Genomic DNA, 49,575 nt, shown 5'->3' on the forward strand with positions numbered 1-49,575 from the left:
TCCCCGACGATTGCCGTTTACCCGCAATAAGGGCGTCGATTCGCTCATCCCTATTCCCCCTTAAGTCGTCAGAATGCCTTTGCCGAAAGCCAGATGCTCCCGGATCAGCACCTTGCACGCCTCAACGTCGCCTTCGTTCAGCGCGCGGGCGATGTTCCGATGGTCCTCGTAAGCGGCGCCCATCCGGTTCGGCACCCTGCGGATAACGCGAAGCGCGAAGCGGTACAGATGCGCTTGGTACATCGTCATGACGGAATGAATCTCGGCGTTGCCGGAAAACCGGCTCAGCAGCAAGTGAAAATCGGAGTCCGCTTTCGTGAACCCCGTCTCGTCCTCCTCCTCGGCCAACCGTTTCTGCTCCGCCAGATTGCGCTCCAGCATCTCGATTTCCGCTCTTTTCAATTGACCGGCGATTTGCTCGCAGACGTACAGCTCCAGCGCAACGCGCAGCTCGAAGATGTCCCTGACCTTGTCGTGAGAAAGCTCCTTGACGATAATGCCTTGCTTGGGAGACACTTGAACGAATCCTTCGGCCTCCAACCGGTCGAGCGCGGATTTGATCGGCGTCTTGCTCATGCCCAGATAATCGATCAGCTTGCTCTCCGACAAAAATTGCCCCGGCTCGAACGTCTCGTTCAAAATCGCTTCGTGAATGAGACGGTAGGCTTTTTCTTTTAACAGTTCAGTTGGCTTTGTCGCGGAATCGCTCATTCGGTATCATCCATTCTTGTGCTTAATCGTTTCTCGTGCGTAATGCTATCCTGGCTGCGCAACGTCCGTGCCTTCAGCACGCTTCGGCCGAAAAGCGCCGGCAGGATCGTGCACCGCCTCGCGGCGCTCCGCGCTCCGGTAGACCGAGAAAATCAGGCTCAGCGTCTTCAGATTGTCTTCGCCGCTTGTCTGGAACGGCTGGCCGGAATTCAAGCAGTCGATGAAATGCGACTGCAGCCGATAATGGCTCTCCGCATGGTCGAGCTCCGTCCGCTCGGCGAGCGTCGTCTCGACGCCGCCGGCGTCGATCAGCGCGATTCGGCCTCCGGCATACAGCTTCAGCGTCCCCCGATCGCCCTCGATCGCGATTTGCTCCCGATGCTCCGCCCGGACCGGCTCGCCGGGCGGTCCGTCCAATTCCCGGCGAGTCGCCCAGCTCATGTCCATTATCACGTAAGCGTCGTCGTACCCGAGCGTGACGATTCCGGAGTCCTCGCCGGCAATATGCGGGCTGATGCGCAATGTCTCCGCATACAGCCGCTTCGGATCGCCGAAGAAAAACCTCAGCGTATCGAACCAGTGCGCCCCCATCTCGTAGAACAGGAGGCGCGGCATCTCGCGGAAGAAGGGCTGCGGCAGCGGCGTGCCCGGCGCCATTCTCGGCGTATAGTAGTCCGTATGGATGTAGCGGCAAACTCTGACCCGGCCGAGCGTTCCTTCGTCCAGCACCTTCTTGATCAGCTGATTCGGCTGCAGCCATCGCCAGTTTTCGGTCACCATCAGCCGGACGCCGCATTCCCGGACCACCCTTACCATTTCCTCGGCTTCTTCCGGCGACATGGCGAACGGCTTCTGGCACATGATATGCTTGCCCGCCCGAGCCGCTCGGGTAACCAGATCCAGATGCGTCTCGGGGCCGGTGGCAATGTCGATAATCTGCAAGTCGTCTCTCTGGAGGAAGGCCTCCAAGTCCGTATAGAGATGCTCCGGCGGAATGCCGAATTCCAGACCGCGCTGCTCCAGCTTGCCTCGGCTCCTGTTGCACAGTGCGGCAACATGCACGCCGGGAATTCTTCTCCACGCCGTCAGATGATTCGCCGACCAATACCCGGTGCCGATCAATCCTACTCTCCACATGGCTGTCGCCGCCTCCCGTTAATCCTTATTCCGAACAAGCTCCAGCTTCTCCGGATGCAGCATGACATCGATCTGCTCGCGGACGCTGTCCGGATCGAACAACCTCTCCCAGCCTTCCTTGAGCCAGTAGCGGCGGCCGTATTCCATCGCGACCAGGCAGGCGTCGGAGAACGGGTTGCCCGCCTCTCCGAAAGCGATCGCCAGCTCGATCTGCAGGTGCCCCAGCATGAAATCTCTGGCCGCTTCGGGCGGCACCCCGCGGCGCACCGCTTCGTCCATCGCCTGCCGCAGGAACATCGCGGCTGCCGCGCCGATCGTCTCGGCCATCGTCGGCTCCAGAATCGCCATCTGCTCTACGGTTATCCGATGGATGCGCGTCACCGGGGCATACATGGCGCGCACGATGTCTTCTCCCGCTTCATAGCGGCCTTCCGGCCCCTGCATCAGCGCGCAGACGACCGCCTGCTTGGCATGGATGCCGCCGAAGTAGTCCCGGCGCGCGGCCGGTTCCGTCTCGTCGTTGAAAACCGGAGGATGGCACGGATGCGCGACCAGATAGGCGACGTCTTCGCGCGGCGGAAGATGCCCCATGTGGGCGGCGGCGGGATCGAGCACGATCAGCGTCGCTCCCGGCTTCATTCGCGGAACGATCTCGCTTGCGACTTGACCGATGACGATGTCGGGAACGGCCAGAATGACGGCGTCGGCCGAAGGGACCGCTTGCGCCTGAGGCGTTGCCGTCAAGCCGCGCTGCCGCAATTGCTCGAGCCCCCGCTCGCTGACCTCCACATATTTCGTATCGTACGGCGTCTTAAGCAAATTATCGGTAATTCTGCAGCCCATTTTACCGCCTGCGCCAATTAATGCCAGTGTCGTCATCGTTATCTCTCCTTAGTATTAGGAATCGTTCATCGGCATCGACGCGAGTCAACCGGAGTCGATTACCGCCCTTGCAGCACCCGCGAGAAATAGTCCGCTTTTCCGACCTGGCCGCCTTTGAGCGCGATTTCGATGCCGTCGAAAACCGGATCGTCGGAATAACCGCGGCACAGCGGACCGCCCGGATCGAGCGGCATCGCGGTTTCCAGCGCGTAGATGCCCAGCTCGCGCGTGACATACCCCGAAGTATCGCCGCCCGCAACGAGCACGCGAGTCAGTCTGTTCGCCGCCGCGAGCTCTCGCGTCAGACGCCCGAGCTGCTCCCCGATGAGCGGTCCCGCGTCCGCCGCGGACACTCGTCCGCTTCCAACCGCGCTTAGCCGCTGCCTGGTCTCCTGAATCGCTGCATCCTCCGAGCCCAATGCCGTATACAAGAGAGGGCTGCCGCCCTGCCGCAAAATCTCGTTCGCCTTTTCCGCCAGCCTGCTTCGTTCCCGTTCCGCTTCCGCGCGATCGACCAGCCTCTCCGTACGAACGGGAACGCCGACGAAGCCGTGGTCGAGCGCGTGCCGAATCTGCGATTCGGTCACCGGGGAACAGCTGCCCGAGACGGCAAGCAACTGGCGGACAGGGCCGCTCGACTGCAGGCGGACTGCGGATTCCGCACTCGTCAGTCCGGTCTCCCGCCAATGAGCCGCCAGCGCGTATTCGATGCCCGAAGAGCCGACGACAAACCGGCTGTCCCCTGAAGCGGCCGCTTCCCAGATCAGGCCGCCTGCCCGCTCCAGCCGTTCCTCGTCCAGCACGTCGTACAGCAGCACGTCCGGCGATTCGGACATTCTCGCCGCCAGCCGTTCCTTGACGCGAGCCCGATCGCCCGCCAGGTCGAGAATATCCATCAACCCGATCGATCTGTTTGTCTGCCGGGACAGATGGGCGCGAATATCGGCCTCGTCCATCGGAGTCACCGGGTGACGGGCCATCGTCGGGTGCCGGTCGAGACGATGGACGGCGCCGTCCGCATAAGCGTAATGAGTTCCGAAAACCGTATACCGCCGCAGCTGCGGAACGCCGACAAGCAGCGGAACGCCAAGCTGCCCGGGCCAGTAGCTTGCGGCCAGATCGATGGCTCGCCCGATGCTTCCGATCTTCGGAGAGGAATCGAAGGTGGAGCAGATCTTGTAATGTACGATCGGAGCCGCAATCTCCCGCAATCGCTCGAAGACCGGCCCCAGCTCCCGCTCCATCTCATCGGCGGCCAAGGATCTGCTGATTCCCGCCACGCCGAAGGCCCGGATGTTCGGGAACTTCTCCGCGAGCCGTTCGGCGGTCGGCGGCTCCAGAAACAGCACGGTCGGCACGCCGCTTAAAGCCAGCGCTTCCATGACGTCCGTCGAGCCGGTAAAATCGTCGCCGTAGAACGACAGCAGCAATCCCGAATCACGCTTCAACCCGCGTTCCCCCCTTGCCGCTTGCCCCCGAACTTTTCCAGAGCCCGCTTCAGCTCCGGATGCGAATCCGCGTACGCAGATGCGCTGATTCCCAGATTTGCCGCTTCCCAGGCCTGCCTCATGCTGAGAACGCCGGCCCGGGGCCCGTCGGGGTGCGCCATAATACCGCCGCCAGCCACGTGCAGCAGATCGCGCGTGCCGAGCTCGCGGTACGTCTCCTCCACGCTGGCCGCCGATTGTCCGCTCGACAGCACCGGCATCGCTTCATAGCCGCCTAGCAGCGGCTCCCGAATGGCCTGTACCGAGCGAATGACCGACTCGTTGCTCTCATAGAACTTGCTGTTGAGCGCGTTCACATGCAGATGATCGGCCCCGGCCAGTCGGCACAGCTTCTGATAGGCGACGAACGACATGCCGAGCATCGGACAGCGCGTCATCATCCCCCATTGATTGCGGTGACCGTGGATCGGGAGCTCGCTATAGCGGTTCAGATGGGCCAGTCCGGCTAATCCGATGCTCTGCATGCTGACCATGACGCACGTGCCGCCCGAAGCGGCGACCAGGTCGTGACGTCGCTTCAGCTCGTCGATCTCCCCGGTAATGTTGAACGCATACATCGCCTTGCGTCCGGTCCGGTCGCTGGCCCGCTCGATTTCCTCCATCACAGCTTTGACCTTAAGCTCGAACGGGGCGAACAGGGGGCTCGCATTCAGCTCGTCATCCTTAATGAAGTCCAATCCCGCGTCGATCAGTTCCCTTACGGTCGAACGCAGCTCCTCGACGGTCAAGCCTACGCTCGGCTTGACAATCGTGCCGATGATCGGGCGATCCTGGACGCCGGCCAGCCTGCGCGTGCCCGCCACCCCGAACTTCGGTCCGGCGTACGCGGCGGCGAATTCCTCCGGCAGATCCAGATCGAGCAGGCGTATGCCGGAAAATTCCTTTAGCTCGTACAGGTTGCCGGCGACCGTCGCCAACAGGTTTGGAATGGACGGCCCGAAATTGGGGTACGGAAACTCAAGCACGATCTCGCAGCGGCGGTAGCTGCCGTCATGTCCCTTCGGCGTCGCCGAGCCGGGCAACGACGGCTGTCCGACGACTTCCGTCTCGCGGACGGAGACGATTCGGGCGGCGCTTCTCGCTCTCACCTCATCGGTCTCTCCGGGAACGGCAATGAACGTGCCGGTCGACTGCTCCCCCGCCATCGCTTCGGCGGCGCGCGCCGGCTCATACGGCGTCTCGATCCAGTAGGTCGCGCGAACAACTGATGATTTCGACATGATTTCACGATCCTTTCTTATTCTCCGTCTCCTCCGCCGCACGATCGTCCAGTCGAATGCAGCCGTACGGCTGAAGCGTCCGAAGCAGCCGTCTGCCGGCCGGTATGCGCATGCGTTCCGGCACATGTCCGGCTTGGCCGCCGTACTCCGTGACGAATAGGGGGGTCGAGTCCCCGCCGACATCGATCTCCACCTCCAGCGCCTCGTTCTCCAGATTGGCGACCAGGAGCCGCAGGCTCCCCTCGGGGCGTCGAAGAGCGAGCGCCGCCGCCTGTCTCGAGGAGCAATGGACGTTCAGAACGCGGGCATCCGGCTCATCCATGACGTCCTGCAGCAGAAAGATCAACGGAGCCGGCACGCCTTCCGGCGCAAGTCCGAGCGGTCCGGACGCCTCGTAATAGGTGAGCCGGCGAATTTCCGGCACGCATAGCGCGGCCAGGCTGCCCAACGTCCAGGCTGTGCCGAATAGCGTGCCTTGACGAGCGTCTATTCGCTCGGCGACCGGGATGCCGGCGTCTCCGGACGTCGCGTTCGGATTCAGACGCGGCTTGAAGGTGATCGGTCCGATGCTGAGCGGCTTGCCGGTCTTGATTGCGGCATCGCGAGCCGTCTCTCTCTGAGCCGCCAGCGTCTCCATCAGAGACCGGTCGTCGAAGGCGTGGACCTGCGGATTCATCGTGTAAGACGCGAATTCCATCTCCGCCAGCGGCAGCTGCGCACGATTGAACTCCGCGTAATAAGCGCGCGTTCCTCCGCCGACAGGCAGCGCCGTCCCGGAGAAACGCAGGGCGCGACGTACGCTGCGGATCGCGGCTGCGTCCGTCACCATCGAGCCTGCCGCATAGGGGATCAGCCACAGGCCGCGCTCACGCGTTCCCGTCCCGCCCCGGGATGCGGCAAGCCTTGCGGCCAGCTCCCCCGCCCTCCGGCCGTCTTCGTCCAGCAGCGCTTCCAGCTCCAGCCCGCAGCCGATTCGATCCGCCGCTTCCATGGCCGCCTCCAGTCGTCTCGGCCAATCGTCGCGGGACAGATCAACCGTGCCGCGCAAATGCGAAGGTCTCAGCCTCGCCAGCCATTCGGCGGCCTGAGAGTCGAACTCGCTCGCCTCCATCGCAACACCGATGCCCGGCAGGGCCCAGCTCGCTTCCGGCCGGACAACAATTCGCACCGCATCCCGGGGACGGCCTCCGCCGACGGTCCTTCTTCCTCCGTCATTCTCGTCCGTACCGCTCCGTTCGATATCGATCGATATCGACTGTGCGATCCGCTCCCCGGCCCGGACGAGTACGGGATAAGGAAGGGATAACGGCGTGCAGTACGTTTTGTAAGAAGCGTCCGTCCAGTTGCGCTGGTCCTCCATTTCGAACAGATCGCCCGAGAACGTCAAGCGCACGCGGCAGCCGGGCACGGGCTCGTACGCCATCGCCCGAATCGCCTTGAACGGCTGATGCGGAGCGATCCGTTCAGGGAATACGCCTCTCTCGACTCCTCCCTCCGTCTGCACCTCGAGCGGCAATCCGGCGAAATCCATCGGATGCAGCACGCAGAACCCGATCCGGTTTTTCAGGAACGCCATGCGGGCCCGGCCTTCGAAGTCAAACCGAATGCGGTCCGGCGCCATCCGAATGAGACCGGTCCATTCGAAGTCGATCTCCTCCTGCACATGACGGCAATGGAACTGCACGGTCGCTTCATCGTTAAACGTCCGTACAGGCTCGACCTCCAGTCTGGGAATCACCGTTCCCCAATTTCGGTCTCTTACCGCCGCATAGATGCCGCGAACGATCTCCGCTCCCTGATAGGCGATCGATCGCAGTCCTCCTTCCTCGAACGTGGCTTGAAGCGGGCCTGCACTCAACTTTACGGGTGACGGCATTTCGTTTTCCCCCGTTCACTGGTAGAATCTATCTTAGATCTAAGTTAGATAATAGTCCGTGTCGATCCTATCGTCAAGACCGAAACCCTTCACGAGAGCGGCCCGACACGCCCGGACGGAGAACCGGAAGCGGCTCCGCGACGTGACGATCGATGCGGACAAACCCCAATTCCCCGCAGAGGAGAGACGGACATGCTGCGCTTGTTCGAAGCCGACAGGTTGAGATCCATTACCGCCAAGATGATCGCCACTTTCCTGCTGGCGCTGACGCCCTTGTACCTGGTCAGCCTGCAGTTGAACCGCATGGGCTCGGACAGCGTCATGCAGCAGGTGCAGGATTCGATGAACTCCCGCGTCAATTATTACTTGAACGCTTTGCAGACCGCCGTCGACGGCATGACCCGGCTTCAGCGCCAGTATGTCATCGACGAGGACATCCAGAAGCTCGGCAATATCGCCCCGTCCATGAGCCTGTTCGAGCGCGCGATGGCGCAGCGGCGCATTCAGGACAAAATGATGCTGATGACGATCTCAAGTCCCTATGTGCTGGAATCGCGAATCTATCTGCCTATGATCGGCAAAACGATTCTGTCCGCTTCGGACGAAGGAGAGATGACCCCGGAAGAAATCCGGACAGCGAAGCAGGCCGCCTTGCGGCAACCGAAGCCGCTCGTGAAGATCGGAGACCGGCTGGTCATCCAGTATATCTCCCCCAATCCGCAAGTTACGCCGGAGAAAACCGCATTCATCATGCAGACGGATATTTCCGCCGCTCACATTCTGGAGGAGCTCCGGCAGCTGGCTGCCGACGCCGAGAGCGGCGCCGTTCTGATCAACCGCTCCCAAAGCTGGACGATCTCAAGCATGACGGACGACGAACTGAACGCCAGAGCCATCGCATTGGCGAATGAGCGGCTCGACGCGGGCCAGCTGTCCGGGGAAAGCCGGATGTCGTACAACGGACATCGATATCTCGTCTCGCACGCTTATTCCGAAGCGCTGCAATGCTCCCTGCTGCTGACCATGCGCGAGGATCGGGTCATCGGCCCCCTCGGCCGGTACCGCGAATGGCTCTGGGCGCTGTCTGGCTTGTCTTTGCTCACGGTGCTTCTGTTCTCCTCCTCCATCTACCGTGTCGTTCACAAGCCGCTGCGCAGCATGGTCATCGCGTTCCGCAAGCTGGAACGCGGGGATATGAACGTGCGCATCGACATGCGCAGACAAGATGAATTCCAATACCTGTACAAGCAATTCAACACGACGGCGGAGCAGCTGAAGCGCCTGATCGAGGAAGTCTACGAAAACCGCATCGCCTTGCAAAGGTCGGAGCTGAAGCAGCTGCAATCGCAGATCAATCCGCACTTTCTTTATAATACCTACTTTCTCGTTCACCGGATGGCCAAGGCGATGAAGCTGGAAGAGGTCGTCCGCGCAACCGAGTATTTAGGCGTCTATTTTCAGTATATTACGCGCAACTCTTCGGAAATCGTGCCCTTGGAAATGGAATACCAACACATCGCAGCCTATATCGAGCTGCAGTCGCTCCGCTTTCACAACCGCATCGCCACGACCGTGGAGCCGCTGCCCGAAGCTCTGAGGACGGTGCCCGTTCCCCGTCTGCTGCTGCAGCCGATGGTCGAAAATGCCTATCAGCACGGACTGAAGGAAAAGCTGGAGGGCGGTCTCATCCGCATTCGCCTGTCCGAAGCGCAACGCGGGGATCAGGAATCGGGAAGCGAAGCGCTGCTGTTCACTATCGAAGACAATGGGGACGAATTAACCGACGAAGCGCTTGCCGCCCTGCAGCATAAGCTGTCGGACAAATACGACGACAACGAAACGACGGGAATGGTTAACGTTCACCGGCGAGTTTTCCTCCGCTACGGCAGCGCTTACGGCATCACCTTGTCCCGAAGCGCGCTCGGCGGCCTTCGCGTGGAGCTCTCCCTGCCCCTTCAGATCAGGTTGTAAAAATCGGTCAATCCAAGTAAACGTTCGATTATTGAGGGCGATATCCCGCCGTCTCATAATGAATGCAGAGGAGCGATCCTCATCACACGATAAGGGGGAAAAACACTTGAGAGCCACATCCAAATCATTGAAATCGATTACCGTTGGCGTCATTCTCGCTTTACTCCTGGCGGCCTGCGGCAGCGGCAGCGGCGAGGGAAGCTCGACCGCCTCGGGAAGCGGCGATTCGCCGTCCGCCAGCGGCAGCGGAGATCCGGGCATCCCGACCGAACCGTTCGCCCCGTACCCGGAAACGGTCAAGCTCACTTTCAGCCGCTACCAAGGCCAGGAAGTGAAGTTCCTGAACAACGACACGATCGACGACAATCTGATCATCCGCGAATACAAGGATATGCTCAACATCGACGTCAAGAACGCTTGGGTCGTAAGAGGAACCGCCGAGCAGTACGAGCAGAAGATGAACGTCGTCATCGCTTCGAACGATCTGCCCGACCTGATGTACGTCAACGCGCAGCAGCTGAAACAGCTGGTCGAGGCGGATCTGGTGCAGGAGCTGGGCCCGCTGCTGGAGAAGTACGGCTCTCCCTACGCCAAGGACGTCATGACGCAGGATGGCGGCAACGCCTTGAAGTCGGCGACCTTCGGCGGCAAGCTGATGGCCATTCCGCAGACGGGCTCGAACATCGATTCCACGCCGATTCTGTGGGTCCGCGAGGATTGGCGCAGCAAGCTGAACCTGCCGGAACCGGCCACCTTCGAGGATTTCCTCCAGCTGTCGGAAGCGTTCTCCACCCAGGATCCGGACAACAACGGCAAACGGGACACGTACGGATTCGGCATCAGCAAGGAGCTCTGGGGCGGCATGCCCGGACTCGAAGGCTTCTTCAATATGTACGGCGCTTTCCCGAGCATCTGGGTAAAAGGCGACGACGGCGCGCTGACCTACGGCTCCATTCAGCCTGAAGTCAAGAATGCGCTCGCCAAGCTGGCCGAGCTGTACAAGGACGGTCAGATCGATCCCGAATTCGCCTCCAAGGACGGCGGGAAGATCGCCGAAGCCGCCACGAGCGGCAAGCTGGGCATGTATTTCGGCGCGATGTGGACGCCGCTGTGGCCGCTGCAGGACGGCAAAAATCAGAATCCGGACATGGAATGGCAGGCCTATCCCGTTCCGGCCATGAACGGCGAGACGCCTAAAGTATCCGCCGCATTCCCGGTGACCAAATATTTTGCCGTCCGGAAGGGCTACGAGCATCCGGAAGCGGCCATCAAGCTGCTCAACCTGGATCTCGAGCGTCATTGGGGGTCCATGTACGATCCGGATAAATATTTCGGGGATAAAGGCTCCATTGAGTTCCGCAAATATTCGATTTTCCCGGAAGCGGAGCCGAGCCGCCGCAATCTGACGATTCACCAAAAGGTGGTCGAAGCGTTCGAGACGGGCGATATCGCCAAGCTGAATGTGGAAGAGGCCGACAAATACAATATGATCAAGGATTACCTGGAAAAAGGCGACCTCGTCGGCTGGGGATGGGACCGGGTATTCGGCAAACGCGGCTCCTTCCAGGTCATCAACAACTATGTCAATAACGGCCAAGTTTACGATAACGAATTTTACGGAGCGCCGACCGAAGCGATGGGCGAGAAATCTGCGGCTCTCGGCAAGATGCAGCTGGAAACGTTCACCAAAATCATTATGGGAGCCGCTAATCTCGACGCATTCGACAAATTCGTAAGCGATTATAAGAAGCTCGGAGGAGACGATATCGCTCAAGAGGTCAACGCCTGGAAAGCGCTTCAATAGTAGCGAATAACGGCCGGAAAATGCTTGAAGGGATAAGCGAAAGCCCCTGCTTGTCCCTTCTTGCGTTGGCGGCTGCAAGCGCAGGAGGAACAACGATGCTCAGATTAAGAAGATTACGCGATTTGCCGCTGCATCTGATGCTGCTGCCCGGCGTCATCCTGGTATTCGTCTACAGCTATCTTCCGCTTGCGGGGATCGCCATCGGATTCCAGAAGTTTATGCCGTCCAAAGGGTTGTTCGGCTCCCCATGGACCGGACTGGACAATTTTCATTACATGCTGAATATGCCGGGAATCGGCCAGGTCGTCTGGAACACCTTTTCAATTTCCACCATGAAAATCGTCTTCGGACTGCTTGTCCCGATTGTCATCGCGCTGCTGTTGAATGAAATCGCGGCGCAGCGAATCAAAAAAACGTTCCAAACGTTGATCTACCTCCCGCACTTTCTGTCCTGGATCATTCTTGGCGGCGTCCTCGTCGATATTCTGTCGCCGGGGCACGGCATCGTCAATCAGATTCTTGGCCTGTTCGGCATCAAGCCGATCTATTTTCTCGGCAACAACAACTGGTTTCCGTTTACGCTCGTCGCCAGCGATATATGGAAAGAGTTCGGCTTTAACACCATCGTCTACTTGGCGGCGTTAACGGCCATCAATCCCTCGCTCTACGAGGCGGCTTATATGGACGGGGCGGGGAGATGGAAACAAACGTGGCATGTGACGCTTCCCGGCATGATGCCCATCATCGTGCTGCTGGCCACGCTCAGCTTGGGCAACGTGCTGAACGCCGGTTTCGACCAAGTATTCAACCTGTACAGCCCGGCCGTCTATGAGAGCGGCGATATTATCGATACGCTCGTCTATCGAACGGGACTGGTCGATATGCAATACGGCGTTGCCACGATCGTAGGCCTGTTCAAGTCCGTCATATCGCTGATCCTGATCTCCTTCTCTTATTGGGCAGCCTACCGATTCGCCAATTATCGCATCTTCTAGAGAAAGGAGGCGACAGGGATGTACGCCAATACTGCCGGCAGAAAGACGTTCCAGTTCGCCAATTACGCGTTTCTGACCCTGCTGTCGCTGACCTGCATTTTTCCGCTCATCCATGTGCTTGCGATCTCGTTCAGCTCCAGCAGCGCGGCGACCGCCGGACTCGTCGTCCTCTGGCCCGTCGATTTTACGACGAAATCCTATCAATATATTTTGGAAGAACCCGCCTTTATTCGCTCGTTCGTCGTTGCGCTGGAGCGCGTGGCGCTCGGAACGGCCCTTAACATGCTGCTTACCGTGCTCGTCGCCTACCCGTTGTCCAAGGAAGCTCGCGCGTTCCGCTATCGCACGGCCTACGCCTGGTATTTCGTGTTTACGATTTTGCTCAGCGGGGGGCTGATTCCCTGGTACATGACGATCCAGGCGACCGGAATTATGGATACGTTGTGGGCTCTGGTGCTGCCTGGCGCCGTACCGGTCTTTAATGTTATTCTTCTGTTGAATTTCTTTCGCGGACTGCCGAAGGAGCTCGAGGAATCCGCCTTCATAGACGGATCCGGCTACTGGGGGGCGCTGTGGCGGATTTATATTCCGCTCTCGAAGGCCTCGCTGGCTACGATCACGCTGTTTACCGTCGTCGGCCACTGGAACGCCTGGTTCGACGGCCTCATTCTGATGAATTCGCCGGATCATTATCCGTTATCCACTTATTTGCAGACCATCCTGACCAAGATCAACATGTCTTCGCTGACCTCGGATCAGGCGAAGGAGCTTGCGGCCGTATCGGACCGAACCGCCAAAGCCGCCCAGATCTTCCTCGGCGCCCTGCCGATCCTGTGCGTCTATCCGTTCCTGCAGCGTTATTTCGTCAAGGGCATCGTGCTGGGCAGCGTGAAGGAGTAGGAGGGAATCGTCTTGATTCGGATTCTGATTGTCGACGACGAGCCTTATATTGTGGAAGGCATGGTCGGCTTGCTGGAGGAAGCGGAGCTGCCGGAAACGGAAATTCGCGGGGCGGTCTCCTCCGGAGAAGCGCTCGAGTGGTTGGCGCGAACGAAGGTCGATATCGTGCTGTCCGACATCCATATGCCCGGCATGAACGGTCTGGAGCTGCAGAAGCGGATTCTTCAGCAATGGCCGCGCTGCAAGGTCGTATTCCTGACCGGACATAACGAATTCGAGTACGCCAAGGAAGCGTTGCGGTACGGCGCCTCGGGCTACATTCTGAAGACGGACGGAGACGACGCTATCCTCGATACGATTCGCCGGACGATAGACGACGTCCGCGAGCAATCCGTTCGGGAGTCCTATTTGGAATCCGCCCAGGCGCAGATGCGCAGCGCCTTGCCCTTGCTGCAGAAAGAATATTTGCAGGAGCTCCTTCGAACGCCCGCAGCTTCCCGTTCGGCGCTTGCGGAGCAGCTGACGCGACTGCAGATCCCTCTGAACGCGGAGGAAAAGGTGCTGCTGGCGCAGGGGCGCGTGCTGAATTGGCCCGAGCCTATGAGCTCGTCGGACCGGATGCTGATGCTGTATGCGATTCGCAACATCGCTCACGAGTATTGGCAGCCCGGCGCAGAGCTGATCTCGCTGGGCCTGGAGCACGAGCGCATCGTATGGCTGCTGCAGATCAGACGTTCGTCGGCTGAGCGCAGCGGGGAATCGGAGGCGGACTGGCAGCGCCTGCAGCGGTTTGCATTCGGGAACCTGGAATCGATCCAGGCGACGTGCCGCGAGCTGCTGCGCCTGTCTGTCTCGTTCGTCATGGGGGCGGAAGAGACGGCGTGGGAGAAGCTTCCCGAGCAGCTCGAATCGTTAAACCTGACGTTCCGGCGCAGCTTCGGCATGGGAGACGACTTGCTGCTGCGGGAAAGCGCAGTGCTTGAGCGGGAATCGCAGCCGTTAAGAGGACTCGCGACCAGCGCTTCGCTGCATCAACTGACCGCCCTCCTGATCTTGTTCGAAAGCGGGAGGCAGCAAGCCTTCCAGCAGGCGCTGCAGGATTACATGCTGAACGACGAGCTGGCTAAAGGACCGGAAGCGGGCAAGATGGCCGCGTATTACCAGCTGCTCGCTATGATGATGAACGAGCTGAACGACGGCCATCGCTTGCCGCTTCTGAGCGAAAAAATCGATCTGACGCGGCTTTATCAATACGAGGCCTACGAAAGCTGGGAAGCTCGCCTCGACGATCTGACGAAGCTGGCCGACGCCATCTTCGAGCATCACCGGACAAGACTGCAGCGGCATACCGACGATCTGGTCACCAAGCTGAAAGAGTATATCAATACCCATATTTCCGACGACCTGTCCCTGACTCGGCTCGGAGAAGTCGCCTCCTTCAACGCCAGCTACCTGTCGCGCATCTTTAAGCAGTACTCGGGGATGAACTTGACCGAATATATTCTGCAGGTACGCATGAACGAAGCAACGCGACTGCTGCGCGAGACCAGCATGCAGGTTCAGGAAATAACCAAGGCGGTCGGGCTCGAATCCGCCGCCTATTTCATCCGGTTGTTCAAAAAAGCAACCCATCTGACTCCGCAGCAGTACCGGGAGTTGAACCAATAGGCTTCCAAGCCTGTCCGGGCAGCCGGCTGCCCTCGGAATCGAGCCGACCGGGCGAACTGCGGAATGAGCTGCCGTCCGGATCGCTTCCGCGCGTGTTGCGAAGGGGGCACGGATCGCTTATTATGGATACCGTAGGTCTACAACACGTTCGATTCGGAAGAAGGTGAAGACATGCAATTTTCCAAAAGCACGGACTACGCCCTTCACGCTCTAATTCATCTGGCTAACGCGACCGATCGCCAGAACGTCGGAATCAAGGAACTGGCGGCCGTGCTCGGCGTCTCGGAAAGCTACCTGTCGAAAATTATGTCCAAGCTGAGGCAGGACGGAATCGTAAGGGCCGTACCCGGCGTAAACGGAGGCTACGAGCTTGCGCGTCCGGCCGGGAGCATTACGTTTTACGATGTTGTGCAAGTTATCGAAGGAAGGCAGCAGCTGTTCGAATGCTCCAATTCGGCCTCTCAACAGCATCGGCTGCTGGCCGAAGAGAGCTCCGAGCTGCGCGACCGGGACAGAGAACCCCGATGCGAATGCCTCGTTAAAAAAGTAATGGACGGCGCGGAGCGACAGCTGAATCAATATTTGCAGGAGCATACGATTCAGTGGGTCGTGGACGAAGCTCACAAGCGCGGCAAGTGTGCCGCAAGCCGGCCGTGATCCGCTTTCCGCGCGATCGACAGAGAAGGCGGTTCTTCACGCCCCGCCTTCATCCGCAGCCGCCGCAGGGAATCCGCCTGCAAGTAGCGCTCCCCCTTCCGCTGCGTTGCTTGCGTTCAGCTCGCCTCCGTGCCGTTTAATCAGTTTTTGCGCTATAGTCAGCCCCAATCCGCTGCCTCCTGTCGAGCGGTTTCTGGACTCCTCCCCGCGATATAACGGCTCGAACGCGCGCTCCAGCTCTTCCGCATCGAAGCCCGGCCCCGTATCCTGCACCGCGAATAAAATCCGGTTGCCGTCGCGGCCGCATCGGACGACGATCTCGCCGTCCGGCGGGGTATGTCTGACGGCATTGTCCAGCAAGTTGCTCATCGCCCGCTCCAACAAATGCGCGTCCCCCTTTATGCAGCATCCGTCCTCCGTCCGGTCGTGGATGGAGATTCGCTTCCGACGAGCCGACGGCTTCAGACTGTCCATCGCCTTGCGCAGGACGATGGCCAGATCGACCGTCTCGGCATGAAGCGGCGTCTCCCCGTACTCCAACTTGGCCAAGGTGAACAGCTCCTCCACCAGACGGTCCAATTGCGCCGATTTTTCCTTGCACACCGCCAAGTATTTCGCCATCTTCTCCGGCGATCGGGCAATGCCTTGCTCCAGGCCGTCCAGATAGCCTCGCAGGGCGAACAGCGGCGTCCGCAAATCGTGGGCGACGGCAGCGATGACGAATCGGCGCTCCTCCTCCAGCTCGGCTTGTTTCCGGTACGAGTTCCGCAGCCCGTTCACCATCTCCCCGAAGCCGTCGCGCACATCGGCGATTTCGGCAATCGCGGACGCCGGCAGCCGCACCTCCCAGTCCCCGCCGGCCAGCTGTCTCGCTGCCGCGCTCATTCTCTCGAGCGGCTGAAGCAGAAGCCTGCGCATGGCGAAGCCGACGACGATAAAAGCCAGCAACACCCCGGCGAACAGCGAGATGAGCGGAACCGTACTCGACTTCGATCCGTAAAGGACAACCCTGCCGATCAGCTCGCCGTCCGCGACGACGGAGAACCGCTCGGTCGAAGACAGCGGGCCGCGGCGCTCCGGGGCGGACCGATAGATCTCCTGACCGGACGGGGACAGGATGGCCGCGTCCAGGCTCGCTTCCCGCAGCTGTTCCTGCAGCTCGTTATGCCAGTCGGGATCGGTCCATCGCTCGGTGCCGGACTCGATCAGGCGAATCGTCTCGGTGAATGGCTGCTGCAGCCGTTCTTCTCGAGAACGGCTTGACGAGAGCGTCAGCGTGCCGTTCTCCATCACATGGGCGGCCACGTAGAAAATCCAAGGCAGCGTCAGAATGAAGAGGAAACAGATCAGCGTAAACGTACGAATGCGAAGCTTCCTCATGCTAGCCTCCCTCGAAGCGATACCCGATTCCCCATACGTTAACCAGGTATTGCGGCCGGTTCGGATCGGCCTCTATTTTCTCGCGAAGCCGGCTGAGATGAACCCGAATCGTATGCTTGTCGCCCACTCCGTCCCAAAATTGATCCAGCAGCTGCTGATAGGAGAAAACATGTCGGGGATGCTCCGCGAACCACCGCAGCAGCTCGTACTCCTTCGGAGTGAGCACGACTTTTTTTCCATCCACGATGACTTCCCTCGCGGACAGATGGATTCGGATGCGCCCGTGATCCAACAGCGGCTCTTCCGGCGGCTTGGATTCGGAGCGCCGCAATACGGCTTTCACCCTGGCCACGATCTCTCCGGGCGACGCGGATTTAACGATATAGTCGTCTCCGCCGAGGGTCAGCCCCCGTATTTTGTCCACGTCGTCGCTGCGGGCGCTTAGGAACAGAATCGGAACGCCGCTCTCCTTCCGAATTCGGCGGCACAGCTCGAAGCCGCTCTCTCCCGGCATCATGATGTCGAGAACGATGCAGTGAACGACGGCCTGACGGAATAAAGTCCATGCCTCGCCCGCATCGCAAGCGGTGATGACCTGGAACTGATCGTTCTCCAGAAAGTCCCTCAACAATTCGACGATGCTCGGGTCGTCGTCAACGACGAGCACCGTTTTTTGTGCGCTCATGAATGCTCCACCTCTCGTTCCAGTTTATCATTTTTCCGGGCCGAGCAATCGCGGCTCTATGTTTTGTGATCCTTTGTTTATCGTTTTGTGACTCTTTTGCGGCTTCCTTTGAGAGCTTCGTCTGGTAAGCTGTCTTCGTAGGGAAACCGTTCCGCGGAGGGCTGCGGGGAGAGCGAGCTTAGTTTTGAACCCCTGTGAGGAAGACCGTTCCACTGCGAAAGGATGGCTTGACGGTTGCGGAGGAGCGAGCTTAGTTTTTGAACCCCTGTGAGGAAGGCCGTTCCACTGCGGAGGGGATGGCTTGACGGCTGCGGAGGAGCGAGCTTAGTTTTGAACCCCTGTGAGGAAGACCGTTCCGCTGCGGAGGAGCGAGTTAGCTTGAACCCCTGTGAGGAAGGCCGTTCCACTGCGAAAGGGATGGCTTGCCGGCTTCAGACAGCCTGTTTTGAGTTTCTTTGATAAATAAGACCTGTAAAGGTAAGAAACTCAAAGCCCGAACTCGCGACAAACCATTCCCTTTCTCCGCTGCACTAGGCCTGCTCGATGATGATAGGGGGTTCAAACTGCCTCAAAGCGCGATTCGAGACAAGCCATTCCCTTTCTCCGCTGCACTGGGCCTGCCGATGATGGTAAGGGGTTCAAGCTGCTTAAATGTCCGAACTCAAGGCAAGCCGAAAGAGGCAAAGAAGGAGGCGTCAACATGTTAAACGTTCAAGTCGCGCTTTTTGACGGATTCGATCTGTTGGATGCTATTGCGCCCTACGAGGTTTTCTGCGCCGCCGCCTATTATGCGGACGATGCGTTAAGCGTAAGGTTCGTCACCGCAGAAGGGTCGCGGTCGGTAGTCAGCGGCGTTAACGGCGTGCCGATCGAGGCAATCGGCACGCTGAACCCGGAGCTGCCGGGCATCATTCTCGTGCCCGGAGCGGCCGGAGACGTCGACGACGACGGTCCCGACTCGATTCCGGCGATACTCGGCCGGGCGATGAATACGGCTTTGACGGAGCGGATTGGGCAGGCGCTTGCCCGACGGGACGTCACAGTCGCCACGGTGTGCGGCGGCTCACTGGTGCTGGCGATGGGAGGACTGCTGGAAGGAAGACCGGCGGTCACGAACCGCTTGGGCATGGATTTGCTCGGAGCGACCGGAGCCGTTCCCGTCCAGGCCCGCGTCGTGGACGACGGCAATCTGGTAACCGGCGGGGGCGTCACGTCCGGGCTCGACGTCGCTCTGCACCTGGTCGAACGCGAACTTGGACCGCGAATCGCGCATGAGGTCGAGCAGCTGTTTGAATTCGAGCGGAGAGGGACGGTGTGGAAAGCGGCGGGAATAGCCCCCCGACGGCCTCGAAACGGCGAATCGACCGGAGGAGAGCCTCCGGTGGCGCCGATCTCCGATTCCATCCAGCCCGCCGCGGCGCAGGCGTCCGCCTTCGACGGAGATTGGGATACGGCCATCGTGACGCCGATCGGGAAACTGGACGTCAAGCTGTCGATCGAGACAAGCGACGGCCGGATTCGGGGCTTCGCAACGCAAGGTGGCGAGACGGTCGACTTTGCGAACCCTGTGCTGGAGAGCGGCAAGCTGAGCTGGACACTGCGAATTGTCAAGCCTATGCGATTGAATTTGAAATTCGAGGTGACCGTCGACGGAGATCGCATGACCGGGACGGCCAAGGCCGGCATTTTGCCGGCCTCCAAATTAACGGGAGAACGGGTCTGACCCGAGCCTGCGGAGGACTGCATCCTATGAAATCGCGAACGCTATATTTGCTGCTGGTCTGCGTCAGCACGCTGTTTATCGTCTACTCGCTCGTAAAAAACTATGTCATCGATCCCGAAGCGGCGGAGTTTCTAAGCCATAAAATCGGACTGAAGCGCGAGCTTCGACTCCCGGTCTGGCTTCAAGTGATGTACGTTCACGTCGCCTTCGCCTGCATCGCCATGGCGGCGGGACTGCTTAACTTCTCCAGCCGGCTCTTCGAAAAAAGCCGCAAGCTTCACCGGATGAACGGCTACGTCTACCTCGTGTCCGTCCTGCTTGTCGTGCTGACGTCCGGTTATATGGCGCCCTACGCCACCGGCGGCAAAATCAGCAGCATGGGGTTCAATCTGCTCAATCTGATCTGGCCTTTCATGACCGTCATGGCGCTTGTGCAGATCAAGAAAAAACGGATCATTCCGCATCGGAACTGGATGATCCGAAGCTATGTTTTCTGTTTTACGAATCTGGTCATTCATCTGATCACATCCGTCTGTCATCGGGTATTCGGCCTGGCCTACGCGGAGAGCTACACGATCGGCGTATACGGGTCCATCGCGCTGCTGCTTGCGATCCCCGCTCTTGTGATCCGGATGCTCCCAACGCAGACCTCTTCCTGAGCGGTCCCAGCGAGCCGGGCTGCCGGCTTCACGGTGGCGCGAGAATGACCGGGCTTGAGCGGTAACGGCGCTGTATGCGCTTATGATTGAACGCACCATGAACGGCCGACGTTGCGAGCCGCTCTCCGCGCCCGTCGACGGAAGCCGGCTCGGCCGCGATCGAACGCCGCCGTTTCCGGCTGCCCGCTTGACCGGCTCGGTCCCGTCCGGGCAGCTAGCGACAGCCGCCGCTCCTGCCTTGCGAGCGATGCCGGGCTACGATACAATAACAAATGAGCTGCCTGCCCTATCGTTCGCTTGCGATCCTACGGCATGCCGGTTCCATGAATTCGCTCGCGAAGGGGTTGACGGGGTGCTTCGATATGGTTTGACCGCGTTCGGCGTGATCGCCCTGGATCATTTGGTCAAATGGTTGGTCGTCACCTATATGACGATCGGACAGCAAATCACGGTCATTCCCGGCGTCATCGGGCTGGCCTCCATCCGCAATCGGGGTGCCGCATTCGGCATGCTGCAAGGTCAGCGGGGCTTTTTCATCCTGATTACGACGGCGGTGCTGATCGGGATCCTTCTCTATATGCGCAAAACGTACCGAGAGAAAAAGATTCTGTCCTACGGCTTGGCGATTATTTGGGGCGGGGCGTTCGGAAATTTCATCGACCGCGTCGTCACGGGGGAAGTCGTGGACATGTTCCAGTTCTATTTTATCGATTTCCCGATCTTTAACGTCGCGGATACGTGTCTGTGGATCGGCATCGGCTTTGTTATGCTCGATGCGTGGAAGGAATCGCGGGCCCAACGCGCTTCCGAGACCTCGCACGAGACGTAAATCTTTTTGACCCTAGAGATGAAGGAAGCCATTGGAGCGATATTTAACGTTTAACGAAAACGAGCTTCCTTCACTTCCAATCGAAGCCATTGAAACGGACCGGTCCGCAGATTCCAGCCCACCTCGACTTGCGAGGGCAAGAGAATTCCCTGGAACTTCTTGTACGCCCCCATACGAACCGACCACTCCTCCAACGTGCAGGTCCCTCCCGCTTCTTTATACCGCTGCGCCTCAAAGCGGACGGGCAATCCGCTTTCCTGAAAATAAAAAGTCCCCTCAGCGCTGATGCTCCCATCGGTAATGACCGCTTTCGCCGCGTCGCGGCCAACCGATTCCCATACGATATGCGAAGACAGTGCCGCAGGCGGGTACCAGACGATCTCGGCCAAATATCGAACCAGGCTCCCCTGATCGATCTCCGGGCCTCGCGCATGGCCGACCGTAAACACGCCCATTAACCGGATCAGCATATCGGCTGCCCGGTTCCTATATAAGTCTCTGCCATAGATCGACAAGCCCGGAGCCGCTCGAATTTTTGCCTTCCAGATAAACGAGGGGCTGCCGATAACGGAGTGCTGCTCCGCGCGAAACGGCATCCACCGTCCCTCCGGCCTGGTGCGCAGCACTCCCTCCTGGCTAATAGTCGCCAAGCTTAACGGCGCCCGCTCCAGAGAATGCGAGAGGCGCAGCCATCTTTGCACCGCAGGCGGCAGGCGCTCCAACCGTTCTTCTCCGGCCGAAAAGCAAGAACTGTCGGAGCCTGGCTGCGCAAGCAGCCTCGTTTCCTCCTGCATCTGCTTCCGAAAAGCGCGATGCCGGACCGCAGCGCCCAGAATCAGCCCTGCCGCACCGGTTAAAACAACGGCTGCAATCGCCAACGAGTCCATCCGGATCACCCCTGCGTCATTTTGGGTTGCGGGTAAACTGCCGGTACATGAGATAGGGGACCGGCGCGAGGCAGAGAATGAAATACTTGCTTGCGTGCCAGCCCGCCTCCCCCTTCGCATTAAAATGAAATGGAATTCGATCCGGCAGAAAAAAGGTTGCCCCCAGCAGCACGGCAAAAGCCCCCGTCAGCCATATCAAGGCGATTCGTCTTTGTTTTGTCATTCGCAATGCCTCCTTTTCTTTTCTATCCGTCCCGTTCCTGACGCCGGCACATCGCGATCAGCCTAAAGCACAGCGCCGCGCTTAACACGACAGGAACGGCAGCCAGGCTGATCCAGATTCCCGATTCGCTCCAGCCCCGTTCCAACGCCAAAACCAGCAGCATGCCGTGAAGAGCAATCAGGCTCAATGACACCAGCATCGCGAGCACCACGTTCAGATTTTGCTTTACCGCTTCCGATTTGTTCACCCAATCGAGCTTCGGCCGGCTGGCGTCGATCAACACGCCGATAACCGACCACAGCCAACAAAACGATGCGCCAATCGTGAAAATAATCACAATCTGACTCGGACGATAGCCGAAATGCAGCAAAAAGATTAGACAGTTGGTGACGAGGCCGCAACAAGAAAGTGTAAAGGCAAAGACGAGCTTGGCCAGGAGCTGCGTTTCCCAAGGGACCGGGATCATCCGGCATATCCAGAAATGCCTCCCTTCCCTCGATACGCTGCTGGATGCCGCAGCATGAATGGCGGAAGTTGTCACGATGACTCCTAACGCGGCAATCGTGGTCAGGAACGGTTCCTTCTCCATCCCTTCTCTGAAGGTCATGGACGCTCCGCCGTCTACGGTTCCTTGCCTGAAAGCCAAAGGCAGCAGGAGCGGAGGCAGCAGAATGCCGAACACCCCGTTGATCACAAATACGGGTTCGCGAAAAAAGAGGCGCCACTCTTTCACGAAGCAGCTTACGAAGGGAGAGGCACGTCCGTGAAACCGGATGGCGGACGTCGCGAGAGCCGCTGAAGCATTGCCGGATCCGGCCCCCCTGGGTAAGATCAGGCCGCTGCGAAACAGTCGCCTCCCTGCCAGCCCGTATAGCAACAGTCCCGTTCCGGATAGACCGACGAGAAGCGCCGACGCCAAGCTCCAGTGATATCCGTTAAACGCGTTCAGACGTTCGAGCAGGCCGCCGAATGCATCGGCCCGGAACACGCCTCCCGCCTTCCAGGCTGCCCCGGCCACTAGAAGCAAGCAGCCTGCCAGTCCGAGCAAGCCCGGATGAACTCGAGTATATCTTTGCGCGACTTTTAAGGAGATCATGGCGACTGCCGCCAGCAAGACCAACGAAATCATCGGCACGGCCAGCAAAGCCGCTGCCGCTGTGACCGCAAACCCTGCGGAAAAGTGATGCGCTCCATACAAGATGAAAACCGGCGCGAGCAGAAGCAGCTCCAGCAGATAGCCGTACAGAATCGCGACGAGCAGCTTGCTGGTCAGCAAGACGCCGGGCTCAATCGGCATATGCAGCAGCTCGACATCATCTCCGGAGTAGCAAAACAAGTGGACGATGAAAAACGTGCCTGCAAACAGCAGCAATAATTGAAACGCGCCCATGAACACGATCGGAAATCCAGCCGGGATCCCCATATCCAGAAAAGAAGCATACGCGCGATGCAGCATCCGGACATAGGAGTAGATCAGACTGCCGCCACACAATAACCCGACCGCGAACAGCATCGCCGTACGCTGGCGGATCGTTCCGCCTCTAGACGCTTGCGGCCGCCTGACAAATCCGGTGTTGATCCGCAGCAGACATCGGGTCAGCTTAAAAATCCGATGTACGCTCATGCCCCCGAACCACCTCCAAATAAAGCTCCTCCAAGTTGAGGCTTCCTTGCGGAGCATCCGAATCAAGCGAGGCAGAGCGAAGTATTTTACCCCCTTTAAGGATCACCACCTTGTCGCAGATTTGCTCGCAAACCTCCAGAATATGGGACGAGAACAGAACCGCGTTGCCCTGTTTCGCATGCTCCTTCATCCGCCGCTTCAACACGAAGCCGCTCTCCACATCCAATCCCGTTAACGGTTCGTCCAATATCCACAGCTTCGGGGAGTGGACGATCGAAGCCATAATGGCAATCTTCTGCTTTGTGCCGTGCGAACAGCTTCCGAGCGGCTGATGAAGATACGGCTGAACTTGAAATTCCTCTGCCAGTGGCGCATAGACTTCCGACCTCCTTGCGGCGCTGACCCTGTACATGTCGGCTACGAAATTCAAATATTCTTTCCCGGTCAGACGGTCGTAAATAGGACGGCTTGCGGAAACGTACCCGATCGCTCTTTTGTAGGCTTCCGGATCGCGATGCAAGGCCAGGTCATTCAGCGTAATGGAACCCTGATCGGGCTTCAGCAGGCCAAGGATCAGTTGGATTGCCGTCGTTTTTCCGGCTCCGTTAGGTCCGAGCAAGCCGCAGACGGTTCCGCCGTCGACGTGAAAAGACAAGCGGTCTGCGGCCGGTTCCATTCGGAAGTCGTAACGAAATGTCACCGCGTCTACCTGGAGCACAAATTCAAACGCCTCCTTCCATCCTGGATATATTGGACATGAGCCGGCCGATCAGTTGATGAAACTGCTTCAGTTCCGTCCCGTCGAAGCCCGCGAACAACTCATTCAGGAAAGCCGTTTCTCTGTCTTCGCGGGTACGAAAGTAAGCCAGACAACGCGAGGTCAGTCCGATTCTTTTGATGCGGCGGTCGTCGGGATCGGTTCGAATCTCGAGGAATCCTTTATCCTCCAGGCTTCTCGTCATCTGCATCACATTCTGATGGGTAGCGCCCGCAATGCGAGCAACCTCCTTGACCGACAGCTTGGCGGGCATGCTTTTGAACAGAATGGCAATCAACAGCCATTGCTTGACCGTCACCTGCTCGTCCAGACGGTCTCCAAGCGCCTGGAGGCGGTTGGCGCTTAGAAAGATCGAAGCAAACAGCGTGCCTTTATATTCCTCTTCATTCACGAATACTGCTCCTTGTCCGTAAAGCCTCAATTCATGGTTTTCGCGCTTTTTCATGTAGGTAATATATTACCTATACTACGGCGGTTCAACCCCTCGTGTCAAGCCGCCCGGCGGCTTCGGCCGCTTTCCGCCTAACAAAATTGGGAGAATATGCCGATATAGCTAGTATTAAAATGGATTTTAGTCGAAAGGATCGGAGTTCAGCATGAAAATCGACAATCATGGAATGTCCGCGCTGCCCAGGCTCTATAATCGGAATCGGGAGGCTGCCCCGTTGCAGTTGGAAACCGGCATCGCTCTGCCGAAGCCGGATCGCGTTGAATTAAGCGAGGCAAGCAGGAGGCTGGCAGCCGGGATCAGCGAACGGCAGCTGCCGGAAGGCGTAGTCAAGCATAACTACTCGGTCAGACCCGTCTTCACAGCCGAGATCGAAGCTTCCTTAAGCCGGGCGCTCAGCGGCAAGCCGCCCGAGGTGACCGACGCCGTTCATTTCCTGATCGCACGCAATTTCGTTCCCGACGGCTCCGTAGCGGACGAGGAGGAAAGAGCGGCGCTGCTCGAGAGCGGACTGTCTCAGGCGAAATTTATCGCCGACCGTTACTTGACGGGAGACGAGGCGGCCGAGTTCCTGGCCGCGATGAAGAAGATCGCAGCCTACGCCCAGACAAGAACGGTCGATCCGGAGAGCGGGCAAGCCCGCTACATCGAGCTTCCTCATAAGCCCGTTGGCGCGCCCGACGATTATATCGACCTCAACAGAATGATGAAGAAATACGACCCGGAAGCTTACCGTCGACTGACCGACATTCTCCAAAATGGCAGCGGCGTCGGCTTTTCGAGCCTATTGATGGAGTTTCAACGCAAGATGGCCCAGAATCCGGAATGGGTCCGCGAGTACCGGGCCGAAGTCCATCGCGTGAATACGGTGTTGACGCGCACGACGATCGACAATCGCTTCGAAGGCGCGGACACCTCCGATCTGGCCTCGTTCTTGCAAGACATGAACGGCAAGTTCGACAACACGTCCTTTGCGAATAAAGACTTTTTGACCCGAAATCTCGAATCCTTCTCCCTTATTCTCCGGAAGCTGGTTTAGCCGCCGAAAGGGGCGCAGCAAGCCGAAGCGCCTTCGCGTCGGACGGAGAATGGCGGTCAGCTGGCAGAGAAGCTCGCCATTGCCGAACGGCACTCGCGCGCCTGATCGGAGGGTCGGATTGAGAATCCGGCCTTCCGCTTGTCTCGGCCGTCTACCTTTCCTTCGTCTGGACATAAATCGGCATTAACACTTCGTCAATCAACCGATTCAGATCCTCCTTCCCCAGCTTTCCGCCCCGCATCATGTTTTCGAAGCGCAGCAGGTCAAACGGCAAACTCATCTGCAGCTCCGTAAGCTCGTACCTGGTTTCTCCCCGACGTTCGGCGAACTCCAGAAGCTTTCTCATCATCTCCATATTGCTCTCGCGGGCCCGAAGGGAAAGCCGCCGGAAAGGTTCGTTGTCCCGGCTCAGCTCCAGCAAAATAACGCTCATCAGCTTAGGTCCCACCGTATCGAGAAACTGCTGGTACAGCTCCAGCACGGCCAATAAATCCGCCCGGAAGCTCCCCTTTTCCCGAACGAGATCGATCAGACTGCCTCCGTGCGCCTGCGTGAACCGGTATTGAACTAGCGCATGCAAGAGATCGATTTTATCGCGGTAACGCCCGTAAATGACGGTGCGGCTTGTTTTCGCTTGCTTGGCAACGTTCTGAAACGTCATCTGCTCATAGCCTGCCGTGGAAAGAATCTCGTAGGCCGCCTCCAGAATCGCCGCTTCCAGCTCTTCTCCTCTTTTTCGCGTCGCGACCATGAATGAACCCCTCCGAGCGTCTCCATAATGAAAGACGTCAAATAACGTACAAATTGTACTGTACACGGAAACGGGGTATAATTCAAGACAAATAACGTACATATTGTACTTTATAGAAAGGCTGTCCGGTCATGAATAAAATCTTAATTGTCGACGACGATCCGCACTTCCGCAAGCTGATAAGCGCCATCCTGGACAAGGAAGGCTGCGAGCCGCATGAAGCGTGCGACGGAATCGAGGCTCTTGCGCTCGTCGAGACCGTCCCGTTCGACCTGGTCATTCTCGACGTGATGATGCCGAATATGGATGGCTGGCAGCTGTGCCGGCAGCTGCGCGCCTATTATGATCTTGCAGTTTGAACCCCTATCATCATCGAGCAGGCCCAGTGCAGCGGAGAAAGGGAATGGCTTGTCGCGAGTTTGGGCTTGAGGCAGTTTGAACCCCTGTCATCATCGAGCAGGCCCAGTGCAGCGGAGAAAGGGAATGGCTTGTCGCGAGTTCGGGCTTTGAGTTTCTTACCTTTACAGGTCTTATTTATCAAAGAAACTCAAAACAGGCTGTCTGAAGCCGGCAAGCCATCCCTTTCGCAGTGGAACGGCCTTCCTCACAGGGGTTCAAGCTAACTCGCTCCTACGCAGCGGAACGGCCTTCCTCACAGGGGTTCAAAACTAAGCTCGCTTTCCCCGCAGCCGGCAAGCCGTCAAGTCGAGAGCGCCGATTGAAGCCCGTTCCAATCCGCCTGGAAGCCAGCCAGGCCGATATCGGTCAGCGGAGAACGAAGCATGGCCTGCAGCGCGGCCGAGGGCATCGTTACCGCATGCACGCCGACAGTCGCCAGATCGACGACCACCTGCGGACTGCGGATGCTCGCGGCGATGACCTTCGTTGCGGAGCCCAGCTTCTGCAGCGTATCGATAGCTTCCACGATGAACCGCCGCCCGTTCGCTCCCAAGTCGTCGATTCGGCCGACGTACGGGCTGATGTACGCGACGCCTGCCTTGGCCGCCAGCAGCACTTGGGGCAGCGAGTATACCAGCGTCATGTTGACTTCGATCCCCTGGCGCACCAGCCGGGTGGCGGCGGCCAGCCCCGCCGCCGTCATCGGCAGCTTGATGACCGCTTGCTCCGCCCATTCGTTCATCCGGCAGCCCTGCTCGACCATCTCGTCGGCGGTGTCGCCCGTCGCCTGGCACCAGACTTTCCCGGTCACGCAGCCGGCGATTTCCTTGATCACCGCTTCCGGATCTCGACGCGCTGCCGCCAGAATGCTCGGATTGGTCGTTACGCCGTCCAGAACCCCCCAGGCCGCCGCTTCTTTAATTTCCTCCAGGTTGGCCGTATCCAGATAAATTTCCATTGTCGTCTCCTTTCGTCAGTGGCGTCCAGTCCGCGTCTCTTCCTCGCCCGATACGCTCCAGGTCGGCGTAATGCCGGATCGCCCGCAGCACCAGCGGATGATCGGCGGGAAGTCCGCTCCAGCCGGTCAGAACGGCGGATGGATCGAAAGCGGCCGCGGCCGCTCCCCCCGCCGCCGATTCCCTTTCCCTTCTGGCGTAATGCAGAGCGGCAGCGATCGTCAGCGTCAGCACCGACGGGTCTCCCCCGGTATCCATGATCATGCGCGCCGGCGCGATCAGCCGATCGTCCGGTCCCAGCTTGCGGGCGACATCCCGGGCATTTTTATCCACGTAATCGACAATGCCGTAGTCGCTGAACTTGGCCACCGCCCGTTGCGAGAATCGGCGCTGATCCTCCAAATCGAATCCGAGCGTGCGGCTGATCGCCCGATTGAGCGGCTCGGCCAACCGTTCGAGCAGGCCGCTCACATCCGGGTCGTTGGCGGCCTCCGCATAGATCTTGTAGTCCTTGAAGGCGCCCAGATACGTAATGCAGGCGCTGATGCAGTTGTACGTATAGATTTTGCGCCGCAGAAGCGTCGGGAACCGTTCCGCCGGAACAAGGCACGGAATGCCGAGCTCTCCCGGCAGCGCCTCGCCGTCGTATGGCAGCTCGGGATAATCTTCCGACAAAATATCGAGACGGGTGCCCGGCAGATTCACGGTGGTGCAGAAAATGGCGGATTCGGAGACCACGATCCCCCTCGCTTCCTCGGGGAATCCGGTCTGCAGCGCTTCCCGCAGCACTCGGGCCGGCGCGGTTCCGTTCTCGCAGGTGATGATCGCCAGCGGTCCGTCGCTCCCCGATTCCTGGCGCCGCAAGCGGGCTTGGGCAAGCAGTTCGGCCAGCGAAGGCAGATTCGATTCCCCGATCGCAGTGAACACCAGATCCGCTTCGGCCACCGCCTTCGTCGCGTCGCCGGTTCCCGCCAGGCAGGCGCCGACCTCCGTTATTCGGACGGGAGGTCGCTCCCGGTTGTAATAATGAATGGTATACGCCCCGTCCTCGTTTATCCGCCTCACCACTTCCGCCGACGTATCGACGAATGATATCCGGTAATCGGACGATGCCACCATCCGGGCGACAAATCCTCTCCCGGTCTGGCCGGCGCCGATAATGACGGCGCTCCTTCCCTTCGTTAATCCGTTCATCGAACCCATCCTTTCCCCTGCAGCCATACGATCTTGTCGAGAATCAGCCCGGCCAGAGGCTCGTCCTCGGCTATGCCGCACACGTCTCGCAGAACGGCAAGCATGCCTTGCGACTCCCGCTTCTCCTTAAGCGCCGTCGCGATCGGATCGGAGGCATGATCGTAATAGAGCGCCGCCGCGATCGATGTGGCGATGCCGTGCGGTTCGATGCCGTGCCGTTCGGCCAGGCGGGCCGCGCCCACGAGCCGGTCCTCCGGCCCCAGCTTGCGGATCGGATCGCGGGCATGCCTCTCGACATAATCGACGATGCTAGCGTCCTGATACTTGCGCTTGGCCTCCCGGGCGAACGCCATCTGCTCCTGCAGCGGAATGCCGTATTCCTCGCTTAACGCCCGCCCGGTCTCCGCATAGACGACGTCCAACAGCCGTACGATGTCCTCATCGTTGGCCGCATCGGATACCCGCGTATGACGTTTGAGATAGCCGAGATAGGAGATCGTCGCGTTCCCGGTGTTGTTCGTGTAGATTTTCCGCTCCAGAAATCCGCCGAACTGCTCGATATACCGTACTCCTTCTATTCTCGGCGGCTCTCCGACGATCGCCGCGGCGTCCACGGGCAGCTCCCAATAATCCTGAACGCAGACGCACAGCGGATCGGCCTCCGTCAGAGAAGGCGGCGGCTCGACCGCAGAGCGCATGACGGCGGCTTCGGCGATCCCGACCCAGCGCTCGAACAGCTCCGACTGCTCCTCGCTCAGCCGTTCGCCAATGGCCTGCTTCAACTCCGCCGCCGGGCGCTTCCAATTCTCGCACGTAATGATCTGGAACGGCTTGACGAACGGCTCCCGGCAGCGCAGAGCGAACGCAGCGGCCAGCGCATCGGCCAAGGCGGACAGATTTTTGCCGCCGACCGAGGTGAAGGCGATGTCCGCCTCGCTCCACGCTCGGGCGACGCCCTCCGCGTCGCGAAGCGACAGCGCGCTGAAGCCGCGGATATCGGCGCTCTTGTGATCGGCGCCCATCACGTGAACGCGGTAGCTGTCCCGGCTGTTCAGCAGCTCGATCAACTGCTCGTTCACGTCCACGAAGGTGATCTCCGCTTTGCTCAAATACAACAGATGGGCGATAAATCCGCGCGCAATTTTGCCTCCGCCGAATAGGATCGCTTTCATGGTGCACTTCCCCCTTAGTTGTCTTTACTCGCTCTCGACGGTTCGCAGCCGAATACGGGGACGAGCGCATGATACAGCTCTACGAACTTTTCGTAGCCTTCGTCGTACACCCCGCCGGCCGAACGATCGGGCTCGTACCGTTCCGCAATGCGGATCATCCGGCTGCCCGCCTCGCGCAAAGTGGAATACCAGCCGAGCGAATAGGCGGCCAGCACCGCCGCTCCGAGGCAGCCGGCCTCCGTCGTCTCCAGACGGCTGAAGGGCACCCCGATCAAATCTGTCTTGATCTGGTTCCACAGCCGATTGCGGCTGGAACCGCCGGCGATCAGCATGCTTTCCGGTCTCTGCGGCAGCCGCGCGATAATCGTCCGCATGGAGTAACCGACCCCCTCCATCACGGCCCGTGCCAGGTGACGGCGATCGTGCGACGGGCTAAGACCGTAAAATACGCCTTTGGCCGCAGGGTTCCACCAGGGGGATCTCTCCCCGTTCAGATAGGGAAGAAACAGCAGCCCGTCCGACCCGTGCCGAACGTCGCCGGCCTCGCGCAGCGCCTCGTCGTAATCGACCGCTCCAGCCGGATTCGCGCGGCCGAATTGATCGATCTGCTCGACATACCATTTCAGCGCTTGTCCTCCGGTCGACGTCACGCCGTAGAGGACGCGGTGCTCGTCCCCGAACGGAACCCAATTCATGCCCTCGACATATTTCGGCACGGGGGAGAACGAGCCGCGTTCGATCAGTCCGACATGCTCCGACGTGCCGGTAATGTCGAAGCCAGCGGTTCGATCGGGCATTCCAGCCAGCCCGAGCAAAGCCGCGTTCATATCGTTCCAGCCGAGCACGACGGGAATGCCTCCCGGCAAGCCCAGGCTTTCCGCCACGGAAGGGATCAGCTCTCCTGCGATCTCGTGCGGAAGTCCGATCGGCGGCACGATCTCCGGCCCGGCCCCCGCCCACTCGAGCAGCTTGGAGGCGGGCTTCAGGGTTTGTCGGTGAATGGCGCTCTTGGCGCTCGTGTTGTCCGACAGCCAGCGCCCCGTCAGCTGACGAATGACCCAATCTTTAGGCTGGACGACGTAGCGCGTTCGCTCCAGCAGCTCCGGGCGGTGCCGATGAAACCAGCGAAGCTTCGGCGCGACCCAGTTCGGCCCTACGGGAATGTCCATGCCGAGCAGCGCCTGCAGCTCCGCCTCGCTGAACGCCCGCTTCATCTCTTGAGCTTCCGCAGCGGCGCGGGTGTCCATCCATGTGACGAATGGGGTTAGCGGCTCCCCCTCGCGATCGATCAGCATGTAGGAGCCGATCTGCGAGCTGAAGCTAATCGCTTCAACGCCGATTCGGCCTTCGCCGCGGGCGACGCCCCCATCCCCGGTCAGCCCCCGAATCGCCCGGACGGCGCCTTCCCATATCTCATCGGGATGCTGATCGCACCACCCGGGTTTCGGATGGTGAATCGGGTACGACGCCTTGCTCTCCGCCAGCAGTCGCCCGCAATCGTCGATCAGCGCCGCCTTGCATGAAGACGAGCCTATATCCAGGCTCAGAACAGCCTTGGTTCCGGCGGCCATCCGCATCCTTCCCTTCTTTGCAGTCCGTTTCACCCTCCTATCGTAAACCGTGCATTTTCGGGAAAACAGAGCAAAAAATTAGCCCGGATAGCTCATTTTTAACCGCTACTGCTGCCGGTGCTGCCGGTACTCCTGCGGGGTAAGACCGTAATACTTCTTGAAAACTTTAATGAAATAGTTCGGGTTCATATATCCGAGCTGCAGAGCGATCTCGTAAATTTTGCCCGTGCTCGAAGTCAGAAGATGGGCCGCCTTCTCCATCTTGAGGCGAGCGATGTACTCGCTGAGATTTTCGCCCATTTCCAGCTTGTACACTCTCGACACGTGGACCGGATGCGTGCCTAGCTCATCGGCGATCGTCTGCAAAGACACGTCCCCGTTCAAATTCCGCTGCACGTAGTCCTGAATTCTCCGAATCGTTCTATCGCGCACGGAAGCCGTCGCGCGCTCGGCATGGCTGCGGACTTTGCCCAACGTCTGACTGGCCCATCTTCGCAGCGAATGAACGGACCTTGCCGGCTGAAGCTCGTCGCCGCCCGCCGGATCGCCGCCGACGATCTCGGACAGCTCGCACCCGCTCTTATGGGCGAACTGGCCGAACGACGCGTACAAACTGAAGAACGTCGCGAGCATATATTCCTTCGAGCGAATCCACTTCTCGTCCAGTTCTTCGAGAACGGCCTCAAGCTTCCTCTCGGCGGCCTGCCAGTTGCCGGCCTCGAGCAAGTGATGAAGCAGCGGAAGCTCATAGAGGCTGTGCAGCGAGCCGAATTCCGCCTGCCCGCCCTCGTCGGCGCCCATGCTCGTGAACATCTCCCGCTCGCTGCCGATCTGGCTGCGAAAGGCGTAGACCGCCTTTTGATATTGCGGCGTCAGCTCCGACGGAAAGCTGCCCCAGCGGCTGTTGAGGACGGATATTTTGCTTTTCAGGTAATGCTTTACGCTCTGCTGGAACTGGGCGGCCAGCCGCTGCAGCAAGGAATCGTCGGCGTCCCGCTTCAGGCCGTCATGTACGGTCACCAGAAAAACCATGTAGTCATGCAGATCCTTCGTCTGCCACAACCGAAAGCGGTCGCCGAATATTTCCTCGGCCATGTTGCCGATCGCGTACTCCAGCAGCGACATGCTCCGAACGTCGTAGTCCGTCAAATCTTCCTCGAGCCGAATCAGCATCAGCGCGAAGGGATCGCCGGGCCGGACGGGAAGCTCCAGCATCTCCAGTCGGCGGACCAGCCGCTCCGGGGACATCCGGGCTCCCTGCAGCAGCTCGTAGAGCAGCTCTCCCCTAAGCCGGGGCAAGCTTTCCCTGAACGCCTGCACGGCCCTCCGGTACGTGTCCTCCTCGCTGATCTCCTGCCGGATCTGATTCGTCACCTTCGTTAACGAGGCTGCGATCTCGTCGTCGCTCACCGGCTTCAGCAAATAATCGGCGATATTGTGGGAGATCGCCTGGCGGGCATATTCGAATTCGGCATACCCGGTCAACAGAATGCATCGCGCCCTTTTCCACCGCGTCCGAATCTGCTCGATCAGCTCCAGCCCGGTCATGACCGGCATATTGATGTCCGCGATGACGATATCGATAATGCGGCTCTCCATCACCGCCAGCGCTTCTTCGCCCGTGCTCGCCTTATATACCGTGCCGACGTCGTACCTCTCCCATGGAACGAGCTGCTCCAGACTTTCCAGGACGTTGACCTCGTCGTCTACGATCAATACGTTAAACATTGCTCTCCTCCCGCTCTTCCTCCGTCGTTCCGCGCTTCCAGACGATATCGACTCTCAGCCCTCCCAGATCGGACCGGCCGAACCGAATGCCGGAGCCGCTCTTGTACAGATGAATCAACCGCTGGTTCACGTTCCACAAGCCGCAGCCGATGTCCTCGTCCATCGACAATCCGACCTGCCGCTGAAGCTTCTCCATCTCTTCCTGAGTCATCCCGGGTCCGTTATCCTCAACGACGATCCGGTACTCCTCCTCCGTGCACTCGCCAACGAGGGTCAGCATTCCGAAGCCGGAAATTCGTCCGATTCCATGTATGAGCCCGTTCTCCACGACCGGCTGCACGATCAGTCGCGGAATTTCCAACGCAAGCATCTCGTCCGGAATGTCGATCTCGTAATGAAACCGCTCGATTCGCAAATTCTGGATCACCAAATAATTGCGAATCATGGCAATCTCTTCTTCCACCGTCGTCAGCGGCCTGGACACTCTGGTCGTATGCCGGAAATACTCGCCTAGATTAAGCGCCATGGCCACGACCGCTTCCTTGTCGCCCAGAGCGGCCGTATTTTTGATATAAAACAGGCAATTGTACAGAAAATGCGGATTGATCTGCGATTGCAGCTGCTTCAGCGTCGCTTCCCGCAGCCTGATCTTGTTCTCGTAGCCCGTTTCGATCAGCCGCTGAATGTCCTCGGCCATCTGGTTAAAGCTGACGAACAAATAATGAAAATCGTTGTCCGGGCGCGCGGACAGACGCGTGGAATACTGCCCTTTGCCGATTTTCTTCACACCGTTGACAAGCTGCCGGATCGGAATCTGCACGTTGCGGTACAGCAGGAAGGCCGCCAGCATGCTCAGCGCCAGCAGCAGCCCGATCGACGTATTGAACAGATTGCGGCTTTCCGTGATCGGCCGAACGACTTCCTGCAGCGGGAAGTAATTGACGAGGTGCCACCCTTCCAGACTGTCCGAATGCATATAGTTAATGACGTACTTTCTTCCGCCGAGCTCGACGATCTCGCTTCCGTTCTCCTCCAGCGCCTCCGAACGAAGAAAGTCCAGCAGCACGTTCACGTTCACCATATTCGCCGTATCCTGCACGATCGGCTCCTGATCGCGATGATAAAAAAAAGCGCCGCCTTGTCCGACGGAATTGAACCGATTCAACATGTTGCGAAGATTAAGCTCCATCAGCCGGGCTTCGACCAGGAAGTTCGTGCCCAGCGTGTCGCTCGGATAATATTTGGAGAAAAACGACCCGTTCGGGTCGTACCGGTAAGTCCACACCTTGGCCTTCTGCTCGCTCAGCTTGTCGATGTCGTCGTAAGGAATCGAATAATCGGTCGAGATGACTTCCTGGAAATCGGGAAAGTACAGCGTCTGCTGATTCACCCAGCCGCTGACCGCGATCTGCAGGCTGAGCTTCTTCTCGACGTCCGATCTTTTTTTGAAGGCCTCGAAGCGCGTCGTCCGGTCCCGGTCGCGAATATATTCGGCCACGCTCGGGTCGCGCCCGACCAGTACTGCCGATTTGGACAGCTCGTCCGTATAAAGCTCCAGCTGGCTCATAAAGAAGGACAGGCGGCTCCAGTTGAGCTCGTCGACGCTTTTTCTCACGACGTTCACGCTCGTCAAGTAAGAGTAGCTGTACAGCGCCAGGATCGGAATGAGCAGAAGCACGATCAGGATGACGATTTTGCGAAATATGCTTTTCTTCATGTCTATCGCTCCTTCTTCCAAACAGCGCAAAAGGTCGCCCTCCTAAAGAGGACAACCTCGATATTCGCCGCTCAGCCCTTGACGGCGCCGGCCGACAGGCCGCTGATCACATAGCGCTGAGCGAATAGTGAAATGACAATGATAGGCAGCGTAATGACGGTAGCCGCCGCCATCAGCCCGCCCCAGTTCACTTCCGAATAGGAAATGAAGTTGAAGATGGCGATCGGCAGCGTCTTCGTCTTCTCGCCCGCGAGCACCAGAGAGAACAAGAAGTTGTTCCAGGAGAAGATCGCGGACATCAGGGACGAGGTGATAATGCCCGGTCCCGAGATCGGAATGACGGTTCGCAGGAAGACGCCGGCTCTCGTGCTGCCGTCGATGAGAGCGGCCTCCTCGATCTCGAGCGGCAGGCTCTCGAAGAACGGGATCATCACCCAGATGATGAACGGCAGGCTGACGAGCATATGCGCCAGAATCAGCGCCGTATACGAGTCGATCAGATTCAACTGGCTGAACAGGATAAACCACGGAATCAGAAAGGTAATGCCGGGCACGATCCGCGCCACGAGAATCGTCAGCGCCAGACCCGGCATCCGGAAACGGGCGATGCCATACGCTGCGGGAAGTCCCAACAGAAGCCCCCCTGCGGTCGATCCGATCGCCACGATTGCGCTGTTGATCATGTACTTCAGGAAGTTGTTTTCTTGAAACACTTGCGTATAGTTTCTAAGCGTCGGCTCGAAGATGAAAAAATGACTGGTCGACTGCATCTGAATTTGCGTCTTGAACGAGGCGAGCAGCATCCAGATCAACGGAAAGGCGAAGACGATCAAGACGATGCCGGTCAAGACGGCGTACACATACCCGTAGGCTCTATCCTTCCTCCTCACGCCGCCACCTCCAGCCTTTTGCGAAGCCAGATCACGCCCATCGTCAATCCCAATACGATCATAAAGAAGACGACCAGCAGCGTCGAGGCCATGCCGAGCTTAAAGTTCTGGAAGGCGAGAATGTAACCGTAGATGTTCAGCGTCTCCGACGAGGAGCCCGGACCGCCCTGGGTCGTGGCAAAAATAATGTCGAACGTCTTGAGCGCGTCGATCAGTCTCAGCATCGCGGCTACAAGAATGGTCGGCCTCAGCAGCGGAAGCGTAATGTACACAAACTTCTGCCAGGTCGACGCGCCGTCGACGTCCGCCGATTCGTACGGATCCTGGGGCAGGGTGGTCAGCCCGGCCAGCACCAGAAGACAGATCATCGGCGTCCACTGCCAGGTGTCTATCATAATTAAAGAAGGAATAACTTGTTTTACGGATCCGAGCCATTCCAGCGGATTCAGCCCGACCGATTTGAGAATGACGTTCAGCACCCCGATGCTCGGCTCGAAAATCAACAGCCATACCATTCCCATCGCGACCGGCGTTGCTACCATCGGCATCAGGAATATCGTTTTGGCGATATTTTTGCCTCTGCCCTTCCGGTTCAGCAAAACTGCGATCAGCACGCCGAGCACGATCTGGATGAGGACGGCGGCAAACGTGAAGTAGACGGTAATGCCGAAGTCGCGCCAAAATCTCTCCCCGGACAGGAGCTCCTTATAGTTAGCCAAGCCGACCCACTTGGGGGGCGTCAGGGCGGACATGCTCCATTCGTAAAAGCTGAGCCTAAGCGTATACCCGAGCGGAAAAACCATCATCAAGACGACGAAAAGCACCGCGGGGAGCGTGAAGACCCATTTGATTCTTTTGTCTAACCATTTTAATGCCATGCGGAACCTCTCTTTCCCCGTGCGAGACAGCGGTCGGGCAGCGCCGGAGACGACCGCCTCCGACGCTTCGAATCTTCATCTAAGCGCTTACTTTAACTGTTTTCTTTATCGATCAGAGCCTGGAAATCCTTATTCGCTTTGTCGGCGGCCGCCTGAATATCCTCGCCCAGCATCGCCTTGACGACAATGTCCCCGATAATTTCGCGGGCTTCGCCTACGCTGATGACTTGCGGACGGTCATGGCCGACGCCAATCTTGAAGTTTTCCAACGCCACTTCGACCAGCTCGGGAGGAAAACCGCCTGTCGACTCCGGATCGTTCCAGACGGAGTTGCGAACGCCCGGGTTGCCTTTTTTCTGCAGCGTCGCCACCATTTCTTTGCTTGTCGCCCATTGGATGAACTGCCATGCGGCCTCTTTGTCAGCGGCATTGGCATTCATGCTGAGCGCCCATGTGGAAGCGCTGACCGGCTTGGAGCCGGCGGAGCCTGCCGGGAATACCGCATAGCCGATATCGTCCGCCACGCTCGACTTTTCCTTGTCCGTGCCGTTCGTGTACGTGGAGCTGAATTCGACGAAGAACGCCGCCTTGCCTTGGGCGAACACTCCCCATGCTTGCGGGAACGACATGTTCAGGACGCCCGGAGGCCCGTAATCCTTGAGCCAGCTTGCATATCTGCCGAAGCCCTTAATCGCTTCCGGCGTATTCACGGTAGCCGTATTCCCCTGCGAGAAATCCGCGCCTTCCGAGAAGAGGAACGGGGCAACCATCGTGATGAGCGCGCTGCGCTGGCCGCGGGCGACGAAGCCGTACACCTCGTTGGCAGGATCGTGAAGCGCCTGAATGGCCGCCTCCATCTCGTCCAGCGTTTTCGGGACGGGAATGCCCGCCTTCTCCAGCAAGTCCTTCCGGTAATAGACGACCGTTTGGTCCAGCAGCACCGGAATGCCGATCAGCTTGTCGTTCACGACGTTAGCCTGGATGCCCGATTCGGAGAAGTCCCCGAAATCGTATTCGGGATTCTGGTTCACAAACTCGTCGAGCGGATACGTCCAGCCGTTCTTGGCGAACAGCTTGGCTTCCTGCGGCGGACGCATCATGAAGACGTCCGGCACGGCCGCCTGTGTCGTCAACTGGATCGACAGCTTCTGCGAAAGCTGATCCTCGGCAAAGCTCTGAAGCTCCACCTTCATCCCGGTTTCCTTCTCGAACTCGGGAATCATCTCTTTCAAAGTGTCACCGAGCGGCAGGTTGCCCAGGTACACCGTCAGCTTCTTTCCCTCGTAGGGCAGACCTGCGTTCTCCGCCGTCTGAGCGCTGTCTCCGCCTTTGCTTTCCGTAGCCGAATCCGCCCCGCAGCCTGCCAGCAGCCCTCCGGCCAGCGTCAGGGAAACTCCCAAGCCCAACATCCGTTTCTGTTTCATCGCCTTATGACCTCCTTGGTTGACTCTAGTTGTTCGTCTTGCTTGTTTACATCATAAAGGCCCGGACAAGTCTGGGACAGAGAAAATAATTAGCCGAGATGACATATTTTTAATCGAGGCGAGTGCAGCGGCTGCTCTATAGAAAGAGCCCCGCCCTGAACGACTCCAGGCGAGGCTCGACTAGCCGCGATCGGTATCGCGGCCTTACAGGATTATGATCTTGCCGGCTCCCGGCTTTCCGCAGCACCGAAAAACCGTCCTCATGGCGGGAGGATCACGACTAGCCGTTGGCTGGAGAGGATTCGTCCCCTTCATTCGAGAACGTTCTTTTCACAATCGCAGCGGCATGCTCGAGGGTTTGCTTGACGATGGCCGCTGCAGATTGGGCTTTGGCTAACCTGAGCCCCTGCCCCGCCCAAAGGGACATATACTCGGGATAGTTCGCTTTGGCAGCCGCCTGACGAATGTCCCGGGTCATCGCGTTTTGGACGGGGTAAGCTGGGATTGTTCCAGGGTTGATCCCCACTATTTTTGGGTTTTACGTTTAGGCCTTGTGAGTTCAAAGCTATGCCTTACCATATCATGAAGATCATCCTCCGGAAGGTCTTCATCCAGAATCACGGTATTCCAGTGCTCTTTATTCATATGATATCCCGGCTTGACTTCCTTAAATGCCTGTCGAAGAAAGTCGGAGCGCTCAGGATCGCATTTCAGGTTAACGCAAAGATGTCCATCCCGGTTGAAGATCAAGGCAAATAACTTCTTGTTCCCTTTATGGCGTATGGCCGTCCAGCCTTCTCCGAAAGGTTGATCTTCATACGAGCCTGGATAAGACAAACAGTGTTCAATGAATTCCTCTAGTTTCATTCCGATCTGCTCCTGTCTTTGTTATCGTTCACTTGCGCCAACCCACGTTAGCCCACCAGCCCACTTTAGCCGACCAACCTACGCCAACCCACCACCCCACGTTAGCCCACCAAACTACGCCAGCCCACTAACGTAACGGTTGCCAGCGCGGCTAATCGTGCCGTTTTCGCAATGTGGGGATTGTAACGGTTGCAGCAGCGGCTATTTCAGTTGAACACACGCCGTTTCGCTCGATAACCCCAAAATAAGCGCGGTAGCAACCGTTAGCTTTTCCTTTTTCGGGAAAACGGTCGATTAAGCGCTACTGCAACCGTTAGACGTTGAAGGCGGTGCGGCATCCAATTTTCCTGCAAGCTGGCGGCCAGCATTCAATCGACAGTGTCCGGCGTACTCGACATTCTTCGTTTCATGACCGAGGGCAAGCCGGTGCGCCTGGAAGCGAAGATCCCGGAGTCTTTTCCCCGCGTTGTCGCGGACGAAAGCCGGCTCATCCAAATGCGGTTTAACCTGATTCACAATGCCAACGCATGTTAAATAGGAGGAAGTTGAACGGTGACCGTCGTACCTTGTCCTATTTTGCTCGTGACGTCGACTGTTCCTTGATGCGCCGTGACGATCTGCTTCACAATCGCCATTCCCAGTCCGGTACCGCCTGCAGGAATGTCCGTCGAGGTCCCCCGATAATATCTGTCAAACAGACGGGCGACGCTTTGTTCATCCATTCCGTTTCCGTCGTCTGTAATCTGTACTTGGACATGAGAGCCGGCGCCTTGTAGGTGTACAGTAATGGATGTCCCTGCCGGATTATGAACTACCGCATTGACCAGCAGGTTTGAGAACGCCCTTTTCAGCAGCCCGGCATCCCCCGTTACATAAAGGTTTTTTTCTTCGCCTCGAATTTCGAAGTGATACGCCTTGGCCAGGGGCATATTCGCCGCTTCCGCAACCGTTCTGCGAATGAACTCCGCCAGCTCGATGGTTTGCGAGGACAACTTGAATCCGATGGACGGGTCCATCCGGAAAGCCATTCCAAGATCATGGATAAGCTCTTCCATATGGGCGGACTTATCCCGAATCCAATGCAAAAACTCTTTTTTCTCGTCCTCGCTCCATTCATGCTCATCCGATAAAAGCATGTCCGCATAGCCGGAAATATAAGACAAAGGGGTTTTCAGGTCATGGGTGACGCCTGCCGCCCAATCCTGCCGCAGCTGCTCAAACTCTTGCCGTTTACGCTCGTTTTCCTGCAAGGTCTGGGAAAGAGAATTCAGATTGGCGTAGACTTCCCGGTACAGGCGGCTGGAAAAGAAGCGGAAGCGTTTGGGGTTGACGGGAACCAGATACTCGCCGCTTGACAGCCTTTTGATTTTCACCAAAATGTCCGCCATCGGCCGCGCCACATAATAGCCGTAAAACAAACAATACAACAAGTATACCGCCATTATGATGCCTGTTGTCAGGTTGACGACAACGAGTTTTTCCGGCTGCTTCAGCACGACAATATAGAAAACGGCCGGCAACGAGACGGTTAAGAACAGCAAGAGCTGATGCAGGATAAAATTCAATGTAAAGCGGACGACCAATTTACCATTTGTAAAGTCCATTTTCATGCCAGGCCCCCCTGTTGGGGAGGGACAAACTTGTAGCCAATCCCCCTTAGCGTAACGATCAGGGAGGGCTGTTTGGCGTCTTGCTCGATTTTTTTGCGCAGGCGCATAATATGAATGGCAACCGTCTTCTCGTCCCCTATACGGTCATAGCCCCATACATGCTCGTACAGCTGCCCTGCGGTAAATACCTGATTAGGATGGTCGACCAGGAACAGCAGAAGCTCCAATTCTTTGGCCGGACAAGGAATCTCTTTGCCGTCTACCCGCAATTGAGCGGCTTTCTTATCGATGGCGACAGGACCGAAACGATAAATCTCCGTTGTCTGCGCAGCGGCCCGATATTGCTCCAGTCTCCGAAACTGCACATGGATGCGAGCGGCAACTTCCAGAGGATTAAAGGGCTTCGTCATATAATCGTCCCCTCCGATCCCGAGCCCGGTCAATTTATCCAAATCGCTTGAACGAGCCGTAAGAAACAGGATGGGGACGGAGGTGCGCTGACGGATTTTTTGGCACAGCTGGAATCCGTCCGCATCGGGCAGCATGACGTCCAAAACAATCAAGTCATACGGGTCATGACTTATTTTTTCCAAGGCTTCCTGACCCGTAAAGGCGCTGCTGATGGAAGAATACCCTTCCTTGCGCAGAATGGTTTCCAGCATCTTGACAATGCCAGGTTCGTCGTCAATAATGAGTATTCTTTGTGAGCGCACCCTGCCTTCCTCCTTTCTTGATCGGATCACCTCTATTATCTAACGAAACGGATAACGTTGGCCACTAGATCGACACGTCTCGCTTCTTAAACACGATCCAGCTTAGAAGGGTCAGTGCAAGGATGTATACAAGCATCACGGCGATGGAGAAGCTCAGCGTCATCTCTGGCCTGGCCGGAAGATGAAAAATGTACAGGCTAATGTCGCTGTTGGCAAAAGGAAGGTACTTTAACCATTCCATCCTGGCTGTCGCTTCTATCATGGAATTACCCACGATCATAATCAACAGCGAAATTCCGAGCGCCAGGGCGCTGTTGCGCAGAACCGTCGATACCGCAAAAGCGAGGGTGACATAGCCCATGACCGGAACAATGCTTAAACCGTACATTTTGAGGACCTGCATCCCCACATTCTGCTGAACGACTTGTCCCTGCCCGTTCAAAAATAAATCCGTCGTGTGAATGCTGCCTAATCCATACAACAACGCATTCGCAGCATAGCCGCATGCCGCCAATAGCGCCAGCATCACGACAGCAAACAGAGACGCCGCGATATATTTGGAAAACAAAATTTTAGCGCGGCTGTGCGGACGGATCAGCAGCAGTTTCATCGTTCCGGTTGTATATTCCCCGGCTACCAGATCCGCGGCAATAATGATGGAGAAAACGATGACCATCTCGATTAAGCCGGAGAAGGCGAGCAAAGCCGACCACGGATTGCCGGAGGGCGCAGGAATGTCGTTTTCCAAACGATGCTTGGCTATTTTCAGCTTGTTTTCAGCATCGGCGCGCAACGTAGAAGACAGCTCCGTTATTTTTAATCGTTGTTCATACTGCTGGACAAGCTGCGCGGTTTCCGCCCGCCAATCTTGGGAATTCGTGCTGTTGATTTTGCCCAGGACGGAGGAGCCCGCAGAGATGGCAAACAGCAGCAGCAGCAGAAGCCAGGTCAATTTCCGGCTGTATATTTTCATGCTTTCGTTGGCCGCCAAACCGATCATTTTTTCTCCTCCGTGATTTCCAAAAATTTGTCCTCCAGGGTCTGCTCCTGCACCTGAATGCTGTATACCGGAATGCCCGCTTCCATGAGGAGCTTGTTGACGGCGGGGATTTCCTCTTTGTTCAACGGAATCAGCAGCTGCCCCGGCTGTTTTGCCGGCAAGACCGCCTTGTTCAAGGCGGCAATCAGCCCTTGCGCTTGTTCGACTTGAGAAGGTTCAACGGTCACGCAAACATGAGAGCTTCCGCTGTTATGGACGAAGTCTCGCATGCTTTGAATACGGACCAGCTTTCCATTTTGCAGGACGCCTACCCGATCGCACATCAATTCCATTTCAGAAAGCAAATGGCTTGAAACGAACACGGCGACCCCTTCTTCATGGGCAAGTCTTTTTAAGTAGCTGCGCAATTCGTGAATCCCCGCGGGGTCAAGCCCGTTGGTCGGTTCATCCAAAATGAGTAGCGAGGGGCGGTGCAGAAGGGCTTGGGCAATCCCCAACCGTTGCCTCATGCCAAGGGAATAGGTTTTTACTTTGTCATAAATCCTGTCCTGAAGTCCAACGACTTCTACAATTTCTTCAATGCGGGCTTTGGCAACGCCGGGGATCATCCGCGCGTAATGCTTTAAATTTTGATAGCCTGTCAAATATTTGTATAAATCCGGGTTCTCCACAATAGCCCCTACATGCCGAATCGCCTTGTTGAATTCTTGGGCAATACTGTGTCCCTTAATGAAAATATCGCCCTGACTGATCCTGATCAGTCCCACCATCATGCGAATGGTCGTCGTCTTTCCCGCTCCGTTAGGGCCTAAAAAACCAAATACTTCTCCGGCTGGAATATCGAACGACAGATCGTCCACGATCGTCTTTCTTCCGATTTTTTTCGTTGCGTGCTGAAACTGTACGACGGGAGGTTGGTTCATCGGTTGACTTCCTTTCTATTGGGCTTAAAATCCCTTTCCGGCTATTTCAAGCCGATTATAGAAAGTGAAAGTAAACGGATGGTAAACGAAGCACAAACATGCCGCAAACTTTGTACAGTGCGGGTTATCGCAGGGTGATTCACATCCTTTCGCATTTCTTGCGGGTCTCCGCCCGTTTTCCATCCTCTCCAACCGGGGCAGTCGCAGGCAATGGCGCGGCTTTGCTTGCCAAAGCCGAATCAATCCTTTACGATATTGATAACGATTCTCAATTGGGTGCGATTAAGTACGGGAAAGGAGGCCGCCTTGGGCATGCTGGTAAAAACGGAAAGCCTGGACAGCTTTTTTCTCAAGCTGAAAAGAAAAGAATCCGGAGCCGCAGCGGATACGGAAGAAAGCGTCTTTGCGCTGCCGATTCGCGGGGGCGAGGCGCGGGTGCGCCGGCTCTGCTTGCGTCGGGGCATGGAGTTGAATTGGTACGAGGGCGTTCTGGAAAAGCCGTTGAGCTTTGACGCCGAGGTCGGCTACCCGCATCTCGAAATCGCCTATAGCCTGTCCGGCGGAGGATGGGAAGGCTCTTGCGAAGGCAGCGGATGTACGATCGAGCCGGGTCATTCGGCGCTGGTATATATGAAGGACAAGCGGGTTCGCGCGCAGATGCACCCGAGCGACAACTGGAACCATCTGGAGCTCAGGATGGATCTGCGCGCGCTGGACATGGAGCTTCCGGAATTGGCCAGGCTGGCCGAGCGTTCGTTTTACGGCCGGCTGGTGCCCGATCGGCCGCAGTTGTCCCGCCTAATCGGACAAATCAACGACTGCCCGTACCGCGGCGCGCTTGGCCGGCTTTACTTGGAGGGAAAGGCGCTGGAGCTGCTTGCCTACTATCTCGGGGAAGCATTCGAGGAGCCGCTGTCCGATACGAAGCTCCGAATGAGCGCCTACGACCTGCAATGTCTGGAGAAGGCGCTGGAATTGCTGCGGCATAACTGGAGACGGCCGCCGAGCCTGCTTGAGCTTGCTCGCGCCGTAGGCATTAACGATTTCAAGCTGAAACGCGCCTTCAAGGAGCGGTACGGCACGACGGTGTTCGGATATGTGCGCCATTTGCGCATGAATGAGGCTCGCCGTCTGCTGGAAAGCGGCCATTATTCGGTCAGCGAGGTTTCGCTGGCCGTCGGCTACCGCAATTTCAGTCATTTCGCGGCGCTTTACAAGCAGACGTTCGGAACGACGCCCAGCCGGGTGTAGCCGACGCGTCGGCAATTTTCAAAAAAACCTCCGACTCGCGCCTCGTTGGACGATCCTTGCAAAACTCCCTCCAGCCGCATAATAACTCCGTCCTGCGGCGGCGAGAGAGTCCGGCTTCCTGTTATGATCCAGGATGAGGGGATTCAGGACGAGGAGGAGAAACAACGAGATGGATAAAATCCGGTTCGGCTTATTTTTCAGCGTATTTACGGCGATGTCGGGGTTAATGATCATCGCGCCGGTCATGCCTTCGCTCTCCCGCGAATTGGGACTTAGCGAAATGCAGTCCGGCCTTATTATCTCGCTCGGTTCGGTGGCGATGGCGGCGATGGCGCCGTTCTGGGGCAGCCTAAGCGATCGCAAGGGGCGGCGGGCGATCGCAAGGGGCGGCGGGCGATTCTTGTGGCCGGCTTCGTCGGCATACTGATCAGCTACGCACTGTTTACTGCTGCCATGTACGCCGGCTTGCACGGCGCGGCCCAAGGCGGGATGTTGATCGGTTCGCTGATCTTGACGCGTTCGATGATCGGCGCGTTTATTCCCGCCGTCCCTTCTGCGTCGCAGGCTTATATGGCAGATATCACCGATACCGGTAACCGCTCCGCCGGAATGGCGCTGATCGGCGCGGCCAACGGACTTGGCCTGGTGCTCGGACCGGCTGTCGCCGGCGGTTTGGCGATGATGGGGCTGCTATGGCCCCTTTATGCGGGAACGCTGCTTCCGCTTGTTGCGCTGGCGGCGATAGCGCTGCTTGTTCCGAAGCGATCCGTCCTTGAGAACGGAGCCAAAGCATCCGCCGCAGCCAAGAGCAAGCCCCCGCGCCTTAATCCTTTCCAGCCGGGCGTGCGGCTGTACTTGTCGGCCGGCTTTGTGATGATGCTGGCGATTGTCACCCTGCAGGTAGTGGGCGGATTTTATTTTCAGGATCAACTGATGATCGGCACGAAGGAAGCGGCAAGACTCGTATCGTTCGGGCTTATGATCAGCGGTGCGTCGATGCTGCTTGTGCAGGCGCTGCTAATGAAGCTTGCGTCGGCGGCGCCCGGCCCGCGCACCATGCTGCTCGCCGGCGGCGGTTTGATCGTACTCGGCATGGGCTTGTTGCTTGCAGGCAGCTCGCTGGCCGTGCTGTATCTCGCTTATCTGGCATTCGGCATCGGCGCCGGCCTCATGATGCCGGGATTTATGACGGGCGCATCGCTGTCCGTCTCCGCCGAGCAGCAAGGCGGCGTCGCCGGTCTGGTCGGATTGATTCAAGGGCTGTCCGGCGTTGCCGCGCCGCTGCTGGCGACCGCGCTGTACAATGTCGACCGGCATCTGCCGTTCGCCGTCATCGGGGCTCTATTGCTGCTGCTTGTACTAATCATGCTTGTATTGCCCGGCAGAGCCCTCTCTGACGCCAGCCCGACAGCGTCGACGAAAGCGGACGGGGCGATAGAGGCCAAGCATCAGGCTTAAGCTGTCCGTTGTGGACAAGGCGGACAAGAGCATGTCTCTCGTCCGCCCTGCGCATTTATTCGTCATTTCGCCGCCGGCTTCTCTACGACCACTTGCACGACATAGCAATTTCCGCTATGGTACAAGCCTTCTGTCCGTTCTGCCTCTCCTGTGAAAAAGTGTTTAATCCGCTGTCGCTTGCACCACGCCAACAGCTCCGTTGCGCTGTACAACCAGGCCACCTCTCTCGGACCGCCCGTATCACAGTTGATTTGCTCCTCCTCGTATACTTCCATCAGAAGCCGGCCGCCCGGTTTCACCGATCCGATAATCTTATCCAGAACCTGGTATTGAACCTCGCGAGGAAAATGGCCAAACACCATCACCGCCGCATCATACGACTCCACCGGCAGCTCGTCTTCAATCAAGTCCGCCTGCGCTGTGTGTACCCGCACACCGTGCTTGGCCGCCAGCGCCTCCGTCTTCCGCAATCCTGTCAGAGCATAGTCGTAAGCGGTAACCTCGTGCCCTTGCCTGGCCAGGAACACCGCATTACGTCCCTCTCCCTCCGCGTAAGCCGCTACCTTGGATTTCGGCGGGATAAACAGCGTCGTTTCCTGTATAAAAAGGTTCGCTTCCTCACCGTATACATATACGTCCGCGCTAAACCGCTCATCCCAACTTGGAACGCCGGGACTGCCGCCTTTTATATTGCTCATCCTACTTCCTCCTATTCTTGGCATGTTCGTCTGTAACGCTGTCCGGTAATGGACGATAATATACCGGTTTCCTCGAAGTCTACCACACTTCAATCTTTATCGGCGGTTTTTCGGGAGCTTTTGAAGGCATGTTCTCCCAGTAGCCAAACCCCAGCACTCCGACGACCCGTTCGTCCAGCCGCAATTCCGCGGCGAAACCAAACGCCTTGTCCTCTTGCCCTAAAGGCAAATGCCAGCTCATGCCAATCTCGGCTGCCGAAGCGAGAATCTGCAAGTTCTGGATCAGACAGCAGGCCGCGGCAAAATCATCCTTTGCCTCCCGGGCGTCCTGCGGCACGGGAGCCGCGACAATCAAGCAAGCCGGAGCCTCCCGGATCAAGGTCCGCAGCTGATTCTGCGTTGGCGAGTCGAGCGCTTCTTCCAGCTTGCCGCGGCTGTCGCTGGCAACCCAAATAAACCGCCAAGGCTCGCGCAGATGGTGATTCGGAGCCCATATCGCATCCTCCAGCAGCGCCAGGATCTGTTCCGCCGTAACGGGGCGTTCACTGAACCGGCCGCACTCCCGGATTTGTTCCATCGTCGGCTGTATGCTCATGCGTCCTCCTCCTTCCCCCGCAGCGTTCCCAGCGCTGTCCACTTGTCTGCCGCCGGCGTTCGCCGCTTTCCCTTCGGCGTCTTATCGTATTCTCCAATATATAACAGACAAACAAGCCGTTCGTCTGGCGCGAGTCCGATTCCGGAAGTCAACGCCTCATGCTCCACAACCGGATCCGTATTCCATACGAGCCCGAGCTTGCACTCCCATGCAAGCAGCGTAAAGCTATGCACAATCGCGCTCACAGCCGCCAACTGCCGATCGTTGGCAGCGTCATCCGCCAGCTCGCGCTGAATGACGGCCACCATCGCCGGAATTTTCGCTACTCGCTCGGCCATCGCCTGGACGAGCTTGCCCGGCATCCAGCGGTATAGGCCCTGGCCGCTGTATGCGGCCATGATGGCTGTGCCCGCCTTGCGCTTTCCTTCCTCACTGGCAAACACAATAAACCGCAGCGCGGCCGCATCGTGCTCCAGCGTTACCGTCCGTGCAGCGAGCTTGAGCAGCCCGGCCAGTGCCTGTCCGGATACGGGACGCTTGGCAAAGCTGCGGATCGTTCTTCTTTCGCGAATCAGCCTCGCCGCCTCTTGAACGGCTTCTGGCGGACTCGAATGTGCGGCCTGCTCGTTCGGCGCGCTGCTTTCTCCCTCCGCCGGGCAATTGTCCGGCATCTTCAACCCAATCATAACCTCATTCCTTTCCTGTTTACTATAAGATAAGTATATAGATAATGATAATCATTATCAATTAAAAGGATGCCGAATCCTGCCATTCCTGGCTGCGTCTCCTGTTTACAGTGTCATTTTGACGAAACAGGTTGAAGGCGTTTCCGGCGATTCGCTCGCTCATTCGGCTAGTGCGCGGCAATGGAAGCAAGGTGGAACAATCGCGCTGTTCCACCTCCATGATTCCTTAGCCAATATTTCTACGCGGCCGCGATATTTGCGCCCAGTTCAATCGGCCGCATACCGATTTATCGGCACCGGCACGCCGAGAATGCCCCGCAGCGTGTCGGCCTCGTACTCGCGGCGGAACAAACCGCGCTCCTGAAGAATCGGCACGACCAGATTAGTCACGTCGGCCAACGTTCCCGGCACCTCGCTGTGCAGAATGAAGCCGTCGGCTGCGCCCGTCTCCAACCATTCCTGAAGCCGGTCGGCAACCTCTTCCGCCGATCCGCACAATCCCGGCTTGGGCGCGGCGAAGGCAGCGACAAGGCCGGCAATCCCCACAGATGGGCCAGCGGGGTGAACTCGCCGTTGGCAGGACCGCCGGGCTTTCCGGCCGGGATCGGGCCTGCGGGACAGCAATGTTGTCAGGTTAAGCCATTGGCGTATGCGATCGGTGGTTTGCGATCGGTGGCGTGCTTCCTGGCGGCAACGTCTAACAGTTACGCAACCGTTACAATCCCCATATTGCGAAAACGGCACGGCCCGCATCCTGCCGGCAACGTCTAACGGTTACAGTGGCGCTTAATCGATCGTTTTCCCGAGAAAGGAAAAGCTAACGGTTGCCACCGCGCTTATTCTGGGGTTATCGAGCGAAACGACGCGTTTTCAGGTGAAATAGCCGCTGCTGCAACCGTTACAATCTCCGTACTGCGAAAATGGCACAATTAGCGCCGCTGGCAACCGTTACAATCCCCATATTGCGAAAACGGCACGGCGCGCATCCTGCCGGCAACATCTAACGGTTACAGTGGCGCTTAATCGATCGTTTTCCCGAAAAAGGAAAAGCTAACGGTTGCCACCGCGCTTATTCTGGGGTTATCGAGCGAAACGGCGTGTTTTCGGCGGAAATAGCCGCTGTTGCAACCGTTACAATCTCCGTACTGCGAAAATGGCACAATTAGCGCCGCTGGCAACCGTTAGTTACGTTAGTGGGTTGGCATAGGTTGGCGTGTGTTGGCGTAAGTTGGTGGACTGGAGTGGATTGGCGTGGGTTGGCGTGGGTTGGCGTAAGTTGGTGGACTGGCGTGGATTGGCGTGGGTAGGCATAGGTTGGCATAGGTTGGCGTGGGTTGGCGTAAGGTGGTGGGCTGGCATAGGTTGGAGTGCTACGATAAAAATGCAGTCGAAAAACACCCTCATATGAAATAAAATGAAAGCTAACGAGGGGACGGGAGACAATGAAACGGTACGACAAAGCATTCAAAGAAGAAGCAGTCAGATTAAGC

At 58.0% G+C, this 49,575-nt stretch carries 47 protein-coding genes and 1 pseudogene (1 of these 48 cut by a window edge); 14 read left to right on the plus strand and 34 right to left on the minus strand.

Going from position 1 to position 49,575, the window contains the following annotated elements; genetic code table 11:
- The 7 genes from ACFO3S_RS03140 to ACFO3S_RS03170 form a co-directional block, all read right to left on the minus strand.
- Positions 1 to 48, minus strand: the start of a protein-coding gene (locus tag ACFO3S_RS03140; RefSeq protein WP_378092108.1) for a glycoside hydrolase family 140 protein. Its footprint begins 1,281 nt before the window's first position; the window shows 48 of its 1,329 coding nt (coding positions 1-48); it begins with the start codon at positions 46 to 48; the stop codon falls past the left edge of the window.
- A gap of 12 nt (positions 49 to 60) precedes the next feature.
- The gene (locus ACFO3S_RS03145) at positions 61 to 711 is read right to left on the minus strand and encodes a GntR family transcriptional regulator (RefSeq protein WP_378092110.1); all 651 of its coding nucleotides are present in this window, start codon (positions 709 to 711) and stop codon (positions 61 to 63) included.
- 45 nt (positions 712 to 756) lie between these two features.
- Entirely contained in the window at positions 757 to 1,848 is a 1,092-nt protein-coding gene (locus ACFO3S_RS03150) for a Gfo/Idh/MocA family protein (protein WP_378092112.1), read from the minus strand.
- A gap of 18 nt (positions 1,849 to 1,866) precedes the next feature.
- Entirely contained in the window at positions 1,867 to 2,727 is an 861-nt protein-coding gene (locus ACFO3S_RS03155; RefSeq protein WP_378092114.1) for a phosphogluconate dehydrogenase C-terminal domain-containing protein, read from the minus strand.
- A 62-nt stretch (positions 2,728 to 2,789) separates the two neighbouring features.
- Complete coding sequence (locus ACFO3S_RS03160) at positions 2,790 to 4,178, minus strand: four-carbon acid sugar kinase family protein (RefSeq protein WP_378092116.1); 1,389 nt, start codon at positions 4,176 to 4,178, stop codon at positions 2,790 to 2,792.
- Positions 4,175 to 5,458, minus strand: a complete 1,284-nt coding sequence (locus ACFO3S_RS03165) for a ribulose-bisphosphate carboxylase large subunit family protein (protein WP_378092118.1) — start codon at positions 5,456 to 5,458, stop codon at positions 4,175 to 4,177. Before ACFO3S_RS03165 ends, ACFO3S_RS03160 begins: the two co-directional genes overlap by 4 nt.
- Positions 5,459 to 5,462: 4 nt before the next feature.
- Complete coding sequence (locus ACFO3S_RS03170; RefSeq protein WP_378092120.1) at positions 5,463 to 7,334, minus strand: D-apionate lactonase family protein; 1,872 nt, start codon at positions 7,332 to 7,334, stop codon at positions 5,463 to 5,465.
- A gap of 192 nt (positions 7,335 to 7,526) precedes the next feature.
- Here ACFO3S_RS03170 and ACFO3S_RS03175 point away from each other — a divergent pair, with 192 nt between their 5' ends.
- The 6 genes from ACFO3S_RS03175 (at position 7,527) to ACFO3S_RS03200 (ending at position 15,329) form a co-directional block, all read left to right on the plus strand.
- Entirely contained in the window at positions 7,527 to 9,305 is a 1,779-nt protein-coding gene (locus ACFO3S_RS03175) for a sensor histidine kinase (RefSeq protein ID WP_378092122.1), read from the plus strand.
- Positions 9,306 to 9,411: 106 nt separating this feature from the next.
- Positions 9,412 to 11,109, plus strand: a complete 1,698-nt coding sequence (locus ACFO3S_RS03180; RefSeq protein WP_378092125.1) for an extracellular solute-binding protein — start codon at positions 9,412 to 9,414, stop codon at positions 11,107 to 11,109.
- A gap of 95 nt (positions 11,110 to 11,204) precedes the next feature.
- Positions 11,205 to 12,104: an ABC transporter permease gene (locus ACFO3S_RS03185; RefSeq protein WP_378092127.1), complete on the plus strand. Its 900-nt coding sequence runs from the start codon at positions 11,205 to 11,207 to the stop codon at positions 12,102 to 12,104.
- Between the two features lie 18 nt (positions 12,105 to 12,122).
- Complete coding sequence (locus ACFO3S_RS03190; RefSeq protein ID WP_378092129.1) at positions 12,123 to 13,004, plus strand: carbohydrate ABC transporter permease; 882 nt, start codon at positions 12,123 to 12,125, stop codon at positions 13,002 to 13,004.
- Between the two features lie 12 nt (positions 13,005 to 13,016).
- Complete coding sequence (locus ACFO3S_RS03195) at positions 13,017 to 14,672, plus strand: response regulator (RefSeq protein ID WP_378092131.1); 1,656 nt, start codon at positions 13,017 to 13,019, stop codon at positions 14,670 to 14,672.
- Between the two features lie 171 nt (positions 14,673 to 14,843).
- Positions 14,844 to 15,329 (plus strand): RrF2 family transcriptional regulator, encoded by a 486-nt coding sequence (locus ACFO3S_RS03200; RefSeq protein WP_378092133.1) that lies wholly within the window; start codon positions 14,844 to 14,846, stop codon positions 15,327 to 15,329.
- Positions 15,330 to 15,365: 36 nt separating this feature from the next.
- Here ACFO3S_RS03200 and ACFO3S_RS03205 read toward each other — a convergent pair whose 3' ends face one another.
- Together ACFO3S_RS03205 and ACFO3S_RS03210 are read right to left on the minus strand one after the other, a co-directional pair.
- Positions 15,366 to 16,709, minus strand: a complete 1,344-nt coding sequence (locus ACFO3S_RS03205) for a sensor histidine kinase (protein ID WP_378092135.1) — start codon at positions 16,707 to 16,709, stop codon at positions 15,366 to 15,368.
- A gap of 1 nt (position 16,710) precedes the next feature.
- Positions 16,711 to 17,394, minus strand: a complete 684-nt coding sequence (locus ACFO3S_RS03210) for a response regulator transcription factor (protein ID WP_378092137.1) — start codon at positions 17,392 to 17,394, stop codon at positions 16,711 to 16,713.
- Between the two features lie 700 nt (positions 17,395 to 18,094).
- On the opposite strand from ACFO3S_RS03210, the gene ACFO3S_RS03215 reads away from it, so the two are divergent.
- The 3 genes from ACFO3S_RS03215 to lspA all read left to right on the plus strand — a co-directional run bounded on the left by ACFO3S_RS03215 (position 18,095) and on the right by lspA (position 20,605).
- Positions 18,095 to 19,117 carry a DJ-1/PfpI family protein gene (locus ACFO3S_RS03215; protein ID WP_378092139.1) on the plus strand — a complete coding sequence of 341 codons (1,023 nt, stop codon included), beginning with the start codon at positions 18,095 to 18,097 and terminating at the stop codon, positions 19,115 to 19,117.
- A 26-nt stretch (positions 19,118 to 19,143) separates the two neighbouring features.
- Positions 19,144 to 19,776 carry a DUF2306 domain-containing protein gene (locus tag ACFO3S_RS03220; RefSeq protein WP_378092141.1) on the plus strand — a complete coding sequence of 211 codons (633 nt, stop codon included), beginning with the start codon at positions 19,144 to 19,146 and terminating at the stop codon, positions 19,774 to 19,776.
- A gap of 97 nt (positions 19,777 to 19,873) precedes the next feature.
- Positions 19,874 to 20,605 carry a signal peptidase II gene (gene lspA / locus ACFO3S_RS03225; protein ID WP_378092143.1) on the plus strand — a complete coding sequence of 244 codons (732 nt, stop codon included), beginning with the start codon at positions 19,874 to 19,876 and terminating at the stop codon, positions 20,603 to 20,605.
- A 50-nt stretch (positions 20,606 to 20,655) separates the two neighbouring features.
- Here lspA and ACFO3S_RS03230 read toward each other — a convergent pair whose 3' ends face one another.
- Genes ACFO3S_RS03230 through ACFO3S_RS03250 form a run of 5 tightly spaced genes read right to left on the minus strand, consistent with a single transcriptional unit; the run spans position 20,656 to position 24,508 of the window.
- A complete protein-coding gene (locus tag ACFO3S_RS03230; protein WP_378092145.1) occupies positions 20,656 to 21,492 on the minus strand; it encodes a DUF6544 family protein in 837 nt (278 codons plus the stop codon).
- Between the two features lie 16 nt (positions 21,493 to 21,508).
- Positions 21,509 to 21,715, minus strand: a complete 207-nt coding sequence (locus ACFO3S_RS03235) for a DUF1648 domain-containing protein (protein ID WP_378092147.1) — start codon at positions 21,713 to 21,715, stop codon at positions 21,509 to 21,511.
- Between the two features lie 22 nt (positions 21,716 to 21,737).
- Entirely contained in the window at positions 21,738 to 23,339 is a 1,602-nt protein-coding gene (locus ACFO3S_RS03240) for a hypothetical protein (RefSeq protein ID WP_378092149.1), read from the minus strand.
- Positions 23,317 to 24,057 (minus strand): ABC transporter ATP-binding protein, encoded by a 741-nt coding sequence (locus ACFO3S_RS03245; protein ID WP_378092151.1) that lies wholly within the window; start codon positions 24,055 to 24,057, stop codon positions 23,317 to 23,319. The genes ACFO3S_RS03240 and ACFO3S_RS03245 overlap by 23 nt, the downstream gene beginning before the upstream one ends.
- Positions 24,058 to 24,061: 4 nt before the next feature.
- Entirely contained in the window at positions 24,062 to 24,508 is a 447-nt protein-coding gene (locus ACFO3S_RS03250) for a MarR family winged helix-turn-helix transcriptional regulator (RefSeq protein WP_378092153.1), read from the minus strand.
- Positions 24,509 to 24,782: 274 nt separating this feature from the next.
- Between ACFO3S_RS03250 and ACFO3S_RS03255 the strand changes: the two genes are divergently transcribed.
- On the plus strand, positions 24,783 to 25,604 hold the full coding sequence (locus ACFO3S_RS03255) for a hypothetical protein (protein ID WP_378092155.1): 822 nt from the start codon (positions 24,783 to 24,785) through the stop codon (positions 25,602 to 25,604).
- Between the two features lie 151 nt (positions 25,605 to 25,755).
- Here ACFO3S_RS03255 and ACFO3S_RS03260 read toward each other — a convergent pair whose 3' ends face one another.
- Positions 25,756 to 26,355, minus strand: a complete 600-nt coding sequence (locus tag ACFO3S_RS03260; protein ID WP_378092157.1) for a TetR/AcrR family transcriptional regulator — start codon at positions 26,353 to 26,355, stop codon at positions 25,756 to 25,758.
- A 131-nt stretch (positions 26,356 to 26,486) separates the two neighbouring features.
- Between ACFO3S_RS03260 and ACFO3S_RS03265 the strand changes: the two genes are divergently transcribed.
- The gene (locus ACFO3S_RS03265) at positions 26,487 to 26,714 is read left to right on the plus strand and encodes a response regulator transcription factor (protein WP_378092159.1); all 228 of its coding nucleotides are present in this window, start codon (positions 26,487 to 26,489) and stop codon (positions 26,712 to 26,714) included.
- A gap of 341 nt (positions 26,715 to 27,055) precedes the next feature.
- Here ACFO3S_RS03265 and ACFO3S_RS03270 read toward each other — a convergent pair whose 3' ends face one another.
- The 15 genes and pseudogenes from ACFO3S_RS03270 to ACFO3S_RS03340 all read right to left on the minus strand — a co-directional run bounded on the left by ACFO3S_RS03270 (position 27,056) and on the right by ACFO3S_RS03340 (position 43,397).
- Complete coding sequence (locus ACFO3S_RS03270; RefSeq protein WP_378092161.1) at positions 27,056 to 27,712, minus strand: transaldolase family protein; 657 nt, start codon at positions 27,710 to 27,712, stop codon at positions 27,056 to 27,058.
- On the minus strand, positions 27,672 to 28,904 hold the full coding sequence (locus ACFO3S_RS03275) for a mannitol dehydrogenase family protein (RefSeq protein WP_378092163.1): 1,233 nt from the start codon (positions 28,902 to 28,904) through the stop codon (positions 27,672 to 27,674). Before ACFO3S_RS03275 ends, ACFO3S_RS03270 begins: the two co-directional genes overlap by 41 nt.
- The gene (locus ACFO3S_RS03280) at positions 28,901 to 30,076 is read right to left on the minus strand and encodes a mannitol dehydrogenase family protein (protein ID WP_378092165.1); all 1,176 of its coding nucleotides are present in this window, start codon (positions 30,074 to 30,076) and stop codon (positions 28,901 to 28,903) included. Before ACFO3S_RS03280 ends, ACFO3S_RS03275 begins: the two co-directional genes overlap by 4 nt.
- A 14-nt stretch (positions 30,077 to 30,090) precedes the next feature.
- Positions 30,091 to 31,647 carry a xylulokinase gene (locus ACFO3S_RS03285; protein ID WP_378092167.1) on the minus strand — a complete coding sequence of 519 codons (1,557 nt, stop codon included), beginning with the start codon at positions 31,645 to 31,647 and terminating at the stop codon, positions 30,091 to 30,093.
- A gap of 105 nt (positions 31,648 to 31,752) precedes the next feature.
- The gene (locus ACFO3S_RS03290) at positions 31,753 to 33,375 is read right to left on the minus strand and encodes a response regulator transcription factor (protein WP_378092169.1); all 1,623 of its coding nucleotides are present in this window, start codon (positions 33,373 to 33,375) and stop codon (positions 31,753 to 31,755) included.
- On the minus strand, positions 33,368 to 35,092 hold the full coding sequence (locus ACFO3S_RS03295) for a sensor histidine kinase (protein WP_378092171.1): 1,725 nt from the start codon (positions 35,090 to 35,092) through the stop codon (positions 33,368 to 33,370). Before ACFO3S_RS03295 ends, ACFO3S_RS03290 begins: the two co-directional genes overlap by 8 nt.
- Positions 35,093 to 35,163: 71 nt before the next feature.
- Positions 35,164 to 35,982: a carbohydrate ABC transporter permease gene (locus ACFO3S_RS03300; RefSeq protein ID WP_378092173.1), complete on the minus strand. Its 819-nt coding sequence runs from the start codon at positions 35,980 to 35,982 to the stop codon at positions 35,164 to 35,166.
- Positions 35,979 to 36,860, minus strand: a complete 882-nt coding sequence (locus tag ACFO3S_RS03305) for a carbohydrate ABC transporter permease (RefSeq protein WP_378092175.1) — start codon at positions 36,858 to 36,860, stop codon at positions 35,979 to 35,981. Before ACFO3S_RS03305 ends, ACFO3S_RS03300 begins: the two co-directional genes overlap by 4 nt.
- Before the next feature lie 92 nt (positions 36,861 to 36,952).
- Positions 36,953 to 38,284 carry an ABC transporter substrate-binding protein gene (locus ACFO3S_RS03310; protein ID WP_378092177.1) on the minus strand — a complete coding sequence of 444 codons (1,332 nt, stop codon included), beginning with the start codon at positions 38,282 to 38,284 and terminating at the stop codon, positions 36,953 to 36,955.
- Between the two features lie 280 nt (positions 38,285 to 38,564).
- Positions 38,565 to 38,798: pseudogene (locus tag ACFO3S_RS03315) on the minus strand (nitronate monooxygenase); the annotation flags it as partial.
- 11 nt (positions 38,799 to 38,809) lie between these two features.
- A complete protein-coding gene (locus ACFO3S_RS03320) occupies positions 38,810 to 39,151 on the minus strand; it encodes an MmcQ/YjbR family DNA-binding protein (RefSeq protein WP_378092179.1) in 342 nt (113 codons plus the stop codon).
- Positions 39,152 to 39,681: 530 nt separating this feature from the next.
- On the minus strand, positions 39,682 to 40,761 hold the full coding sequence (locus ACFO3S_RS03325) for a sensor histidine kinase (protein ID WP_378092181.1): 1,080 nt from the start codon (positions 40,759 to 40,761) through the stop codon (positions 39,682 to 39,684).
- A complete protein-coding gene (locus ACFO3S_RS03330; protein WP_378092183.1) occupies positions 40,758 to 41,474 on the minus strand; it encodes a response regulator transcription factor in 717 nt (238 codons plus the stop codon). Before ACFO3S_RS03330 ends, ACFO3S_RS03325 begins: the two co-directional genes overlap by 4 nt.
- 64 nt (positions 41,475 to 41,538) lie before the next feature.
- On the minus strand, positions 41,539 to 42,465 hold the full coding sequence (locus ACFO3S_RS03335) for an ABC transporter permease (RefSeq protein WP_378092185.1): 927 nt from the start codon (positions 42,463 to 42,465) through the stop codon (positions 41,539 to 41,541).
- Positions 42,466 to 42,470: 5 nt separating this feature from the next.
- The gene (locus ACFO3S_RS03340) at positions 42,471 to 43,397 is read right to left on the minus strand and encodes an ABC transporter ATP-binding protein (RefSeq protein ID WP_378092187.1); all 927 of its coding nucleotides are present in this window, start codon (positions 43,395 to 43,397) and stop codon (positions 42,471 to 42,473) included.
- Positions 43,398 to 43,709: 312 nt separating this feature from the next.
- On the opposite strand from ACFO3S_RS03340, the gene ACFO3S_RS03345 reads away from it, so the two are divergent.
- The 3 genes from ACFO3S_RS03345 (at position 43,710) to ACFO3S_RS03355 (ending at position 46,106) form a co-directional block, all read left to right on the plus strand.
- Positions 43,710 to 44,648 carry a helix-turn-helix transcriptional regulator gene (locus ACFO3S_RS03345; protein WP_378092189.1) on the plus strand — a complete coding sequence of 313 codons (939 nt, stop codon included), beginning with the start codon at positions 43,710 to 43,712 and terminating at the stop codon, positions 44,646 to 44,648.
- 169 nt (positions 44,649 to 44,817) lie between these two features.
- Positions 44,818 to 45,075: an MFS transporter gene (locus ACFO3S_RS03350; RefSeq protein ID WP_378092191.1), complete on the plus strand. Its 258-nt coding sequence runs from the start codon at positions 44,818 to 44,820 to the stop codon at positions 45,073 to 45,075.
- On the plus strand, positions 45,051 to 46,106 hold the full coding sequence (locus ACFO3S_RS03355; RefSeq protein WP_378092193.1) for an MFS transporter: 1,056 nt from the start codon (positions 45,051 to 45,053) through the stop codon (positions 46,104 to 46,106). The genes ACFO3S_RS03350 and ACFO3S_RS03355 overlap by 25 nt, the downstream gene beginning before the upstream one ends.
- Before the next feature lie 62 nt (positions 46,107 to 46,168).
- On the opposite strand, the gene ACFO3S_RS03360 is transcribed toward ACFO3S_RS03355, so the two are convergent.
- The 4 genes from ACFO3S_RS03360 to ACFO3S_RS03375 form a co-directional block, all read right to left on the minus strand.
- Positions 46,169 to 46,804, minus strand: coding sequence for a class I SAM-dependent methyltransferase (locus ACFO3S_RS03360; RefSeq protein WP_378092195.1), 636 nt, complete (start codon positions 46,802 to 46,804; stop codon positions 46,169 to 46,171).
- Between the two features lie 79 nt (positions 46,805 to 46,883).
- The gene (locus ACFO3S_RS03365) at positions 46,884 to 47,399 is read right to left on the minus strand and encodes a nitroreductase family protein (RefSeq protein ID WP_378092197.1); all 516 of its coding nucleotides are present in this window, start codon (positions 47,397 to 47,399) and stop codon (positions 46,884 to 46,886) included.
- Positions 47,396 to 48,085 carry a nitroreductase family protein gene (locus tag ACFO3S_RS03370; protein ID WP_378092199.1) on the minus strand — a complete coding sequence of 230 codons (690 nt, stop codon included), beginning with the start codon at positions 48,083 to 48,085 and terminating at the stop codon, positions 47,396 to 47,398. The genes ACFO3S_RS03365 and ACFO3S_RS03370 overlap by 4 nt, the downstream gene beginning before the upstream one ends.
- Before the next feature lie 267 nt (positions 48,086 to 48,352).
- Positions 48,353 to 48,631 carry a hypothetical protein gene (locus ACFO3S_RS03375; RefSeq protein WP_378092201.1) on the minus strand — a complete coding sequence of 93 codons (279 nt, stop codon included), beginning with the start codon at positions 48,629 to 48,631 and terminating at the stop codon, positions 48,353 to 48,355.
- Positions 48,632 to 49,575: the final 944 nt, after the last annotated feature.

Origin of the sequence: Cohnella hongkongensis (assembly GCF_042654645.1) — a bacterium.
GTDB classification, from domain to species: domain Bacteria; phylum Bacillota; class Bacilli; order Paenibacillales; family Paenibacillaceae; genus Cohnella; species Cohnella hongkongensis.

Coding starts and splice junctions, on each gene's coding strand:
- ACFO3S_RS03145 (WP_378092110.1), bottom strand. CDS start 711: ATGAGCGATTCCGCGACAAAGCCAACTGAACTGTTAAAAGAAAAAGCC.
- ACFO3S_RS03150 (WP_378092112.1), bottom strand. CDS start 1,848: ATGTGGAGAGTAGGATTGATCGGCACCGGGTATTGGTCGGCGAATCAT.
- ACFO3S_RS03155 (WP_378092114.1), bottom strand. CDS start 2,727: ATGACGACACTGGCATTAATTGGCGCAGGCGGTAAAATGGGCTGCAGA.
- ACFO3S_RS03165 (WP_378092118.1), bottom strand. CDS start 5,458: ATGTCGAAATCATCAGTTGTTCGCGCGACCTACTGGATCGAGACGCCG.
- ACFO3S_RS03170 (WP_378092120.1), bottom strand. CDS start 7,334: ATGCCGTCACCCGTAAAGTTGAGTGCAGGCCCGCTTCAAGCCACGTTC.
- ACFO3S_RS03175 (WP_378092122.1), top strand. CDS start 7,527: ATGCTGCGCTTGTTCGAAGCCGACAGGTTGAGATCCATTACCGCCAAG.
- ACFO3S_RS03185 (WP_378092127.1), top strand. CDS start 11,205: ATGCTCAGATTAAGAAGATTACGCGATTTGCCGCTGCATCTGATGCTG.
- ACFO3S_RS03190 (WP_378092129.1), top strand. CDS start 12,123: ATGTACGCCAATACTGCCGGCAGAAAGACGTTCCAGTTCGCCAATTAC.
- ACFO3S_RS03200 (WP_378092133.1), top strand. CDS start 14,844: ATGCAATTTTCCAAAAGCACGGACTACGCCCTTCACGCTCTAATTCAT.
- ACFO3S_RS03205 (WP_378092135.1), bottom strand. CDS start 16,709: ATGAGGAAGCTTCGCATTCGTACGTTTACGCTGATCTGTTTCCTCTTC.
- ACFO3S_RS03210 (WP_378092137.1), bottom strand. CDS start 17,394: ATGAGCGCACAAAAAACGGTGCTCGTCGTTGACGACGACCCGAGCATC.
- ACFO3S_RS03215 (WP_378092139.1), top strand. CDS start 18,095: ATGTTAAACGTTCAAGTCGCGCTTTTTGACGGATTCGATCTGTTGGAT.
- ACFO3S_RS03220 (WP_378092141.1), top strand. CDS start 19,144: ATGAAATCGCGAACGCTATATTTGCTGCTGGTCTGCGTCAGCACGCTG.
- lspA (WP_378092143.1), top strand. CDS start 19,874: ATGAACGGCCGACGTTGCGAGCCGCTCTCCGCGCCCGTCGACGGAAGC.
- ACFO3S_RS03230 (WP_378092145.1), bottom strand. CDS start 21,492: ATGGACTCGTTGGCGATTGCAGCCGTTGTTTTAACCGGTGCGGCAGGG.
- ACFO3S_RS03235 (WP_378092147.1), bottom strand. CDS start 21,715: ATGACAAAACAAAGACGAATCGCCTTGATATGGCTGACGGGGGCTTTT.
- ACFO3S_RS03240 (WP_378092149.1), bottom strand. CDS start 23,339: ATGAGCGTACATCGGATTTTTAAGCTGACCCGATGTCTGCTGCGGATC.
- ACFO3S_RS03260 (WP_378092157.1), bottom strand. CDS start 26,355: ATGGTCGCGACGCGAAAAAGAGGAGAAGAGCTGGAAGCGGCGATTCTG.
- ACFO3S_RS03265 (WP_378092159.1), top strand. CDS start 26,487: ATGAATAAAATCTTAATTGTCGACGACGATCCGCACTTCCGCAAGCTG.
- ACFO3S_RS03270 (WP_378092161.1), bottom strand. CDS start 27,712: ATGGAAATTTATCTGGATACGGCCAACCTGGAGGAAATTAAAGAAGCG.
- ACFO3S_RS03275 (WP_378092163.1), bottom strand. CDS start 28,904: ATGAACGGATTAACGAAGGGAAGGAGCGCCGTCATTATCGGCGCCGGC.
- ACFO3S_RS03280 (WP_378092165.1), bottom strand. CDS start 30,076: ATGAAAGCGATCCTATTCGGCGGAGGCAAAATTGCGCGCGGATTTATC.
- ACFO3S_RS03285 (WP_378092167.1), bottom strand. CDS start 31,647: ATGGCCGCCGGAACCAAGGCTGTTCTGAGCCTGGATATAGGCTCGTCT.
- ACFO3S_RS03290 (WP_378092169.1), bottom strand. CDS start 33,375: ATGTTTAACGTATTGATCGTAGACGACGAGGTCAACGTCCTGGAAAGT.
- ACFO3S_RS03295 (WP_378092171.1), bottom strand. CDS start 35,092: ATGAAGAAAAGCATATTTCGCAAAATCGTCATCCTGATCGTGCTTCTG.
- ACFO3S_RS03305 (WP_378092175.1), bottom strand. CDS start 36,860: ATGGCATTAAAATGGTTAGACAAAAGAATCAAATGGGTCTTCACGCTC.
- ACFO3S_RS03310 (WP_378092177.1), bottom strand. CDS start 38,284: ATGAAACAGAAACGGATGTTGGGCTTGGGAGTTTCCCTGACGCTGGCC.
- ACFO3S_RS03320 (WP_378092179.1), bottom strand. CDS start 39,151: ATGAAACTAGAGGAATTCATTGAACACTGTTTGTCTTATCCAGGCTCG.
- ACFO3S_RS03325 (WP_378092181.1), bottom strand. CDS start 40,761: ATGAAAATGGACTTTACAAATGGTAAATTGGTCGTCCGCTTTACATTG.
- ACFO3S_RS03340 (WP_378092187.1), bottom strand. CDS start 43,397: ATGAACCAACCTCCCGTCGTACAGTTTCAGCACGCAACGAAAAAAATC.
- ACFO3S_RS03345 (WP_378092189.1), top strand. CDS start 43,710: ATGCTGGTAAAAACGGAAAGCCTGGACAGCTTTTTTCTCAAGCTGAAA.
- ACFO3S_RS03350 (WP_378092191.1), top strand. CDS start 44,818: ATGGATAAAATCCGGTTCGGCTTATTTTTCAGCGTATTTACGGCGATG.
- ACFO3S_RS03360 (WP_378092195.1), bottom strand. CDS start 46,804: ATGAGCAATATAAAAGGCGGCAGTCCCGGCGTTCCAAGTTGGGATGAG.
- ACFO3S_RS03365 (WP_378092197.1), bottom strand. CDS start 47,399: ATGAGCATACAGCCGACGATGGAACAAATCCGGGAGTGCGGCCGGTTC.
- ACFO3S_RS03370 (WP_378092199.1), bottom strand. CDS start 48,085: ATGATTGGGTTGAAGATGCCGGACAATTGCCCGGCGGAGGGAGAAAGC.